The sequence below is a fragment of the Silvimonas sp. genome, from assembly GCF_031291215.1.
GTDB lineage: Bacteria > Pseudomonadota > Gammaproteobacteria > Burkholderiales > Chitinibacteraceae > Silvimonas > Silvimonas soli.
Window position 1 is genome coordinate 1 of the sequence record NZ_JARLJK010000107.1, and the last position, 54,490, is coordinate 54,490.

The 54,490-nt window shown below is 57.0% G+C and carries 66 protein-coding genes and 1 tRNA gene (1 of these 67 cut by a window edge); 20 read left to right on the top strand and 47 right to left on the bottom strand.

All coding sequences use genetic code 11. The features are described 5' to 3' along the window. Positions 1-120: 120 nt before the first annotated feature. The 8 genes from P4L78_RS10870 to P4L78_RS10905 form a co-directional block, all read right to left on the bottom strand. Complete coding sequence (locus P4L78_RS10870) at positions 121-609, bottom strand: Mov34/MPN/PAD-1 family protein (RefSeq protein ID WP_309328099.1); 489 nt, start codon at positions 607-609, stop codon at positions 121-123. Beyond that, positions 606-1,304 (bottom strand): phage minor tail protein L, encoded by a 699-nt coding sequence (locus P4L78_RS10875; protein ID WP_309328100.1) that lies wholly within the window; start codon positions 1,302-1,304, stop codon positions 606-608. The genes P4L78_RS10870 and P4L78_RS10875 overlap by 4 nt, the downstream gene beginning before the upstream one ends. Continuing rightward, positions 1,301-2,929, bottom strand: coding sequence for a tail fiber domain-containing protein (locus P4L78_RS10880; protein ID WP_309328101.1), 1,629 nt, complete (start codon positions 2,927-2,929; stop codon positions 1,301-1,303). The genes P4L78_RS10875 and P4L78_RS10880 overlap by 4 nt, the downstream gene beginning before the upstream one ends. Continuing rightward, positions 2,926-3,264 carry a phage tail protein gene (locus P4L78_RS10885; protein ID WP_309328103.1) on the bottom strand — a complete coding sequence of 113 codons (339 nt, stop codon included), beginning with the start codon at positions 3,262-3,264 and terminating at the stop codon, positions 2,926-2,928. The genes P4L78_RS10880 and P4L78_RS10885 overlap by 4 nt, the downstream gene beginning before the upstream one ends. Continuing rightward, positions 3,261-6,011, bottom strand: a complete 2,751-nt coding sequence (locus P4L78_RS10890; RefSeq protein WP_309328105.1) for a phage tail tape measure protein — start codon at positions 6,009-6,011, stop codon at positions 3,261-3,263. Before P4L78_RS10890 ends, P4L78_RS10885 begins: the two co-directional genes overlap by 4 nt. Before the next feature lie 36 nt (positions 6,012-6,047). Continuing rightward, positions 6,048-6,215, bottom strand: coding sequence for a hypothetical protein (locus P4L78_RS10895; protein ID WP_309328107.1), 168 nt, complete (start codon positions 6,213-6,215; stop codon positions 6,048-6,050). Positions 6,216-6,310: 95 nt separating this feature from the next. Then, a complete protein-coding gene (locus tag P4L78_RS10900; protein ID WP_309328108.1) occupies positions 6,311-6,751 on the bottom strand; it encodes a hypothetical protein in 441 nt (146 codons plus the stop codon). Continuing rightward, complete coding sequence (locus tag P4L78_RS10905) at positions 6,748-7,401, bottom strand: phage tail tube protein (protein ID WP_309328109.1); 654 nt, start codon at positions 7,399-7,401, stop codon at positions 6,748-6,750. The genes P4L78_RS10900 and P4L78_RS10905 overlap by 4 nt, the downstream gene beginning before the upstream one ends. Before the next feature lie 218 nt (positions 7,402-7,619). On the opposite strand from P4L78_RS10905, the gene P4L78_RS10910 reads away from it, so the two are divergent. Further along, the gene (locus P4L78_RS10910; protein ID WP_309328110.1) at positions 7,620-8,201 is read left to right on the top strand and encodes a DUF2569 family protein; all 582 of its coding nucleotides are present in this window, start codon (positions 7,620-7,622) and stop codon (positions 8,199-8,201) included. Positions 8,202-8,221: 20 nt separating this feature from the next. On the opposite strand, the gene P4L78_RS10915 is transcribed toward P4L78_RS10910, so the two are convergent. The 18 genes from P4L78_RS10915 to P4L78_RS11000 form a co-directional block, all read right to left on the bottom strand. Beyond that, on the bottom strand, positions 8,222-8,569 hold the full coding sequence (locus P4L78_RS10915) for a hypothetical protein (RefSeq protein WP_309328112.1): 348 nt from the start codon (positions 8,567-8,569) through the stop codon (positions 8,222-8,224). Further along, positions 8,566-9,057, bottom strand: coding sequence for an HK97-gp10 family putative phage morphogenesis protein (locus P4L78_RS10920; protein WP_309328114.1), 492 nt, complete (start codon positions 9,055-9,057; stop codon positions 8,566-8,568). Before P4L78_RS10920 ends, P4L78_RS10915 begins: the two co-directional genes overlap by 4 nt. Continuing rightward, positions 9,047-9,385: a phage head closure protein gene (locus P4L78_RS10925; RefSeq protein WP_309328116.1), complete on the bottom strand. Its 339-nt coding sequence runs from the start codon at positions 9,383-9,385 to the stop codon at positions 9,047-9,049. Before P4L78_RS10925 ends, P4L78_RS10920 begins: the two co-directional genes overlap by 11 nt. A 1-nt stretch (position 9,386) precedes the next feature. Continuing rightward, positions 9,387-9,986 carry a hypothetical protein gene (locus P4L78_RS10930; RefSeq protein ID WP_309328117.1) on the bottom strand — a complete coding sequence of 200 codons (600 nt, stop codon included), beginning with the start codon at positions 9,984-9,986 and terminating at the stop codon, positions 9,387-9,389. A 79-nt stretch (positions 9,987-10,065) separates the two neighbouring features. Next, complete coding sequence (locus P4L78_RS10935) at positions 10,066-10,467, bottom strand: hypothetical protein (RefSeq protein ID WP_309328118.1); 402 nt, start codon at positions 10,465-10,467, stop codon at positions 10,066-10,068. A gap of 56 nt (positions 10,468-10,523) precedes the next feature. After that, a complete protein-coding gene (locus P4L78_RS10940; RefSeq protein WP_309328119.1) occupies positions 10,524-11,774 on the bottom strand; it encodes a phage major capsid protein in 1,251 nt (416 codons plus the stop codon). A 71-nt stretch (positions 11,775-11,845) separates the two neighbouring features. Continuing rightward, on the bottom strand, positions 11,846-12,667 hold the full coding sequence (locus tag P4L78_RS10945; RefSeq protein WP_309328120.1) for a head maturation protease, ClpP-related: 822 nt from the start codon (positions 12,665-12,667) through the stop codon (positions 11,846-11,848). Beyond that, a complete protein-coding gene (locus tag P4L78_RS10950) occupies positions 12,633-13,940 on the bottom strand; it encodes a phage portal protein (RefSeq protein ID WP_309328121.1) in 1,308 nt (435 codons plus the stop codon). The genes P4L78_RS10945 and P4L78_RS10950 overlap by 35 nt, the downstream gene beginning before the upstream one ends. Further along, positions 13,937-15,643, bottom strand: coding sequence for a terminase TerL endonuclease subunit (locus P4L78_RS10955; RefSeq protein WP_309328122.1), 1,707 nt, complete (start codon positions 15,641-15,643; stop codon positions 13,937-13,939). Before P4L78_RS10955 ends, P4L78_RS10950 begins: the two co-directional genes overlap by 4 nt. Before the next feature lie 8 nt (positions 15,644-15,651). Next, positions 15,652-16,125, bottom strand: a complete 474-nt coding sequence (locus P4L78_RS10960; RefSeq protein ID WP_309328123.1) for a P27 family phage terminase small subunit — start codon at positions 16,123-16,125, stop codon at positions 15,652-15,654. A 209-nt stretch (positions 16,126-16,334) separates the two neighbouring features. Continuing rightward, positions 16,335-16,775 (bottom strand): HNH endonuclease, encoded by a 441-nt coding sequence (locus P4L78_RS10965; RefSeq protein WP_309328125.1) that lies wholly within the window; start codon positions 16,773-16,775, stop codon positions 16,335-16,337. 196 nt (positions 16,776-16,971) lie between these two features. Continuing rightward, positions 16,972-17,493: a DUF3592 domain-containing protein gene (locus P4L78_RS10970; protein WP_309328127.1), complete on the bottom strand. Its 522-nt coding sequence runs from the start codon at positions 17,491-17,493 to the stop codon at positions 16,972-16,974. Between the two features lie 135 nt (positions 17,494-17,628). Next, entirely contained in the window at positions 17,629-18,072 is a 444-nt protein-coding gene (locus P4L78_RS10975) for a hypothetical protein (RefSeq protein WP_309328128.1), read from the bottom strand. Between the two features lie 73 nt (positions 18,073-18,145). Beyond that, a complete protein-coding gene (locus P4L78_RS10980; RefSeq protein WP_309328130.1) occupies positions 18,146-18,736 on the bottom strand; it encodes a hypothetical protein in 591 nt (196 codons plus the stop codon). Between the two features lie 11 nt (positions 18,737-18,747). Beyond that, positions 18,748-19,725 carry a hypothetical protein gene (locus P4L78_RS10985; protein WP_309328132.1) on the bottom strand — a complete coding sequence of 326 codons (978 nt, stop codon included), beginning with the start codon at positions 19,723-19,725 and terminating at the stop codon, positions 18,748-18,750. Beyond that, complete coding sequence (locus tag P4L78_RS10990; protein WP_309328133.1) at positions 19,725-20,042, bottom strand: hypothetical protein; 318 nt, start codon at positions 20,040-20,042, stop codon at positions 19,725-19,727. The genes P4L78_RS10985 and P4L78_RS10990 overlap by 1 nt, the downstream gene beginning before the upstream one ends. Beyond that, positions 20,039-20,533 carry a phage regulatory CII family protein gene (locus P4L78_RS10995; RefSeq protein WP_309328135.1) on the bottom strand — a complete coding sequence of 165 codons (495 nt, stop codon included), beginning with the start codon at positions 20,531-20,533 and terminating at the stop codon, positions 20,039-20,041. Before P4L78_RS10995 ends, P4L78_RS10990 begins: the two co-directional genes overlap by 4 nt. Positions 20,534-20,667: 134 nt before the next feature. Then, positions 20,668-20,946, bottom strand: a complete 279-nt coding sequence (locus P4L78_RS11000; RefSeq protein ID WP_309328137.1) for a hypothetical protein — start codon at positions 20,944-20,946, stop codon at positions 20,668-20,670. Between P4L78_RS11000 and P4L78_RS11005 the strand changes: the two genes are divergently transcribed. The 7 genes from P4L78_RS11005 (at position 20,945) to P4L78_RS11035 (ending at position 24,489) form a co-directional block, all read left to right on the top strand. After that, positions 20,945-21,745, top strand: coding sequence for a helix-turn-helix transcriptional regulator (locus P4L78_RS11005; protein WP_309328139.1), 801 nt, complete (start codon positions 20,945-20,947; stop codon positions 21,743-21,745). The two genes, P4L78_RS11000 and P4L78_RS11005, sit on opposite strands and share 2 nt — an antisense overlap. Before the next feature lie 207 nt (positions 21,746-21,952). Further along, positions 21,953-22,228 (top strand): hypothetical protein, encoded by a 276-nt coding sequence (locus P4L78_RS11010; protein WP_309328140.1) that lies wholly within the window; start codon positions 21,953-21,955, stop codon positions 22,226-22,228. Positions 22,229-22,243: 15 nt separating this feature from the next. Next, positions 22,244-22,435: a hypothetical protein gene (locus P4L78_RS11015; protein WP_309328142.1), complete on the top strand. Its 192-nt coding sequence runs from the start codon at positions 22,244-22,246 to the stop codon at positions 22,433-22,435. Next, positions 22,432-22,620 (top strand): hypothetical protein, encoded by a 189-nt coding sequence (locus P4L78_RS11020; protein WP_309328143.1) that lies wholly within the window; start codon positions 22,432-22,434, stop codon positions 22,618-22,620. The genes P4L78_RS11015 and P4L78_RS11020 overlap by 4 nt, the downstream gene beginning before the upstream one ends. Before the next feature lie 115 nt (positions 22,621-22,735). Continuing rightward, positions 22,736-22,903, top strand: a complete 168-nt coding sequence (locus P4L78_RS11025) for a hypothetical protein (RefSeq protein WP_309328144.1) — start codon at positions 22,736-22,738, stop codon at positions 22,901-22,903. A gap of 264 nt (positions 22,904-23,167) precedes the next feature. Then, the gene (locus tag P4L78_RS11030; protein ID WP_309328145.1) at positions 23,168-23,416 is read left to right on the top strand and encodes a DUF4224 domain-containing protein; all 249 of its coding nucleotides are present in this window, start codon (positions 23,168-23,170) and stop codon (positions 23,414-23,416) included. Between the two features lie 8 nt (positions 23,417-23,424). Then, the gene (locus tag P4L78_RS11035) at positions 23,425-24,489 is read left to right on the top strand and encodes a hypothetical protein (protein WP_309328146.1); all 1,065 of its coding nucleotides are present in this window, start codon (positions 23,425-23,427) and stop codon (positions 24,487-24,489) included. Between the two features lie 239 nt (positions 24,490-24,728). Here P4L78_RS11035 and P4L78_RS11040 read toward each other — a convergent pair whose 3' ends face one another. After that, a complete protein-coding gene (locus P4L78_RS11040) occupies positions 24,729-25,103 on the bottom strand; it encodes a helix-turn-helix domain-containing protein (RefSeq protein WP_309328147.1) in 375 nt (124 codons plus the stop codon). A 112-nt stretch (positions 25,104-25,215) separates the two neighbouring features. Here P4L78_RS11040 and P4L78_RS11045 point away from each other — a divergent pair, with 112 nt between their 5' ends. Together P4L78_RS11045 and P4L78_RS11050 are read left to right on the top strand one after the other, a co-directional pair. After that, entirely contained in the window at positions 25,216-25,950 is a 735-nt protein-coding gene (locus tag P4L78_RS11045) for an SDR family oxidoreductase (RefSeq protein WP_309328148.1), read from the top strand. 61 nt (positions 25,951-26,011) lie between these two features. Beyond that, positions 26,012-26,611 (top strand): NADPH-dependent F420 reductase, encoded by a 600-nt coding sequence (locus P4L78_RS11050; RefSeq protein WP_309328150.1) that lies wholly within the window; start codon positions 26,012-26,014, stop codon positions 26,609-26,611. A gap of 467 nt (positions 26,612-27,078) precedes the next feature. Here P4L78_RS11050 and P4L78_RS11055 read toward each other — a convergent pair whose 3' ends face one another. Both P4L78_RS11055 and P4L78_RS11060 read right to left on the bottom strand, forming a co-directional pair. Then, positions 27,079-27,336 (bottom strand): hypothetical protein, encoded by a 258-nt coding sequence (locus P4L78_RS11055; protein ID WP_309328151.1) that lies wholly within the window; start codon positions 27,334-27,336, stop codon positions 27,079-27,081. Between the two features lie 81 nt (positions 27,337-27,417). Next, positions 27,418-27,744: a hypothetical protein gene (locus tag P4L78_RS11060; RefSeq protein WP_309328152.1), complete on the bottom strand. Its 327-nt coding sequence runs from the start codon at positions 27,742-27,744 to the stop codon at positions 27,418-27,420. Between the two features lie 656 nt (positions 27,745-28,400). Between P4L78_RS11060 and P4L78_RS11065 the strand changes: the two genes are divergently transcribed. Continuing rightward, a tRNA-OTHER gene (locus P4L78_RS11065) sits at positions 28,401-28,507 on the top strand. Positions 28,508-28,641: 134 nt separating this feature from the next. Here P4L78_RS11065 and P4L78_RS11070 read toward each other — a convergent pair. The 3 genes from P4L78_RS11070 to P4L78_RS11080 form a co-directional block, all read right to left on the bottom strand. After that, positions 28,642-29,052 carry an SRPBCC family protein gene (locus tag P4L78_RS11070; RefSeq protein ID WP_309328153.1) on the bottom strand — a complete coding sequence of 137 codons (411 nt, stop codon included), beginning with the start codon at positions 29,050-29,052 and terminating at the stop codon, positions 28,642-28,644. A 13-nt stretch (positions 29,053-29,065) separates the two neighbouring features. Then, positions 29,066-29,398, bottom strand: a complete 333-nt coding sequence (locus P4L78_RS11075; RefSeq protein WP_309328154.1) for a helix-hairpin-helix domain-containing protein — start codon at positions 29,396-29,398, stop codon at positions 29,066-29,068. A gap of 80 nt (positions 29,399-29,478) precedes the next feature. After that, the gene (locus P4L78_RS11080; protein ID WP_309328155.1) at positions 29,479-30,099 is read right to left on the bottom strand and encodes a peptidylprolyl isomerase; all 621 of its coding nucleotides are present in this window, start codon (positions 30,097-30,099) and stop codon (positions 29,479-29,481) included. Between the two features lie 32 nt (positions 30,100-30,131). Here P4L78_RS11080 and P4L78_RS11085 point away from each other — a divergent pair, with 32 nt between their 5' ends. Beyond that, on the top strand, positions 30,132-30,980 hold the full coding sequence (locus P4L78_RS11085; protein ID WP_309328156.1) for a TetR/AcrR family transcriptional regulator: 849 nt from the start codon (positions 30,132-30,134) through the stop codon (positions 30,978-30,980). 173 nt (positions 30,981-31,153) lie between these two features. Next, on the top strand, positions 31,154-31,861 hold the full coding sequence (locus P4L78_RS11090) for an SDR family oxidoreductase (protein WP_283150309.1): 708 nt from the start codon (positions 31,154-31,156) through the stop codon (positions 31,859-31,861). A gap of 9 nt (positions 31,862-31,870) precedes the next feature. Here the strand turns inward: P4L78_RS11090 and P4L78_RS11095 are convergent, their stop codons facing one another. The 15 genes from P4L78_RS11095 to P4L78_RS11165 form a co-directional block, all read right to left on the bottom strand. Then, entirely contained in the window at positions 31,871-33,493 is a 1,623-nt protein-coding gene (locus P4L78_RS11095) for a methyl-accepting chemotaxis protein (protein ID WP_283150310.1), read from the bottom strand. Positions 33,494-33,642: 149 nt separating this feature from the next. Continuing rightward, a complete protein-coding gene (locus P4L78_RS11100; protein WP_283150311.1) occupies positions 33,643-34,860 on the bottom strand; it encodes an HD-GYP domain-containing protein in 1,218 nt (405 codons plus the stop codon). Positions 34,861-35,047: 187 nt separating this feature from the next. Then, positions 35,048-35,497, bottom strand: coding sequence for a GNAT family N-acetyltransferase (locus P4L78_RS11105; RefSeq protein WP_309328158.1), 450 nt, complete (start codon positions 35,495-35,497; stop codon positions 35,048-35,050). 59 nt (positions 35,498-35,556) lie between these two features. Continuing rightward, positions 35,557-35,952 (bottom strand): DUF4440 domain-containing protein, encoded by a 396-nt coding sequence (locus tag P4L78_RS11110; RefSeq protein ID WP_309328160.1) that lies wholly within the window; start codon positions 35,950-35,952, stop codon positions 35,557-35,559. A 54-nt stretch (positions 35,953-36,006) separates the two neighbouring features. Continuing rightward, a complete protein-coding gene (gene fliJ, locus P4L78_RS11115; protein WP_309328161.1) occupies positions 36,007-36,447 on the bottom strand; it encodes a flagellar export protein FliJ in 441 nt (146 codons plus the stop codon). 86 nt (positions 36,448-36,533) lie between these two features. Then, positions 36,534-37,943, bottom strand: coding sequence for a flagellar protein export ATPase FliI (gene fliI / locus P4L78_RS11120; RefSeq protein ID WP_309328163.1), 1,410 nt, complete (start codon positions 37,941-37,943; stop codon positions 36,534-36,536). Then, on the bottom strand, positions 37,927-38,781 hold the full coding sequence (locus P4L78_RS11125; RefSeq protein WP_309328164.1) for a flagellar assembly protein FliH: 855 nt from the start codon (positions 38,779-38,781) through the stop codon (positions 37,927-37,929). Before P4L78_RS11125 ends, fliI begins: the two co-directional genes overlap by 17 nt. A 26-nt stretch (positions 38,782-38,807) precedes the next feature. Continuing rightward, on the bottom strand, positions 38,808-39,815 hold the full coding sequence (gene fliG, locus P4L78_RS11130) for a flagellar motor switch protein FliG (protein ID WP_283150317.1): 1,008 nt from the start codon (positions 39,813-39,815) through the stop codon (positions 38,808-38,810). Positions 39,816-39,952: 137 nt separating this feature from the next. After that, the gene (gene fliF, locus P4L78_RS11135; protein ID WP_309328166.1) at positions 39,953-41,569 is read right to left on the bottom strand and encodes a flagellar basal-body MS-ring/collar protein FliF; all 1,617 of its coding nucleotides are present in this window, start codon (positions 41,567-41,569) and stop codon (positions 39,953-39,955) included. Between the two features lie 141 nt (positions 41,570-41,710). Then, positions 41,711-42,037: a flagellar hook-basal body complex protein FliE gene (gene fliE, locus P4L78_RS11140; RefSeq protein WP_283150319.1), complete on the bottom strand. Its 327-nt coding sequence runs from the start codon at positions 42,035-42,037 to the stop codon at positions 41,711-41,713. A gap of 176 nt (positions 42,038-42,213) precedes the next feature. Further along, entirely contained in the window at positions 42,214-43,566 is a 1,353-nt protein-coding gene (locus P4L78_RS11145) for a sigma-54 dependent transcriptional regulator (protein ID WP_283150320.1), read from the bottom strand. Positions 43,567-43,619: 53 nt separating this feature from the next. Further along, positions 43,620-44,300 carry a chemotaxis protein CheB gene (locus tag P4L78_RS11150; protein ID WP_283150321.1) on the bottom strand — a complete coding sequence of 227 codons (681 nt, stop codon included), beginning with the start codon at positions 44,298-44,300 and terminating at the stop codon, positions 43,620-43,622. A gap of 147 nt (positions 44,301-44,447) precedes the next feature. Beyond that, complete coding sequence (locus tag P4L78_RS11155) at positions 44,448-46,163, bottom strand: fused response regulator/phosphatase (RefSeq protein WP_309328167.1); 1,716 nt, start codon at positions 46,161-46,163, stop codon at positions 44,448-44,450. A gap of 18 nt (positions 46,164-46,181) precedes the next feature. Continuing rightward, the gene (locus P4L78_RS11160; protein WP_283150323.1) at positions 46,182-46,487 is read right to left on the bottom strand and encodes an STAS domain-containing protein; all 306 of its coding nucleotides are present in this window, start codon (positions 46,485-46,487) and stop codon (positions 46,182-46,184) included. A gap of 88 nt (positions 46,488-46,575) precedes the next feature. Beyond that, positions 46,576-47,751: an ATP-binding protein gene (locus tag P4L78_RS11165; RefSeq protein ID WP_309328168.1), complete on the bottom strand. Its 1,176-nt coding sequence runs from the start codon at positions 47,749-47,751 to the stop codon at positions 46,576-46,578. A 216-nt stretch (positions 47,752-47,967) separates the two neighbouring features. Between P4L78_RS11165 and P4L78_RS11170 the strand changes: the two genes are divergently transcribed. The 7 genes from P4L78_RS11170 to P4L78_RS11200 all read left to right on the top strand — a co-directional run. Next, positions 47,968-48,927, top strand: coding sequence for a chemotaxis protein (locus tag P4L78_RS11170; RefSeq protein ID WP_283150325.1), 960 nt, complete (start codon positions 47,968-47,970; stop codon positions 48,925-48,927). 29 nt (positions 48,928-48,956) lie between these two features. Further along, the gene (locus tag P4L78_RS11175) at positions 48,957-49,901 is read left to right on the top strand and encodes a chemotaxis protein (protein ID WP_283151402.1); all 945 of its coding nucleotides are present in this window, start codon (positions 48,957-48,959) and stop codon (positions 49,899-49,901) included. A gap of 149 nt (positions 49,902-50,050) precedes the next feature. Continuing rightward, the gene (cheY, locus tag P4L78_RS11180) at positions 50,051-50,440 is read left to right on the top strand and encodes a chemotaxis response regulator CheY (protein WP_283150326.1); all 390 of its coding nucleotides are present in this window, start codon (positions 50,051-50,053) and stop codon (positions 50,438-50,440) included. 47 nt (positions 50,441-50,487) lie between these two features. After that, positions 50,488-51,270 (top strand): protein phosphatase CheZ, encoded by a 783-nt coding sequence (gene cheZ, locus P4L78_RS11185; protein WP_309328169.1) that lies wholly within the window; start codon positions 50,488-50,490, stop codon positions 51,268-51,270. Then, complete coding sequence (locus P4L78_RS11190) at positions 51,242-51,391, top strand: hypothetical protein (protein WP_309328170.1); 150 nt, start codon at positions 51,242-51,244, stop codon at positions 51,389-51,391. The genes cheZ and P4L78_RS11190 overlap by 29 nt, the downstream gene beginning before the upstream one ends. Before the next feature lie 100 nt (positions 51,392-51,491). Beyond that, positions 51,492-53,384, top strand: a complete 1,893-nt coding sequence (locus tag P4L78_RS11195) for a chemotaxis protein CheA (protein ID WP_309328171.1) — start codon at positions 51,492-51,494, stop codon at positions 53,382-53,384. 102 nt (positions 53,385-53,486) lie between these two features. Beyond that, on the top strand, positions 53,487-54,490 hold the 5' portion of the coding sequence (locus P4L78_RS11200) for an EAL and HDOD domain-containing protein (RefSeq protein ID WP_283150329.1). 217 nt of this gene lie beyond the right edge of the window; 1,004 of the gene's 1,221 nt are visible here — the first part of the coding sequence; the start codon lies at positions 53,487-53,489; the stop codon falls past the right edge of the window.

Here is a 54,490-nt window from a genome sequence, read left to right on the forward strand (position 1 = left end):
ACGGGAGCGCCGCCCTCGGCCTGCTTGAGAATGGCAATGATCTGGCTGTCGGAAAAGCGTGAGCGCTTCATGCAAAACTTCCTCGATGGTTCAGGGAGAAAATTCTACTTCTGGCGACGATTAATTTCCGGGGGGATTACCAGCCCGCTCAAAATCCGGTAAGGAAATGCCACGCTCGCGCCGGTACCAGTCACGAATCAAGCTGTAGCAATCCAGCACGCCGTGGTGGAACGAACGCCCAACCAGCGGCGCTTCGTAACCCGATGGTGCAAAGCTGGCCAACGCCGTTGTTTCAGGCTCACCCGCTCCGTTTCGGGCGACACCCACAATCAGCCAGGGCAGGCCCGAGGCTTCGCAGCCGACCTTGTCTGCTTCACTGGGTTCAGGGTTAGAGTCGGGGTGGCTGTGCACCACCGTCGTGATCTCGCCCAGTGCTTCGGCAGCAGCGTAATCTTCCGGCGCCAGGCGGAAATGATCCGTACCCGGGGCTGTGTTGGCACACGGCACATAGCGTTCGCGCCCGCGTATCACCACGACCAGCCCGCACGCTTCGCGGGGATAGTCCCGGATGGCATGGGCCTTGATGGCTTCCAGTGTGGTCTTTTTCATCGAATCAGGTCCGCTGCGGGGAAGCTGCCAAAAGACAGCTCGTTGTTTTCGCCAAAGCGCTTTTTGCAGTCCGACAGACAACCGCCGCACTTGTCGAGCGCAGGGTCATCGACCGGGTTGCCTTTGCGATCAAAGTAGAGATTGCCGGTGTAGCCACAATACGGGCCGCGATAGCCGCCGATAGCTAGCCAGGAACACACGTTGGCAACAATCTGGCGGCGCGGCAGTTGCACCCCGTTGAAGTCCAGCGCCGAAGCCAGTTCGAAGCTGACCGTCTCGCCAGTTTCGGAGGTTTTCTGTTCCACGAACCAGATATCGGGCGGCAGTTCCTGCGCGGGATCTGCATCGGGGTTGCCTTCCGGGAAATTGCGTGCGTCCAGGTACTGGCCGAGCGTGCGATGGCGAACCAGTCGCGCCCCGGCCAGATCATCCAGATAGATACACAGCGCCGAAATGGAGCCGTCAACGTTACCGACCGACAGCGTCGGTGTTGGTTGCTGGCCTTCCGAGGTGATCGCAAAACCGTCAGCCTGAATCGGCCATGGGCCATACTCATTGCCCTGCCACCAGATCGGGCCTGTTTGCGTGTAGCCATGAAAGCGCAACAGGTCGCCACCAATGGCCGTGGCATCGAGTTCAAACAGCTCGATCAGTGCGCCGGGCTCCAGACGCTGGACGTCAGCGGTGATGCTCATGCCGCCTCCAGTGCTGCCAGGCGGGCTTCAAACGCAGCGAGTCGTTCCGTCTGTGCAGCGATCAGTAGTTCCGCCGCTGCCAGCCGGTCATCGTGAGAGCTTACCGACGTGTTGATCTGTTTGACGGCTCCATAAGCAACAGCCAAAAGTGCAGAAGTCTGTAACGACTGCGGCTGAATTTTTCCGTCTTCTGTCACCGCATCCTTAGCCCCGTACACCCCAGACGGAATGACAAGCTGCAATTCGTCGGCCATAAAACCCAGCTCAATGGCGTCAGACCCAATATAAATATCCCCGTCAATTGTTCTACGATTGAACTGGTAGATATTGACCTGCTCCAGAAGGCTCAACGAATCAGAGAACGGCTTGATGTTCTCTTTCAACCGGCGATCTGATGTGAACGCAATCTGGCCTTGATTGGTATTGTCGATGTACAGGAACGCACCGGTTGTCCAGTTAATGTTGAAAGAATTTCCACCCCAAGGATTGGAAAGTCCGGCGCGTGTAACGTAACCCTGGGCCGCCATTGTATTGGGGGAAACAAATGTTGCCTGTAATGCAGCGCCCTGCGGCGTAACCCCGGCTAAAGTAACAACCCCACTTGGGGCGAGACGCATGCGCTCAACACCGCCCGTATACCAAACGAAAGGCAGCACAGTTCCCGTACCGGCGGTATTGGAGTCGAAATAGGCCAATGTAGACGTGCAGCCTATATCCAATTTTGGGAAATTGGGGCTAGTCCCAGCGGGGCCACCGTACAGCACAACCTGCGAGCGATCCCCCATGCCATTTGGCGTAACAGTAACGGCAGTTGAGGCGTTTGCGACGCTGTTTTGAACCGTCAGGGTTCCGTTAGGTACAATCTTAGGTGCGCTTTTGCTGAGATATAGGTCATTCGGAACCGTGACCCCAGTCGTAGCTACACGCAATTGCTCAGTGCCGCCGACAAGCATGGAGATGCCGCCACCAGTTGCCGAACCGGACGCGGCGGACTGAATGAACGTATCCGTACCGTTATGGCCAATATTGGCATAGGGCGCATTATCCGGGTTGGAGGCCCCGTAATAAATCCACGAAGCAACAGTGCCCGTGCCGTTAGGGACCAGCCCCGGCGTTGTCGGGCTGTTGGCGACCGAGTTCTGCAGCGAGACGCGACTAGCGCGAGTCGCGTTCGACATGTCCCCGGTGATCCGGCGGCCAGCTCCGACCAAGATAACGTCACCGGCATCCGGGACCAATACGTTGACCCCATCGCACCAAAGTTGGACCGGCGCACCCTGCGGTACCTGCACTCCGGTGCCACTGGGTGTTTTCAGGGTCAGTGTGTAATTGCCCGTAGTGCCATTGCGCACAGTCCACATGCCCGGAACCGCCGGCACCACCACCGGAACGTTACCGGTGAGCGTGCCGGTGAACATCAGCAATGCGACATTGGCATCAGTCGCGGCGAGCGTCACCGTGGCATTGCCAGAGACATCCTTGCTGGTCATGGCCATGGCCCACTGCCCGGCGAAGGTCTGGCTCACTTGGCTGAAATTCTGGTTTACCTTGTCAAAGCCCGTACGAACGCTATCCCCGTCATGACCATCGGTTGAGTTACCCAAATTGATTGTTTGAATTGTCATGGTGCAAAAACCTGTTCAAAAGTGGCTGACAACGTGACGTTGCCGGCGCCCAACGGAGAATTGGTTACTGTTGCAGCGCGGTACAAACCCTGCTCTCCCATCGGTGGCGTCCAGTAAAACGATTTACTGCCGCCATGGCGCCGGAAGAAGGCCAGAATTGGCGCCATCTTTTCCTGACGCCCTGTGAAGCTCAGCGGCCACGACTGGACCTCGGTGTTGATACCGGCGTCTGCCGCCTGTTTGTAGCCATCGCCAAACTGGGCCGTCAGCACGCGGAACGTGCTGGTGCCCTGGGCATTTGGTGACGGTGCCCAAGTAAATGTTTCAGTGGTCATGCCTGCCCTACCCGTTGTTTCCAGATCACGCCGCCGGGCTTGCTTTCGCGTACCAGCACGGTGACCACCTGTTGATTGATCATGCTTTGCAGTGCCTTGGCATTGGCGGCGTTATCGCCGCTGGTTTGGGATGTGGCGCCACCATCGGCCAGCTGCACCGTGGAATTGACTGTGATGCCGCCGCCACCCGAGCCAGTGAGTTGGTGGTTCGGCACAATGCTGCCGGCGACTGAGGTACTGAACAGTTCCGGGCCTTTCTCTCCAACCAGATAAGTACGATTGGCATCGACCGAGCCACCGCCCGCACGCGCGCCAGCGAGCCATGAATACTGCTCACCACCACCGACCGAGCTGCTGGCCGTGCTGTAGTTCGCGTTGTATGAGAGGCCGGTATCACCCGAGCTGATCTCGCTGCCCCCGCCGAAATAACTGCCGATGGCGCTGGCTGCGTACTGGAACAACTGGCTGGTCACGGCCTTCGCCTCCATCCGGATCAGATCCTTGATGATGGAATCCGCCATGCTCTTGAAGCTGAGCTTGCCGGTCGTGGCAAACGTCACCAGCGCATCTTCCATGCCCGTAAAGGCATCGGTGAAAAGTCCTGCCGTTTGCGCAGCCACATCAGCCGCCGTGTCGCGGTAGTTCTCCATGCTGCGAGTTGCCCCGTTCAGCCAGTCACCCTGGGCATCCTTGATTTGCTGGGTGGCGTCCAGCTCCAGCGCAACACGCTGTTTCTGGTAGTCCTCGAGCGCAGCCAGATCCGCCTGGTATTCGTCGTCACTGAAGTCTTTCGGGTGCGTCTGGCGCTTCAGGGTCAGCTCGGCCACGCGCTGGGCGTAGTCGTCCTGCACCTGATTGAGCCGGTTCATTTCATCGCGACTCTGGTCACCCAACCCGGCACCCGCAGTGTTGCGGCTGATTGCGCTTTGCCGTGCAGCGACCAGCTTGTCCAGCGAGGCCACGTAAGCCGCGATGGACGCCTGCTGTTTGGCAGCCAGCACTGCCGTCTGGTCGGTGTAGCTCTGGTTGTCGGCCAGCATGGCGTCGCGCAGTTGTTGCGCCTTGCCCTTGTAGCGCTCCAGCGCGGAGAGCTGTTTCTTGCCTGCCGCGATCACCTCTTCCTGGTGCACGATGGCCAGCTCGTCGGCCAGCGCTTTCTGCCGCGCCGCATGCTCGTTATCCAGCGCCTCTTGCGCAGACAATGCGCCGGCATCGCGCAGTGCCTTGATGTGATCAATCGAGGTTTTGAGTGCATCCTCGACCGCCTTGGATTGGGCATCCAGCTTCGTCAGCGCGGCATTGCGGGCATTGTCTTCGCCACCGTGGTGCTGCGATTTGGCGTACTGGTCAGCGATTTGCTGCAGGTTATTGCCGTGGCGCTTGCTGGCGGCCTCAAAATCACTATCCACCGCCTTGCGATCCGCCACCGCCCGCGCGTATTCCGTTGTGCCTTTGGCAAATTTCGCGGTGGTGTTATCGTTGCCTTTGACGAAATTCTGGTACTGGGTATTGATGGCCGCCCAGCGCGCCTTTTCCTCGTTAACCTCAAGGTCGTGACGATCCGACGGCGAGGCGTATCGCATGTCATCGTTGTACTTGCCCAACGTGATTGCCAGATCACCACCTGCCGCCGTGCTGGCGTTGGCATTGGTCCGGCTGCGCTGCTGATCCTGCGCTTGGCGCAGTTGCGCGATTTCCTGCTCGATCTGCTGTTTCTGGTGTTCCAGCCCCGCCGTCAATCCGGCATTACTGGTCCGTGGATCCTGCTGCGCCCGCGCAAGGTCGGCATTCACGCTATCCAGACGCGTCAGCGCACTGCCGATCTTGTCGTCGGTGGAGCTGGGTTTGCCGATTTCGCCGAGCCAGTGCTTGGCGTTCTGCAGCGTCACCACCAGGCCATTCCACTTGGCCTGCAGCAAACCGACCTGCTCGCCGCCTTCAGTGGCCATGCGCACGTGGGCGTCGTGTAGCGCATCGATCACGACCTTGGCCGCACCCGCCTTGTCGCCGGTATCTTCAAGCGATTTGGCAAGGTCATACTGCGCAGCAGTCATGAAATGATGCTGGTCGTTATACGACTGCGCCCACTTCACAGCGTCATCCGACAAGCCAGCCAAGTTGGCCGCGACCTTATCGATGCCTTCGCCAGTGTCGTGCGCCATTTCAATGGCCACCAGACCGAAGTCGGCCAGCTGGTCGCCGCTGACCTTGCCCGTGGCGGCCAAGGCCGTCAGTGCGGACTCGGCTTCGCTGATCGATGCGCCCGCGATTTGCACCCGGGGTGCCAGCGCGTTGATTTGCGTTGCGGTCAGGCCAATGGCGCCGCCGGTACTGGATACCGCCTTATTCAGGGCTTCCCACTCGGCATGGCCATGGGCAATGGTCAGCCCCACTGCCGCAAGTGCACCGGCAACGGCACCAATCGCCAGACCCGCCGGACTCATGACCGCCGACAAGGCGTCGGTGCGTTCAGCCAGCACCAGCAACGAGCCGCCGAAATTCTTCCACGAACCCTGCGAGGCTTCGTGCGCCAGCACAATCAATTCGCGACGGGCACTGGCCGAACTGAGGCTGAATTCGTGCATCGCTTCGGATGCCTGTTTCGTACCCTTGCCCGCGCCAGCCATGCTGTCGGAAATGCGACGCGCCGACGCGCTGGCCATCGTTTCAGACCTGGATAACGGGCCGGTAAATTCAGACATATCCAGGGACAGCAGGATATTCAGAGCACCCAGATCACCGGCCATGTTTCCCCCAAAATAAAAACAGCCGCGTCAGCGGCCTCAAATGATGATGTCCCCCGGCATGGACAAGTCTTCGCCCTCCACCCCCACCGCATCGTCATCGCGGTACTGCAGAGGCATGTAATCACGCGGCGCATGCTTGCCACCCACCAGCGCCGATACAAGGTGCGCGATGGTCAGACCGGTCTGGAAATCAGACCGGCCCATACCAATTGGCTCCCGCGCCGCAAAAAGCTCGTACTCTGCGAGATGGTCTTCCGGCATGGCTTCAATTTCGGCCAGCGTTTTACCGAGCGCGAAGCTTAGCTGGAGCTGGAAGCATCGCCGGGGACCGAGTTTTTTGCGGCATTCACCTTGTCGATTTCCGCGCGCAATGCGTCAAGCATCCCTTCGTCCAGCCCGTTGATTGCGTCCAGATCAGCATCGTTGGTGGAGTCAAACAGCAACACCCCGTCCGGATCGCACACCCGGAAGGCAATGCGCCGCGCCAGGCTGTACGGGTCCATGACCTGCTTCAACTGCGATTGCAGGATCAGCTCATCATCCAGATCAAGTTCAATGCCCTGCTCTTGTGCAAGCTTGATCCGGTGGGCGCGATACTGGGTGACCTCAAAGTTGACGCCTTTCACATCCAGTCGCCGTACAAACACCGCCGGATAACCTTCGGGCAGCGTCAGCGGCTTCACGTCGGGGCGGGCCAGCAGCAACGCGGCGCGCAAGGCACTTCCTTTCAATTGACTCATGCCGCTGCCCTCACAAAGTATTTCGGGCCGGACAACTGGATAGTGACGCTGGAGGTGAACACACCATTCACGCTGCCATCCAGACCGGCGCCGGTGGAAATGTAGCCGTAATACAGCTTCCAGCCACGGCCACGCGACAGCGCAAGCCGCGTCCAGAATTTCTGGCCATTGGTTTCGTAGTCAGCCAGCGTGAGCTGCGCATCCACGTCGGGCGCCGCATTGAAGTTGAGCTGCACCGTACCCGGCGATGGCAGACCCGGTTCAGATTCTTCTTCTTCCGAACAAATGGTGCTGGTCTGGATAGAGGAAATGGTACGTCCCGCTTCCTGAATACCGGTCAGTTCGCAAATGTTCTGCCAACTGTACGCAGCGGCTGTACTCGCCTCGGTCAGATCAATGGTGTAGCCCGTGGTATCCAGCCCGAGCAACTGGAAGGTATTGGGCGTTAGCACTTTGACCGGATAGGACCCGTCGAGCACTGGGTCAACGCCGGACAATTGCACCACGTCGCCGTTCGCGAAACCATGCCCCTGAGCCGTGGCAGTCGGATTCTGTGCGACGGTCAGGATGGTCAAGACCACTGCGGCACCCAGCGTGGACTGCAGCGCAAAGCGCGAGCCCCGGAATGGCGTTGTTTGTCCTTTGGACATATATTTACCTCGCTTTGGACGTAAAAAAACCCGCCGGTGGCGGGGTGGTTAATACAACTTGCAGGTTAAGACATACTGGGCAAGGACCCGGTATGATCCGGTTCTAAAAAAATCAATCCGCAGGATTCATTCCGGAAAAGCAGTCAACAGTCAAAGGGAACATCCGTCTTCAGGTCTTAACGTTCCGAGAACATGAAAGCAAACGAAAGGCGGCTCAATTGGATACGGTAATTGGTGTTTTGCTTCGAGCATTGGTGTTGGAATTTTGCGTTCTGGTCCTTGCTGGCTTGATGTTCTACAAATTGGTTTTGCAGAGAACTGGTACACAAGGATGGCTCGGACTCCTCGTTTTTTTCATGATGTTCTGGAGTCCACTTGCCACCATCGTGGCGGGATATACCGATATTTCACGCATAGCCCATTTGCATGACCCGCTGGAATTCGAGCCGATACGGCATCGTCTAATTATCAGCATTGCGGCAATAGCAATTGTTTCAATCGCTTTGAGGCTTTATGGAGGCTACAAACTGGCCTTTTCTCGGACCGCTGCCAGCCCTGCGATTGCGAAATGGTGCTTATGGCTGGCTGGGCCAGTACAAGTCATAGCGTATGCAGCTGTAGCCGCACCAATATCCGGGGGCACTCCGATGCTTCAGATATTCTTGACGTTGGTTATATTTTCAAGTGCTTCATTAATCTGCAGTGTATTGTCGTGCTCAATCTGGACTGTTTACCTAAACCGTTCTCAACGAGTGAAGCGAACTTTTTTCCCAAGTTACCAGAGCCAGATGAACCCATGAATTCGTACTAGAAATTATCCTTACTCGCTGCGCACGTAATACTCGATGACACGCCGGAACAGCGCCCCGCTGTCGTCATAAGGTGCAGGCAAGTCGGTAATGCGTTCTGCCGAGTCAAATGCAAAATCAATGGCATCGAATACCGGGCGACGTAGCGCCCAGATCTTGTCGGTGCTGCGGTCGATCAGGTTGATTTCAACCCGGTAAACGTCCTGGTCGGAATCGCCGCCAATCGTGTTTTGTGGCGTGCCGGTAATCCGGTAAAAGATCGCAGGCCAATCCTTGTTGGATTGCGGGATCTGTTCCGGAAAACAGCGGTCGCCCGCCAGCTGACGGAGCGCAGCAAAAAGCTGTGCGGGAAGGCTCATTTGCCTGCCTCCTGTTCAATACGGGTTTTAAGCTGCTCTTTGGTCCGCGCTGCCGCTTCTTCTTTTTTAGTATCGAAAGACGGGCGAACGAAGGGTTGTGCAGCCATTTTGTTGGTACCGAACTCAACGAAGTACCAGTAAAACGGATCATCCGGATTCGCCGCGCCTTTCTGGCCAGACGACTTGCGCCACGATTTCAATTGCTTGCCTGTCAGGCTGCGAATGCCAATGACCGCCTGCATTTCCCCGGCCTTCACCGGGCGCAGCACGCGCACACGGATGTTCTTTTTGACCGTGCCCGGGTTACGCTGCGCGGTGGCTTCGTCCAGCACTGGCACGCGCTGGCGCATTTCTTTTGCAAACACGCGGCCACCCGCTGCCAGGGCAGAACGGGCGATGGTGGTTTGCGTTTTGCGGCTGAGCTTTTCAATGGCAAAGCCCAGCTCGCGCAAACCGCCGGTTCTGACGCGGACTGGATTACCGGCCATCGTTCACCCCATTGCTGGTGGCCATGATTTCCATCGTGGTGTTTTCTGAGCGGACATTGATGGCCGACACGATGTTGTAAACCGTGTCACCCCGCACCAGCCTGTCGCGTTCGGTGATGGCCAGATCCGCGCGATAACGCAGGACAATCAACGTATCCACGCCGGCCCGCTTCTGCCCGCCTTCCAGCCGCTCTTGCCCGCGTACTGGCTCGATGCCGGACCAGAGTTTTGTCACAAGTACCCACTGGCTCGTCATCTCGCCACTTTCGGACTGCACTTCATTCAGGCGATGCAGTTCAATGCGGTGCCGCAAACGTGCTGACCTCATTTCACGCCTCCACCAGCAGATACGGATCCAGCAGGCCATTCACAAAATCGCGAGGCAGCAGGATCTGTTTGCCTGGCTGGTTGACCTCAGCATTTTCGTAGAGTGTGGCGGCAAACAATTTCATCCAGCAGCACAGACTCGACACGTCGTCATCGGCGGCGAAATAGCCGCAATCGAAGGTGACCACTACCGGCGTGTCCCATTGGGTTTGCGGCCAACAGCCCACCGGATAGATGCGGCGACCATCCAGATAAAACGCATCGGAAGCCAGCGTCTGCTGCACACCCAGGGGATCGGTGTAGGTCACCGACGTGACCGCTGTCAGGTCAGGCATCAGCTTGATGTGACCCTGATGAAATGGCGCCTTGCCCCACTCCACATATTGCCCGGGTTGCGGTCGTTGTCGCGGAAAGCCACGTGCGGTGTATTTCCAGGTTTGCGGCAGCAACGGCCTGCCGGTGAGATGCTCAGCCTGCTGGTATGCGGTGCGGATCAGGGTAGTCAGCAGCGCCTCCTGTCCCTCATCGTCCTGCCGTAGATGTTCCAGCAAATCCGGCACGCTGACCGGCATGGTTTCCGGTGCAGTGATACGTTTGAACATTCATTTCTCCTCGGCTTTCTGGATTCAGCTGCAGCGCAACTGAATCGGGGAAACCGGCCCGCCATGGCGGGCTGGCTGTTTAATGCAGCGACCTGGCATAGGCCACTGCGGCCGGATCCGCGTCGACCAGGCCGTGTTTTTGTGCAGAAGCAACCCGGGCGGCATCAAGCTCAACCACGTCGTTGGGCACGCCGTATTCGCACACTTGCAGAACTCGGGCTTCAACCGGACCGGCAGCGGGTGCTAGCGCTTTGCTGCCGAGCGTTTCATCCGGTACCGGTGCCGCTGGTTCGGGGGATGCCGGCGCTGTTGCATCGGCGGCGGTGCCGGTGCCGGGTTCGATGGTGCCCGACAGTGCCGCACCGGCCGGTTCGGTACCGCTGGCACCGTCGCTGTTCCCAGCGTCGGCAGCGGAATCAGTAGCCACATCATCGCCAGCATCGATTTGCGCATTGTTTTCTTCCGTTTTCTTGGGAGGCATTGCTCAATTCCTTGCGTTTCGGGGGAAAGAAAAAGGCGGCATTGCGCCGCCTTCGATCAGGTTGCCGAGTTCTGGTACGCCTGAACCGCACCGCCAACGTCGATCAGGTTGCCGCCCTGACGGTTGAACCCGACGAAGCCGATCTGGCCGTTCAGAACGAAGTTGGAATCCGCCATCCGGAACACCGTCAGGTCCATGACTTCACGCACGAAATACTTGCTGAAGTCGCCGAACAGGATTGATTTGGCGTTGGCGGCCATGACCGGCAACTCCTGGCAAATCTGGATCGGGCGGCCCATCAGGCGATCAGGCGCGCCGCCCGGGTTGCCTTGTTCGTACCCCGGCACAAAGATCGGGCGCCCCTGGTTATCCTTGATTTTGCGGATGGCCTTGAGCGACTGGTCGTGCAGCATGTACTGGGCGTTGGCGCGGTAGATCGGATCGACGGAATGCTCCAGCTCCACCAGATCGTCGTAGATGACCGACGCGGTCTGGCCCGTGGCGCCGACGCGGCCAATTGATACTGCTGTGGCAATGCCCTTCGGCTGGCCAACACCGGTACCGACCGCCTGATGCAGCGCGGTGATGCGACCGAGCCGCATCGCAAGGAGCGCACGCACATAGCTTTCAATGTCGAACATCGAGTCCTGAATCAACTCGAACGGCACCGCGATCTTTTTGGACGAGTATTTGAAGACATCCAGCGTTGCATTGCCGAAGGTGGTATCGCCCGCGCTGACAGGGCCGTTCTGCCCCACGATTTCACCAATTTCCGAACGGGCATCGGCGGTCGGGAAATTCATCGTTGCACCCGAGGCCGTCTGCAACACGGTGGCCACGTTGCGCACGCCGCCGAATGCCTTCATGGCCTGCGAGAGCTGGCCATAGTATTCGGGCGCCACGGTATAGCCGCCTTCGGTACCGGTGGTGGTGGACATCGCATTGCGCACGTCAGACGACTGGCGCGACTGCATGCGCGCGATGGATTCCTGATCCAGATTCGCGATGCCGCCCGCAAAGTAGGCGCGCATCGCCTTGGATTCAGCACTCTGATGCTGCGTATCGCGGGTGAACTGGTTACGCAGATCATCGGATACCACACCGCGTGCGGTGGCCGTTTCAGCCAGTTGCGCATGGAAATTGGTCAGGCGGGTGAGTTCGGCGTTGACCTTCTCCAGTTCGCCCATCTGGTTGTCGTACTGGGCCTGCAGGTCATTGTTCCAGGCCGGATTGGCTTTCTTGTCGAGCAGGTTTTCGATGGATTTGGCGAGGGTGGTACGTTGCTCGCGCAGGGCTTGAATGGACATACAGTTTTCTCCGTGGGGAAATGAAAAAGGCCACCCCGTGGGGTGGCCTGTTGGCTGAGCGCGAAAGACGCTTAATGCCGGGCTAGTTCCAGCGCGAGACGCCGGGTATGTTCACTGCGGGTTACTTCATCGTTCCCGGCCTGCGCCGTGGGCGTCAGGCCGTATTCGTTCAGGACATCGCGCATGGCTTCGGCAATGGGTGCAGCGTCAATCTGCACAGCAAGCGTCGATGCCGGTTTTTCCGGCAACGTCGGGGCATGGGCGTATACGCTCAGATCCCAGCCGTTGCTGGCCGTGGCTTCCTGCCCGGCAATGCGGGTGGCGAAGCCACGTTTCGTTGCGTCTTCAGCGCCAAACCACGTCTCGTTCGCCATCCATTGCCGCAGGTCATCCGGGGATTGCCCGGTCGCCGCCGCGTAGGTCGCCACCAGTGATTCGTCGATCTGGTCCAGCATGCTGGCGGTCTGCTTCAGATCGTCGCTGTTGCCGTACGCCATGGTCCACGCCTTGTGGATCATGACGAAGGCCCCCGGCGCGATTTCCGTTTCGTCTGCAGCCGTCATCAAAAAACTGGCGGCACTGGCGGCCACGCCGTCGACGTGAGCAATGATGTTGGCGGGATGTTCGCGCATAGCCTGTTCCATCGCCCGCGCACCGAACACGTCGCCGCCTGGCGAATTGATGCGCAGGTGGATGGTCGACGCGGAAATGCCTGCGAGCGTCTGGACGAAGGTGTCGGCGGCCACGCCGCCCCAGTAGTCAGCCTCTTCCTGCGTGCCGACGATAACGTCATACAGGTAGATCGTGGTTTCGTTGCCGAGCGCCACCACCTCGAATCGGCGGTTGCTGGTGCGGCCCTTATTGAGCGCCAGAAGGCACGGCAGTCTTTTCATTGGGCAGAATTCCTTTGGAAAGGGTGTCCCCGTCGGCGTGCTTGGTATATCCCAGCCGCTCGCGGGCTTCATTGATGCTGATGATGCCCGGCTCACCGACGCGGCCGACGCCGCTGCGCAGAGCATCGAACAGGGTTTTCAGGTCACCGCGCTCCAGCGCCCACGTGTCGAACCGGGCCTGATACCGCGCTGTTCTGAAGCATTTGCGGTTGATTTCCGCCTGAAACTTGACCAGATGGCGCGATAGCGTAAAGCGCACAAAGCTGATGGCCAGCTGCTCAATGCCACTGCCCCACGCCGTGGTCTTGTCCATGGCGCCGATCATGTGTGGCGGTACACCGAAAATCCGCGCAATGTCCTCGATCTCGAAGCGGCGGGTTTCCAGCAGCTGTGCATCCTCGGCACTCATGGTCAGTTCCTGCACCTTGAGGCCACCGGTCAGAATGGCTGGGCGATGTGCCCGGCCCGGGCCTTGATGTCGCTCGGACCAGGTTTCTCTCAGCAATTCCACAGACTCTTCACTGAGCTTCTTTTCATCAGTACTCAGCGCAAAATCTGGTCGGGCGCCATTGGCAAAGAAGCTGCCCGCATAGTCGTCCGCAGCCCGGGCTACGCCGACCGCTTGGCGCAACGCGCCGTGGCGCAGGGCACTCATACCACGCAGGCCGTTGAATCCGACGCCAGGTACATGCAGCACGTCATCCTGATCGAGCACGAACACCGCACCGAGATCATCGACCATGGTGTATTTCAGTCGACCATCAATTTTTTGCACATCGACGGCCAGCGGGTTCCATGGCTCGAAACCGCTGATGTCTGAACTGAATGGTGACGGCCGCAAAACGCGCCAGAATGAATCACCATGAAATAGCAGCGAGGTCATGGCGTATTCCCATGCGACCGGCGCCGACCAGATCGTTGAGGGCTGTTCATTGAATAGCCACCACAGACTGTGCTCCGCATCGACGCGCTGCAGTCCTTCGGGCGTGTTGCGAAAGACTTGCAGTGGCAAGTTGGCCACCGCCCCGCCAATCAGCGACACCGCCGCGTACACGGCAGACACCAGCATCGCGGTACGTTCGTTCACAACCATGCCCGCTGAAGGCACTGCATCGCCGTAGAGCCAGCCCTGCAATTCACTGACTGTTGTACCGGCACCGACAGAACGGCCCGTTTGTGCTTTTGCGGCCTGCCGTTCAGCATTCCAGCGCGCGAGCACCACCGAGCCGGGCTGACTTACGCGCCCGGCGTCATACCAGCTTGGTTGGGTCATAAAAGGATAATTCCAGGTTCGCTGTCGTCCACATGGACTACGGCACGAGAGAGCGCCATCACGAGAGCAACAATGCAATCGATCCGGCCATTGGGTTTGGACTTCTTCTTGTCCGGCCTGAAGTTATCGTTCGAGTCATGCAGCAAGGCCACGTTGCCGGCGCAATAACGCAGCACCGGATTGCCGCCATGGGTCAAACGCTTGCTGTAAACCAGTTCTTCCAGTTTCTTGCTGCCGGGATACATGCCGCCAGTGTTTTGCGGAATCTCCACCAGCGGCACGCCGATCTTGTCGAACTCGTCGCCCAGCTCGTCAATCAGGTGCTGCGCATTCCAGCGGTCAAATCCGAGTTCGCGTACATCGAACTGGCGCAAGGTATCCAGAATGGCCTGACCCACGATGGTGTAATCGGTGGTTGCCCCTTCCGTGACTTCGAGCCAGCCTTTCTTTTCCCAGTCAGCGTACGGCGCCGCGTCGGCGGCCTGCGCCTGCAGCGTGACTTTGTCGCGTGGGCACCACGTACGCACGATGGCGTACCACTGATCGCCCGGCTCTTCCGGCGGAAAAACAAGACCGAGCGCGGTCAGATCGCGGGTACTCGCCAGATCCAGCCCGGCATAACACGACCGGCCACGCAAAGTTTCCGGATCAAACTTCCCGGCGCCCTTATCCCAGACGCTCAAGTCAAACCAGCCTTCTGAGTCGTTACACCAGATATTCAGGTCTTTGGTTTTGAAGTTGGCCAGCGCACTGGGCAGCAATGCCGCCTTTTTGGCCATCGTATGCATGTAATCCCAGCGCTTCGAAAGGCCGAGGCCGGGATTGGATTTGGGCCAGTTTTTCGGCTCAAACGGGTTATCGCCTTCATCCAGCGTGTAGACGTAGCCGAAGAAGGCATCGTCAACGTGCTTGCCACGCAAGATGCTGAGCAGGTAACCGCGAATCTGCGTACAGACGCCGTCCAGAATGAAGCCCGCCGTGGTGATCGCGGACAGCATGGGCTGTGTACGTGCGCCGAGCGCCGATTCCATCACTTCCCACACGTCCGGCGTTTTTTGCGCATGCAGTTCGTCAAACAGGATCGCCGACGGGTTAAGACCGTCCAGGCTTTCCGCATTGGCCGGCAGCGGCTTGAACACCGAACTGTCGAAGGTGATCTTTTCCTGATTTGCACCTTCGTGGATCTTGAAGCTGCGTTTCACCCCCGGCGAGCGTCGCGCCCAGCGCCGGATGTTGTCGAACGCAGGTTTGTAGACCGACATCGCCTGTTCCCGCGTGGTGGCCACGGCGTAGACTTCGGCGCCGATTTCACCATCCATCATGAACAGGTAGGCGCCCTGTGGCCCGGTCCAGGTGGACTTGCCGTTCTTGCGCGCCACTTCTTCGTAGCCGCGGCTGAACCGGCGCAAACCGTCTGCGCGCAACCAGCCGAACTTCACGGCGGTCCAGAACTGCTGCCACGGATCCAGCAAGATCGGTTGGCCCGCCAGTGGACCTTTGATATGAACAAAGAATTGTTCAATAAAGCCGATGACGTGTAGCGCCCGGGCTGGAACAAACTGCAGGCCTCGCTTGTGACCATCGACCAGATCCTGGTAATGCCGTTGCACCGCAAGGAATACGAGTTCGTTTTCCAGCCGCTTGCCGGTCAGCACCGGCATGCCGTAATTGACGTCCCAGTCGTTCGTGGCGAGTGGGGTCACCGCCGCGATCAGACGTTTCGACCCCCTACGGCGTGCGTTACGAGATCGCCGAACAGATCGTCCTGCGGTCCCTCGTCGCCCAGCTTCGCTTGTGCCGCTGTCATCGACGGAATCGTGAGGCATGCTTCTGGCAACCATTTGAGTAAATCCTGTTTGCAGCGCTTTTCGTTGTTGCTGTGCGGTGCATCGTAAGGGTCGCCATTCTTGGACGTCAGATACCTGCCATGCTTTGTGCAGAGCTTGATTGCATCCAGCCAGTCCACGTAGGTCTGGCAAATGACTTTGATGGTGATGCCGGCGGCGCGATGATCAATCCCGCTCTCGCGCAAGCCATCACAGATGTAGTTCCACACCCGACGTTCCTGTGTGGTGAGGTTGGCGCCGGGTGGCGGTTCAGGAGAATGGAGTTCTCCAGCCTTGCCGTTTCGTGATTTCGGGAATCCGCCCGGAATCACGTTGAAGGGCGGCTTCTCGTCGCTCATATCGCGTTCCTTTGTTGTTGGGCTTGAAAAACATCATCGGAAGGTCTGGCAGAGCCACCATGAGCCGGGATTTTTGCCCCCCCTCCCTTTTAAAAGCATTGCCCATAAATTTGAGGCTGGGATGAACGGTTGATCCGGTCGACTCCCAGACTTTTGACCGCCCCCCGCCCATTCCTTACAGAACCGAGCTAATGCTGTGAAAAGCAGCACTATCCATGCGCTTCAGCGCCTTTATCAGTCTCGCGCACGCGAGATCGACCAAAGCCACCGTCTTCCTTCGCGGTCTTGCGGTCATGGCATCGCTTGCACAGCGCCTGCCAGTTGCTGGTATCCCAGAACAACGACTGTGCGAATGCGATCAGGTCATCATCACCACTTATCAATGCCTCATGCATCTTGTGCGGCTTGATGTGGTCCACTACTGCAGCGGGTACATCACGCGGCTTGCAACGTACGCAGCACGGATGCGATCGCAAATAGGTCGCGCGGGCTTTCTGCCAGCGTGCGTTATAGCCACGTTCTGATGCAGTTCCACGCTGGGAGTCATACGCGCTGTGGTCGCGCTTGCGTTGATGTTCAGCACACCAGCCAGAATCAACTAACGCATGGCAACCCGGATGCGGGCATGGCCGCTTTGCCCGGTATGGCATGGATCACCTCCTTTCGAGACGTGGAAATAAAAAAACCACCGCGAACGGTGGCAAGCACCAAGTCATGTGGCATGCATGGGTCAGCGTGCGAACGGTGAGCGCCAATCAGGCGGTAGATGTGTTCACCTGCACGCTGACCGATGCAAACGCCAGATACAAAAAAGCCCCGCTGTTGCGGGGCCTGTTGATTTTCAAATCATCGCACTGTGTAGCGATCACGCCTTTCAAACCAGAAAAAGAGAGCAATCCCAAATACCATCATCACCACGAACATAGCTCCTCCAAGGATCACTGCACGGTGCGGACGTTCTGAGTTTTCCGGTATTAAAACAGAGTCTGCAGGGTCATCCCGGGAATAATGGATCACTGCAGGCTTGCCAGCCACAAACGCGGCCGCGTCCTTGGCCGCATCTTCTTGCGAGGGATAGCACTGAAACCTATCAAGCCGTAGATCATTCCCGGTGTACTGATGACCCCGCACGTTGTAGTTGTACTCAATTGCAATGCCGTTATGAAAGTTACTCTTTGGGCAGTTCACCCGGACCACTTCATTGCGAGTGATCACCCCGGTTACTGTCGGCCAGTTTTTTGCCACATGCGCTCGCCAATAACCATAGAGCCCAATCCCCGTCATTGCGCCGGAAAGTAGAACAACGATGCAGGACCAAGCTAGCATGACGCGAAAAAACCGCTGCGCTTGGGTGTACTGCCGAACCATAAATTATTCCTGTATCAATGCCGTTCGGAATCTGAAAATACAAACTAAAAAGCCCCGGCGCTTGGCGACGAGGCTTTCATTTGCTCTAGACGTGCAAAACCACCCTGTCACGGGTAGTCGCGCGCCGAAGCGGTATCAAGTTGTGTAACCAAGACTAGGGTGAGAAATTTTGCCTGTCAACCGATTGTTGAGATTGGTTGTGCGAATCGCTTTGGTTGGCACTGCACCGTAGATTTGCCAGTGCGTGGCAAATATCTTCACGGCCTGGTCAACGTGCTGATCGTAACCGTTGTATGCCAGTGACAGCTTGCGACACGTATTGCTGGGATTGGCGCGATACATGAAGTGCTTTTCCAGCAGGATGGCAAACGACTTGAACAATGCACTCTGACGCAACATCGCAACCACTGCTTCTGCCCTCATGGCGTCCGCTTCATTGATTCGCGACTCCCGACAGGTCGGCCCCATCTGCGCTTTCTCTTCCGGTGACAGGTACAGGCTGATGCCTGAAAACCCGTTTGAAATCTTCCCCCCAAAGTAACTGCCCCAGTTTTCTAATAACTCTTTTGGATCTTGCATTCTGCCCCCAAACATCATTTTCCAGAGGGCCTCCTAGCCCAGTCATTGCCGGGCTTTTATGTGCTGCTTTTCGTTAACCAGCTCGTGCCGCCAACTGGGCACGTAATGCGCTCACCGTGGCGCTGGCCAGCTGCGCATCACCACGGCGATAAACCGGTTCTTCCTGCTTTGGCGGGATCGCCGGGCACGGCGACTGCAAACGCGCCGCCAGCAACCGTACCCATTCCCCCTTGATGCGCGACCACTTGATCGACTGGATGCGGGTGAAACCATAATCCCGCGCCGCCCAATAGATGGCTGGATGCGACCAGACCGCTGTACCGTGACCCGTCCGCACCGACTCTCTCGCCGCTTCGTAGAACGCGCCTTCAAAATCGAACACCGGCAAGCAACGATCTGCGAATGCCGCCAAGCCCAACGGCACCGAACCGGCGCGGACTTCCGCACGTAACGTGTTCATAGCGGTGCTGACCATGGTGTAACGGATGCCCCGTTCGTAGAACAGCGCAGCGGCTTCTTCCTGCCAGGCGATCTTTGCTGCATCGTCCGGGAACAACACCCGCCAGTCGTTGCCGTACAGGCTTGCGAACTGATTCCACAGCACCACCACCGGAATCAGGCCATCAGACCCAGCCGGGCGCAGCCATGGATTGCGTTTAGACATGACCATTCCCCTTAGATCGGTGAGCCCTTGCGGGCCAGTTTGATTTCGTCGGCGGTGAGGCCAGCCGCTTTGTAGATGCGATCACGAAACCAATGCGGCTGTTCGTCATCCCATTGGCGTAGCCCCAATTCCATTGCCTTGGCTTCCGTTCCTGCACCGGACAGGTACCACGGCTTACCGGGCCGCTCTTCGACATCACCGACTTCGCGGCAACGCCGTTTGTTGGCCACATCGAGCAACACCTTGGCGACGTACTGCACTGTTCGCCCACCATGTTTTGCAGCCACGGCTGCTGCCGCTTGCACTTCACCCACTTGCAAGCCCGCTTTTAGCCATTCCTCATAAATCGCCAATGCCGGTGCAGACGCAGAGGTGTCTGCGAAGCCGAGCATCTGCATCACCTTGATCCACTGCAGGCTGCTGACTGGGTGATCAGGGATTACGTTTTCGTCATCGTCAAACTCACCCCCGTTCTGCTTCACTGAAGTTGGTGATGAAGATGAAGGTGTTAAGAAGGGGTTTCTCCGATACTCCGTCATGTGACGCTCACCTTGAGAAACAATCATTTGTTCACCGCGCTGCAATCCAGTGCTAGCGCGGCTTTGAGGCTGACCTTCACCACTGTCGCTCAACTGACGCTCACCTACGGGACGAGCTGGGCCGTGATAGGCTTTCAGAAGCAAAACAGCAAGGCGTTTGTCATCCTTTGAATCTTGCGAATAGCGCTTCACTAGCCCTACCCGTATGAGCTCATCCAACAGGGCGCGCATCTGGCGAATGTTAGGTACGAAAGGTGGACGTTTCGACCCTTGGGGCGGCTGATACTGAATCTCCAGCGCCAGGCGGCCATAGCTCACCTTGCTCGCAGTGCCCACCATGCCTGACCGGATATCCATCAACGGTCGCAAACCGAGCACGTACAGCCGGAATGCTTCCATTGAGCATTCCGTCAGGGCTTCCCGTTCTGATTCGTTGAGTACGATATCCATCAACCCACCTTCGGCGCGCGATGCACCATTAGCAGGTTCATTTCAGCGGCATCACCATGACTTTCAATTAGCCCACGGTCCGCCAGTTGATCCAGCATTGCGCCCAGCTCGCCAAACTGTAGGGGACGTTGCAACCGGCCAGCAAACGCGACTGGACCCACCTCAGTGACCAACTGGCTAGCTAACAGCCGTCTTGGACCGCGTACGCGACCGTCTGCCGTATCCATGATCTTGAGCAAGCCGTTGAGATAAAGGCGCATCGCCACCGGGTGGCAATGCTTCAGGGAAAGTGCTTCAGAGTGCGACGGCCCAATCATGCAGCCACCACCGGATTGCCCACAGAGCGATACAGCGACGTGCTCTTGTCGCCATACACCCGCAAACTGAGCGTGATGTAATGCATGATCTGTGTAAAAAGCTCATGTCGCCGGGATTCAATGCGCTTTTCTTCTGCCGCATCGATCTTGCCGTCATTGGCCACACTAATACTAACCTCACCCAGCAGCTCACCTAGTTTGACGGTGACCAGGGCAATTTCTGCATGCAGCTCAGTGTTATCGAACTCTGCATCAATGGCGGGCAGCTGGAGAAAAACCCCACCCAGTTCACGCGCCATTTCGTTGATGGTCGCGCGCCCACCGGTCAGCAGCATCAGGCTCATTGCATCTTCAAGCTGTATGCGGCTACCGCGATAGCCGATCAACTTGTGCCGCAAACCATCCGCACTCCCGAAAAGGTCGCGGCTCAGGCTTTCCTGAGTGCCCCGCCACACTTTGCAATCTTCGCGTATCGCGTCATTCAAGCTCACTTGCTACACCTCACTGCTTCGTTGTGGCTACACAGGCTTTGGGCTTCGCCCTAACCTGGCAGCACTTGAATAAAAAACCCGGGCGGCAACCCGGAAAAAGCCGGCGCATCTGGACCATGCACCGGCGGAGGAAATCACTTGGAGTTATCGGCACCGCGACGACTTGAAGTCCGGCGCTCGGTCAAGCCAACGCGCCGTTCTGAACCGGTCCGACGCTCTCCATCCCGACATAGATTTCTGGTTTCCTTCTCAAGCCGGATCAAGGCCTGCCCGATCTCCCACGTGACGCGTTTTCCTCGCTTGCCATGGAGGAGCGCGCTGATATTTGATTGTTGGCACACGGCCTCATCAGCAATTTCCTGCTGTGTAAGGCCACGCCCGAGCAATGTTTGGATGAGGATTTGCCAGTTCATGGAAGCGATAATATCTCTAAAGCAATATCTCAACAATAGCCATAGCGATATCAAGAGATATTACGATTGCGATATGAACTCACTAGCCGATCGAATGCGCGCAAGACGCGCCGAACTCAACATGACCCAGAGCGAACTGGCCACTAAGTCGGGCTTGAAGCAGAGCACCATCTCCGGTCTGGAGAGCGGCACACGCAAAAGCACACGTGTAATCGGGTCGCTCGCTCATGCCCTTCAATGCAATGCGTTGTGGCTAGAAAAAGGGCTTGGACCCAAGCTCGTTGAAGACCAAGTAACACCTGCACCTACGCCGAATGCACAACCGTCGGCACGGCCGATTGCGGCTTGGGACCAAGAAGAAGAGCTGCCTCAAGATGAATATTTTTTCATTCCGCGCTTGGATATCGGTGTTAGCGCAGGGGCAGGTGCTGTTATATGGGAAATTGATGTAAGAGGCCAAAGACAAGCAATGACGCGGGCTTGGGCCGAACGGGAAAAGCTCAATACCGAGAAACTAGTCAGCGTACGAGCGAAAGGCGATAGCATGTCGCCGCGTATTCAGGACGGGGACAGCCTAACCGTCGATACATCCTCCACGCGAGTGCGGGACAATTCGATTTACGTATTTGTGCTTGATGACGAATGGTATGTAAAACGCCTCATCAAACAACTGGACGGCGGCCTGCTGATCAAAAGCGACAACACAGCAAATTACAAGGATGTCCAACTGGACGCGGCTCGCGCCGCTGGGTTGCACATAATCGGTCGTGTAGTCGCCATTAGCGGCCCTGCCTACTAAAGCCCGCCCCACTCGCCATGAAGCCCTGGTTCTCCAGGGCTTTTTTACGCGCAAAAATATCTCTAAAGAAATATTTATCGCTATAGAGATTGACCAAATAAAATCTCTATTGCAATATTCGTTTCGCCACCTAACCAGCAGCAGGGGTTCCGGTTTCGGTGGTCGCACTTAGGCAATGCCCCCTGCTGCTTCGCTGGAAATGGCGATATGCGCATCTTCCGTTTTCGTCCTCATCACTGCCGCTGCAGAAAGTGTCAGGCCCGCAAGAAGCTGGCCCGGCATCCAGACAACTACCTACGCACACCTGCCTGCCCTCAATGCGGCAATCGGGAATGGCGCGTCGATCGCTGGATGATGCGCCGCGATACCCGCAAGCAAGCCTGCACCTGCGAGGCATACCACTACTGGCACCGCATTGGTGGCGGCAAATGCCTGTACGACAAAGGCGGCGCACTGCGTGATTTCGAACTGATTGCGGCTTGATTGGGAGTTAAATCAATGAACCACACCGAAGCATTGGTAAGAACCAGCAACGCCCTAAATAGCGTTGCAGACGCAGTTGGCCTGATCGGCAAGGTCCAAGGCTCACACTTACACGACAGCATGATTGCTGAGTACATCGACACCGCAATTGGCCAACTGCAATGCGCTCGCCTTTCTTTGCAACGAAGAGAGGCCAGCAAGCCATGACCCACTTTCACACGATTCGCGTCCCTATCGTCAGCGCCGGCGACGGCCTTTTCGACGCTTTGCTGGGCGGCTGGCGTGCACGCGGCTGGACGATTCATGCAATGGATAACCATGGCGTCTTGTACGAAGCGCGCAAGACGATTCCACTGCCTACGCCCGACGAAGGCGAAAGGCTGGCCGCGTGATCAGCGTATTCAAAGAAATTGTGATTGGCGCGGTATTTGCGCTCACCTGGACTGCAGCCGGCTGCTTTGTGATCTGGCTTAGCGGCGTCTGGGTTCGACTGAATGCGCCGCATTGATGGACCATTTCCTACACAACGCCCACGTGCTGACATGGATGAGCTTTCAGCACTTTCTGGCTGCTCGCTACGGTCGACAACTCGCCCAGCTGTACTGGGCAACCCAGCACAAACACGAACTTGAACACATGGCCACGACTGGTTGGCCATTTGAGGAATTCAACTGATGGCACAAACAACACGACAACGCGCCGAAGCAGCTCGCAATGCGGCCTCACCTTGGCGCGCCACTTCCAAACGCAAGCAGCGCCAAAACGACGCCAATACCGGGGAATCACCTGAACAACGCGCACGTCGGGAAGCCCGCTGGGCTAATGAAGACCGCGCATTAGACAGGGAGCATCAAGAGATATGGCTATGAACATTCGACATGATCAGGCCGTGACGATACGCCTGTTGAACGCGATCACGTGGGGCACAGGGAGCAAATAATGGGTGCAATTTTCGATATGCAACTGGCCAGCGAAACGTTGGCCACCGATGAGCTGACACAGATTACTGGATGCTCGAGAAAAGGGGATCAGATCGCCTGGCTAAATCTGAACGGCTGGACATACTTCAAAAACAAAGCAGGCGAGCCTATCGTTGGACGAATGTTTGCTCGCCTGAAACTCTCGGGCATCAGTCCAACGTCGCTCACGACCGGCGGCTGGGCTCCTGACTTCTCATCGGTCAAATAAGAGTTCATATGGCACGGCCCAAAACCACTGCTAGAGATCTGCCCCCAAAAATGCTCCGGCGGACAAAGCGCCGCCCAAATGGCTACGAATGGGTCGGCTACTACTATGACGGTGTCGACGAGAACGGGAAACGGAAAGAATATCCACTAGGCACGGATCTCAACGAAGCCAAGCGGCGATGGGCAGAATACGACTGCAAAAAACCACCGGTTGAAACCGGTCTGATGCAGCACATATTTGATCGCTATGAGCGAGAAATCCTTCCGGCAAAAGCACCAAGCTCCCAGCGCCAGAATTTCCAGCAGCTGAAGCAGCTCCGGGCAGTGTTCGATAAAGCGCCTATCGATGCCCTCACCCCACAACACATTGCCCAGTACCGGGACAAACGTACAGCTAAAGTACGAGCCAACCGTGAACTTGCCCTGCTTTCACATGTATTCAATATGGCTCGGGAATGGGGCTACACGGCAAAAGACAATCCCGCCCGAGGCATTCGCAAGAACAAAGAAACACCGCGCGACTTCTACGCCGATAAAGACGTCTGGGATGCAGTTTACAAACTGGCTGTAGTAGAGCTGCAGGACGCGATGGACCTTAGCTACATGACTGGCCAGCGCCCGGCGGACGTGCTCAAGATGCAGGAGCGTGATGTGAAGGACGATGCGCTGGAAGTCCGCCAAAACAAAACCGGCAAGCGCCTACGCATACTCTTAGTCAATGAAGATGGATCGCGCACCGGCCTAGGCGATGTCATTGATAGGATCCGCTCGCGTACTAACAAGGTGCGCAGTTTCTTTCTAGTTGCCACACTAGGCGGCGCACCGCTTAGCATGGATATGCTGCGTGACCGTTTCGATTCGGCACGTGCAGCAGCAGCCGAGGATCTGGAGCAATCAAACGACACAATCTTGCGTGATCGAGTCAAAGCTTTTCAGTTCCGAGATATCCGTCCGAAAGCAGCTAGCGATATTGGAGACATTAAGTTGGCGAGTAAGTTGCTCGGCCACACCGAGGAAGAAATCACCCAAAAGGTCTATATGCGCATTGGAGAGACAGTCAAACCGACTAAGTAGCCGCCCAGACCAACGTTCCTTTTGAGTGCATTTAACCGAACCACACCACCGCCTGCTATTCGGCCGAAGCGGTCATTAAGGCCGATGTGCTAAATTGGCCGCTGTCGGCCAAAAGCGGTCGGTGGACATTCGAGAAATACCGCAACCTTCCCGCTAGCCCATTCACCCTCAGATGCAGTCCGTGGGAATCAGACCTCCCGCGATCTGGCGCATGCCGACCTCTCCCCCTCTAGCAGCGCTTAGATGTCCTGCTCAGCAAGGACATCACGCTCAGCGAAGATCCTCGCCATTTCAGCGGCGTTCCGGGTTCCCCAACTGCATAGGGGAAGAATCGCCTCCGACAAACTGCTACCCAGCGGGGTCAGCGTGTAGTCCACGCGCGGCGGCACTTCCCGGTAGTCATTGCGGGCCAATACGCGGTCACATTCAAGATCCTTCAGCTGCTGAATCAGTACTTTGTCGCTGACGCCTGGGATCAAGCGTTTCAACTCGCCATAGCGTTTCGGACCATCGCGCAGAAAAAAAAGTATCAGCGGTTTCCACTTGCCCGAAATGACGCGCAGCGTGGCGTTGAGCCCGCAACCGGTACCGCAAACTTCATCAGATGTGGTCATAACCTACCTACTTACCAAAAGGTGCATACTTGTCCTTAGGTTATCATGGATGCATCATTGTTCTCAAGTAAGCAGTTTTGCTTGCATCTACCCGCAACCGAGGATGTACAACATGACCAGACTCAATGGCAAGACCGCCGTGATCACCGGCGGGGCGACCGGCATCGGCCGCGCGGCGGCGAAGCGTTTTATCGAGGAAGGCGCTTTCGTCTTCATCTTCGGCCGCCGGCAGGAGGCGCTGGACGCCGCAGTCGCAGAGCTGGGGCCCAATGCCCGTGCGGTGAAAGGATCGGTTTCCAATGAGGCAGATCTCGGCCGGCTCTACGCAGCGGTGAAAGCCGAACGCGGAACCCTCGACATCGTCTTCGCCAATGCCGGTGCTGGCAGACCAATGCCGCTTGGCCAGATCACCGGCGAGCACATTGACGAAGCCTTTGATACCAACGTGAAGGGAACCATCTTCACGGTCCAGCAGGCACTGCCGCTGATGGGCCCAGGCGGTTCGATCATTCTCACCGGTTCGAGCGCCGGCACCACCGGTGCCCCGGGATTCACCGCCTACAGCGCAAGCAAGGCAGCCGTGCGCAACCTCGCCCGGACCTGGGCTGAGGATCTGAAGGGCACGGGCATCCGCGTCAATGTGCTCTCGCCTGGCGCGACGGCGACCGAACTGGCCAAGGAAGCGTTGGGCGAAGAAGGTCAGAAAGCCTACGGTGCAATGACTCCGCTCCAGCGCATGGCCGAGCCGGCGGAAATTGGAGCGGTGGCTGCGTTTCTCGCGTCGTCGGACAGCAGCTTCATGACCGCCAGCGAAGTCGCCGTCGACGGCGGCCTGGCGCAACTTTAAACCGCTGCGCCCGACCTCCTTTCCATCATTCGTCGGCGCGGTAAATCCGAAAGGAAATAGTATGAAATACGCAATTATCGGCTTCGGCAAAATCGGCCATGCCCTGGCAAAGGCGTTTGCCCGCAAAGGCATCGACGTAGCCGTGGCAGCCACTCGCAGTCCTGAAAACCTTGTAGCCGATGCGGCAGCTATCGGGCCGACGATCATTCCAAAAACGCTGACCGACGCCGTCAGCGCGGACATCATCTTTCTTGCTGTGCGTTTTGAGTCCCACCTTGATGTCGCAAAGGCGCTGCCAACCTGGAAGGGAAAGACCGTCATCGATGTGACCAATGCGTACGGCGTATCACCTGAAGAGTTGGGTGGAGAGCCATCGTCAAAGGCCATCGCTCAGGCGTTTACGGGTGCAAGATTGGTCAAGGGCTTCAACCATTTGGGCTCAAATGTCCTTGAACAGGATCCGACGGTGCAGGGTGGCCGAAGAGTCGTCTTTTTAGCCAGCGACGATGACACTGCCGCAGAGGAAATCGGTTCGCTTGCAGAAACCCTCGGCTTCGCACCAATCAACCTGGGAGGGCTTTCGGCAGGTGGGCTACTTGTGCAAGCGCGGGGCAATAGCTGGGGTCAATTGATCTTCAAGGATCTGATCAAGCCAAACTGAGCAATGGATTCGATCCTGCTCGCGAGGAATACAGTCACCAGCGGCTAAAAGCGGTCATTCAGGTCTATCGGCATGTTTAAGTAGCCCAGTTTTTAACTGAACTGCCATCCATCTGTCCCGGGGCAACGTGGCCGCTTGAATCAGAATCATTCGGATGATTTGCATCGCCGTCACGAGTGTGACGGCGAGGTTCAATGCTTCAGATGAATACCTTTCCTTCGCTGAAAACCGTTGCGTCGACTTTGTCCAGACGATGGACATTTTGAGATGGTGCCGGCCAGAGGCCAGCGAGAGGAGTGACCGCTTCGGGTCGGCAGCTGCCATTGACGGTAGTGGGTGCCAACTTCCGCTTCGGCCGAATTCCGGCCTGAGCGAACGGTCACCGTTGAACCGGGCGAGGACAGCTAACGGTCGGATACCAGCCACGCTATGTGCCTAATGCCATGCCCTTGACCGCGCTATGCCATTTAGACGGTCTTGGCTTTAAGGTAAGCCTCGGCTCGCTTGGAGAGTATGGTTGGATGAGGACCGCCACCCTCAAGAAATTCGATCATGCGACCTACCGGCCAGATTTCGCTGGGTCCATTTACAAAATCGATGCCGTGCTCATCTCCGCGATAGTCATGCCAGTAGTTGGCAACTAACACATTGTCGCGAAAGATACGGTACTTGTAATGGCCGAACGACTCGCGTGGCGACTCGTCACGTTCAACTCTGAAAGTCATAAGGGCTCTCTTGCAACCAAATGTTTGAGTCAATCAGCGATCAGGTCTCCAACGTCTGGGCTGCTGCCTGTTTTATGGACATCAAGTTAAGGGTACATAGGAATCACCCTGCAGTGGCTCTGTGATTAGATCAACTTTCTCAAAGGCTCCACCACTACCGTGATAGGTTTCAGCGTGCAGGTGAAACAACTGCCCGCACGTTTGGCACGAAAAGTAATTGCTAACAAAATCACTCCAGTCTCCGCCCCTCGAAAGCCTAACAAACGGATCACCAAATACGCCTGCTCCTTCGTACTTGAGCACCCCTCGTTTTACTGCATCATCAGCTTTAGTGATCGCTCGTTCTAAATCTTTAGGTATCTTGATTCGCGTTCCGGAAATCAAACTTATGCACTTATCACAGGTCATGGCCGTGCACCCTAAAGTTTGAGGCAACGGGCCGGCGTTAGCCGATCCCGGTGGAGTGAAGTGGTAGGGAGCAAATAGCTAAGATGCATTGGCGAAATATGCCGCAAACATTGAGCGGGCTTCATTCTCGGAAATCGTGTGGGCTTCACGTGCGTTGAACTCCCACCAAGACCCACACACATCACAGTGATGTAGAGCCGCTTGCGCGTCGATTGAAGTTGCGACGCAAGTAGGAGGCATCGATTCTACGCCTTGGCGTTTGGCTGCCTCGGGCGAACACATGCCGGACAAAACACCTTGTCGACTTTGCTCACACCCCTGTTCGATCCAAGCAAACACTTCTGCCCCCTAACAGTTAATGTACATGCCCCCATATATCGGTACATTAAACCATTCGTGTAATCGTACCGTCTAAGCCTTTATTAGGTCTTTGCCAACCATCCCACAGGAAATCCCGAATCACCCTGCCGCTCTCGCTTCCTCAACCCCAGAGGAACGGCTGATCTGTAACTGGTAACAGACATTTCATCGAGATGCTGAGAACGTCCACTTCGGCCGACGAACTGCCTATATTGATTTCCGCAAAATGTCTCCGCAACGGCGTTAACGTCTTCTGTTTTTAAATGATTTTTTAGCATACCCAAGACCCCTCTAGCGGAGACAAAATTGCGGTAAACATTTGAAAACGCTCTACATCTACACAGACTTGAAAACTGCCGAGGATGCGAGTCCTCCGTGAGTTCGAATCTCACAGCCTCCGCCAGATTCAACAATAAAGCCCTGATTATTCAGGGCTTTATTGTTTTCAGGCTTTCTGCGTTTCGGCGCGCCAAAGGGGCGACTACTTCCGTAACCTCGCCCCGCATTGTGCGGATGCCGCAGCAACAACCAACTCAATCATGACCGAAGCTCCGCCAAGCGCTTCAGCGCCGCCAGCACCTGCGGGAAATCTCCCGTCACCATCGGGCCAAACTCTGCGGCGTTGGGGCCGGTGATTTCGGTGCTGTAGGTAACTTGGGTTTTGCCCTCACCCAATAGCTTGATCTGGTGATTGACCACTACCCGGGTGTCATCGATCACGGTTTCGTCGGTGAAGCCTTCGTTTGGCGCTACCGTCAGCAAAGTACTGGTGAATGCATCTTCGCCCGGCGGCTGCATGGTAAACGTGGTTCCCGCCACAAATGGGCCGTGGATTTCAATATGGGCGATTCCCGCGTTCCAGTTTTTCCAGCCCGGTACGTCAGAAAACAACGCCCATATCTGCGCCGGGGTTGCGGTGGTGACGATGCTTTCGGCGTGGCTCCACATGGCGGTGCTCCTGCTAAAGGTTGATGGCAGACAGGTCGTTGAGTGTTGGCTGGTTTGGTCGTTGCTCAAGCGTGTGCTTGCGTTCCTCGGTGTAGGCCCACCACGGTTGCGCTGCCTCGCCAGCCATGAAACGGGTTACCGAGATAAAGACATCAATCACGCACGGATCGTGCTGCACCCCGGTCTGGTCGCAGAGCGCCGCATACATGGCATAAGGACACCGCCCGGCCAACTGTGCCGGTTGCTCTATGCCCAAAAGCCGCAGGTCTTTGGCGCTGGCCGGGCCGATATTGGGCAGGTCTGTCAACGCGACCACGCGATCTCGATCAACCTTTTGCGGATTCATGACCTGCTCCCCTGCCCTTTGGCTGCCGGCAAGTGCCCGGCATCCGATCTTGGTCAAACAGCATTGGCTTGGCGCCCAAGCTAGTGTTTGTAGCTGCAAGAGGTGATGTAATCAAGCTGCGGGAAGTTGTGCGCGAGATAGGCGGCACCATCGGGGGCGGTGATTTTTTGCGGATCGGGGCCTGCACCCCAAGGCGGCATGTCGCCGTAGCTGGTGTTGAGTTGTGCGACGGTCTTCTGCAGCGATGTCGGCTCAATGTAGGCAAACGGGGTTTCCCACGGCATGATGCCCAAGGCATCAATTTTGTCACCCAGGGTAATAAACATGTGGGTGGCACGCGAATTGGCTCCATTGCCAGCAAAACTCAGGTATCCCCGCTTGAAGTTACGCAAGGCGGGCTGCTTGGGGTCGTCCGCAATCGTGCTCCAGGCCTTGGCGTCACCACGGGGCGGGACTGCACCGAACTGGCAGATGAAGTTATTGACGCAGCGAAACAGCGGCACGTCTTTAAAGAAACCCGCATCCACCATTTGCAGAAAACGCGCAGCACCCAAGGGCGACCAGGCGGGTTGGACCACAATGGTCATATCCCCTTTGGTGGTTTTGCATTGCACCGGTACGGCGGTTTTTTGATCGGGCTGGGCGTAAGCGGAAAACCCGAGACAAGCGCTCAACAAGGCGGCCAGGCAAAGAAGTTTCATCGTTTTCTCATCCAGTAGACGGCTGCGTTCTAATGACCCAGCGCCGCGCCATTCTGCCCGTTATTGCTGGTGAGCGAAAAGCGGTGCGTCGCCTTAGACTTTTGGCGCAACAATCCCCAACGCTTGGAAAACACCGGCCGATTCATGGATATGCGCGAGCCCACCGCAGACTGCATCGGCGGTGCGGCGTGTTCCGTTCATCAGGATACGGGTTGACCCATTTTGGTTTTTCGATAAATATGACGATCATCATATTTAATTACGAACCCAAGCCCATCATGGATCACAAACCGAGCCGTAAAGAGATAAGCCACGAGCGCATCGTTGCGGTTACGGCGCGGGCGATTCGTCGTGCGGGTTATGACGGTGTGGGCGTGGCCGACATCATGCAAGAAGCCGGGCTCACCCATGGCGGCTTTTATGCGCACTTCCCTTCCCGCAATGCCCTGCTGGTCGAGGCGCTCGAATATGTGACCCAGGAAGGCGCCGCTCTTTTTGCGCAGATGTTTGCCGACGGCAAAGCGCACGGCGTGAGCCCGTTGCGGGCGTTAATTGAAGGATATTTGTCTGAGGACCATCTGACTGGCCAGGAATGTGGCTGTGTCGTTGCCGCACTGAGTTCGGAAATGTCGCGGCAGTCGCCCGAGGTACGGGAAGCATCCTGCGCCCGTATACAAAGCCTGATTACGCTGGTGCAGCGTGTTTTGCCGGCAATGGTGGCACCCGAGAACGCAGTGGTCATCGTCAGCACGCTGGTTGGGTCGCTGCAACTGGCTAGGGCCATGAGCGACAAAAACCAGGGCAAAGCGATTCTGGAAACCAGTCGACGAGCCTTGATTCAGCAATATGACCAACCTGAGCCAGTCGCTGCGACTGCCTGACGCTGTATTAGTCGCATCAGTAACACCCGCGGGTAGCCCGCAATTGTATGACCGGTTTTTTGCAGCAACGCCTAAGTCGGCGTTTGTTTTTAACCACAAATATGATGATCGTCATATTTTATGAATTCAACGCCGTTATGGCGTCATTAACGCAGTTACTTCTGGAGAATCACATGGAACTCAAAAACGCTGTTGTTCTGGTTACCGGCGCCAATCGCGGCCTTGGTCTGGCCTTTGCGCGCGAGGCATTGGCTCGCGGTGCGCGCAAGGTCTATGCCGCCGCGCGCGACCCGGCCAGCATTACGCTACCCGGCGTGCAGGCGGTAAAGCTGGACGTCACCAATGCCGATGACGTCGCGACGGCGGCCCGAACCTTGGGCGACGTAACGGTGCTGATCAACAACGCCGGGATCGCTTTAATGGGAGGTTTTCTGGAGGAAAACAGCCTGGAGCAGGCTCGCGCGCAGATGGAAACCAATTACTTTGGGCCACTGCGTTTGAGTCAGGCCTTTGCCGGCACGCTCGGTGCCAATGGCGGCGGCGCAATCCTCAATGTGCTGTCGGTGGTGTCGTGGATCAGTTCGCCCATGATGACCGGTTACAGCGCCAGCAAATCGGCGGCGTGGAGTCTGACCAATGGGCTGCGTCACCAATTGCGTGAGCAAAACACGCAAGTGCTGGGTTTGCATATGGGCTTTGTCGATACCGATCTGACGCGAGGGCTTGATGCGCCCAAAAGCTCGCCCGAAGCCATCGTCACCCGCGCGCTGGATGCGCTGGAAGCCGGTGCCGACGAAGTATTGGGCGATGAATTCACCGAGCAAGTCAAACAAGGGCTGTCCGCAGTGCCCGGTGTGTATCTGGGCTACGAACGCCCCTGACTTCAGCCGCTAAATGCGAAAACCGGCGACGATCTCTTTCATCTGTCTGGCCAGGCCACTGACGTTGGTGGCCTGATCCGCAGCGGTGCGCGTCGCGGCACCGTTGTGTTCGCTGCTCTGCGCCAGCAACTCCACATTGCGGGAGATAGACTCGTTGGCCAGGCTTTGCTCACGCACGGCCAACGCCACCTCGCCCATCGCCGCCACAATGCGGTCGCTGGCCTCATGCAGCTTGCGCACCACGCCGCCCGCCGCACTAGCCTGACTGCGGCAATCGTCTACCCGGTTCACCACCAGTTCCATCTGGGTCACCACACGACCCACGCTGTCCTGAATATGCTGGATGGTGGATTGAATCTGGTTGGTTGATTGCGACGTATGCTCGGCCAGCTTGCGTACTTCATCCGCCACGACGGCAAAACCACGCCCTTGCTCACCGGCCCGCGCAGCCTCGATGGCGGCATTCAGCGCCAGCAAGTTGGTTTGCGATGCCAAGGCTTTGATCACATCCAGCACACCAGAGATTTCGCTTGAATCCTTACCCAGCTGATCCACATCGCGTGCGGCCTCTTCGACCAACGTGGCAATCGTGGTGATGCTGTTTTCGGTGCGTTCGAACTCGTGGGCACTTTGGCCGCTCTTGTCGCCAGCATCTTGCGACAACGCGTGTGCCTCATGGGCCTCGGTAGAGGTATGCGACAAGCTCACGGCGATTTGCTCGACGGCCGCCGCGATGCTGCCGGTATTCTGGTTCTGCAGCTCAGTGCTTTGCGCCAGTTGTCGCGACGCGCCATCCAGCGCACCAGCGCTGGCAGACAACTCGCCGGAAACCGCATGCATGCGTTGTAACGCGGTCTGGACGTGCGCCAGACAGGTATTCAGCGCGCCACCCAAAGCGCCAATCTCATCATTTGAAGTGACCGCAATCCGCGAAGTGAAGTCGCTGTTGTCGGTAATGTTCTGAACCTTGGACGCCACCTCAGACAAGGGGCCGGTCACCGTACGCGTGGTCAGCCAGTAAAAACCGCTTAAGCCCGCAACAACTGCCACCACCATGCCGATCATGCTCAGCAGAAACTGGCGCTCCGCCAGTGCATGCGCTTGCGCCTGGATGCGGGTCGACTCGTCACCAATGCTGGCGACGGCTTTGGTCAACAACGTGGTCGGCGGGCGGTCGATACCCGCAACTGCGGCATCGCCAGCGGCGGGCACAAATCCGGCACTGCGAAAAGCCTCTAGCCCGCGACGGTAGCCTTGGCCCAGTTCTTTGTGGGCATCACGAAACTGGCGAACCAGATCGGCACTTTCGCCAGGCGGCAAAGTTTGCTGCAAGTGGTCAGCAGACTCCTGCACCGCAGCTTCCTGCTTTTGAAAAGCGCCCCAGTGCTGTTCCAGCTTTGCGGCATCATGACCGCGTAGCAGCGTGTCTTTCCATTCCTGCACCTGAATTTTGAAAACCACCTGCATGCTCAGTACCTGCACCTGGGCATCTTGCAGTTGTTTGACCTCGGTTTCATAGCGCCGCACGCTCGATTGCATGCCAGCGATACCGACAAACGCGGCCGCTGCCACCAGACTGGCGGCAACGAGATAGCACACCAGAATCTTGCCTCGTACGGTACGCAAAAACATGGCAGCAGTCCTTTTGGGCAGAGTGCCCTTTGATCATAAGCGAACAGTACGAATTATGCTTACAAGCTGATTCGTGGAGCGGGTTTTCTTTCAACACTACCGCGATTGGCGGGCCTCCCCCAAACAAACGTTAATTGATTGCGGTCAGTTCAATGGGTAACCAGAAAACGCGAGATATCAATGCCGTAGTGCTCTGCCGCTTCCACCCCGACAATCCGGTCTTTGCCGCGCTGCACCGGAATAGCCATATTGATTTCCTGCGATGGCACGGGACGATTGTGCTTGAGCGAGTACACCACTTTGAGACGCGGCTGCAGCGGCGTTGCGTTGTTGGCTTCAATCACCACCGCCAGGCGCTGGGACTCCAGCTTCACCAGTGAACCCACTGGATAAATCCCTACCGTCCGGATAAACAGCTGTACCAGTTCCGGATCAAAATGACTCGGGCTCCACTCCCACAGCTTGCGCAGCACCTGTGAAGCTGGCAGACCTTTGTGATAACAGCGGTCGGAGGTCACCGCGTCGTAGACATCCACAATGGAAGCCATGCGCGTCAACAGGCTGATCTCGTCACCTTTGCGGTGATGCGGATAACCAGAGCCATCCATGCGCTCATGATGATGCAGCGTTACGTCCAGCGCTTCCGGGTCAATCCCTTCCAGCTGCCGCAGTACTTCCCATCCTTGCTGCGGATGGCCTTTGATGATGGTGAACTCTTCGTCGGTCAGGCGGCCGGGCTTGTCCAGAATATGATCGGGAATCCGCATTTTGCCCACGTCATGCAACAGGCCAGCCATGCCCGCTTTACGCACGGTTTCTGCATCCAGCCCCATGCTTTTGGCAAACGCGATCATCAGCGTGCCCACCGCCACACTGTGCAGAAAGGTGTATTCGTTCTTGTCCCGAATGCACAGCAATCCGAGCATGGCACTGGGGTTGCGTTCGATCGAACCGGTAATGGCCTCAACCACATCTTCGACTTGCGCAATCTCGACCATGCGGCCCAGCCGCACGTCCTGCATGACCTTGCGAACGGCTCTGCTGGCTTGCTTGTGGATATTGTTGGCACGACGGATTTCGTCTTTAACCGCGACGGGAGCGGGCTTGGTGGGCTCCGCCAAAGCTTGCAGCAGTGTCGCTTCGGTTTCAGCCTGCACCTCTTCCAGCGTAGGCGCCTGCGCCACATCGGCACCACGACTGGAATCGATATAAAGCTCTTTCACCCCGGTGTCGCGAATCCGTTGCAGATCCTTGGGGTCATCCAGCATGAACTGGTTGCGTACAAACGGGTGATCAAACCATGCCAGGTTCAAATCATGAATAAACATGCCCGTTGTAAGTTGCTCTATGGCTATTTTGTGAATCATTGCTTGGCCCTGAGCAGCACGGGGATTAAATAAGCACCAGCATGCTTACCAACTATGTCAATTAAAGCCAAATTTGGCAGATCAGCTTTCAATTTACCAGCACTGCATGGAAACCGGCCAGTACGTACGTCGTGTTGTTCATCCCGGTTGCAAAAACGCGAACGCGCCACGTCGCCCAATTGAGTGCTTAGTCGAAGTGATAAATCAGCGGCACGCAGCCATAAGGTGGTGCAAACTCGACCGCGAAATCGGTAAAACCATGTCGGGTATAAAAACCGACGGCAGTACTGGAAGAGTTGGTACGGATGTGGCCACGTGGCGATTGGTCGGCACACGGAGCCAGAGCGTGCAGCAACAACTCGCTGCCCACACCCTGCCCATGCCATTGCGGATCAACATACAGCACGGCCAGATTCCAGAATTGCTTGACCAGAATCACGCCCGCCAGCTTTCCCTGCCGTACCGACTTCAGCGCCAAATGAGCATCAGGGTCAGCCAGCCCGAGCGCGAAATTCTGCGCGATATGCTCAGCAAGTTCGGCCCATTCTTCGGCGGTAAGCGTTTGCGTGCCGAGGATTGCGGCATGGCTGACGCGCAAAGCGTCATCGAGATCTGCAGTGATGAGTGGTTCGATCATGAGATGGCGAAGGCAGGTCGTTGGCGGCGCGAATGATCTACACACTTTATGACACTGACTCACGCGCCGGTTGTTGGGGCAAACGGCTCGGTTGGCGTGCCTTGATGAAACACCATCTGCCATTGCCCGGCAGTACGGCGCCAGATTGAACTGCGCAGACTGTGGCGCTCCAGTTGCTCACCTGCTGCAGCCCACTGCGCCGAACGATATGTCAGCAAGGCCAGACCATCTGCCAGTAATTTGAGCGCGTAATCTTGCGAATAAAGCCGGACCGGCGCTTCTTCGGCCAATACGGTCAGGATGTCGGGCTTATGGTAAATCGCACCGGAGCGACCAAACTCCATGAAGTTGTCGTGCAGCAAGGCAGCGACCTGCGACGAATCGTGGCGCACGTCGGGCTGGTGCAAGGCCATTTCCAGGGCTTTAAGCGCTTCGAGCAGGTCGGATTGAGGCATGGTGCAGGTCAGGAAGTGGTCTGTGAGAACCAGCATAGCCAACAGAGTGGCCGGCTAGAAACCTTTGTTGGTTTTGGGGCGACTGTTGAACTCATCGACCAGCTTTTGTTCCTGCCGCGATTCGCGTTTGATCTCGTCCACATTGTGCCGGTCTTCCAGCTTTTCGAAGGCTTTGACCTTTTTCTCGCATTCCTGCCAGGCCGCTTTGTGGCGATCATAGTCACGCTGCAGGCGCTCGACCTCGCCCTGCTGCTGGGTAGCCGCTTCATCCAGTCGCGCCAGGAAAACCTGATAGTCGCGCCACTGGGTCACGGTCATGCCGCCCTGCCCGCTCTGCGTCAGCCGGGCTCGGTATTCATCGCGATAGCCATTTACCTGCACCAGCTTTTGCCGCGCCATCTCGGCCTTGGCCGCTGCGCTTTGCATGATGCGCGCGGCATCCTCGCGCTGGTCGCGACTGAGCGTCAACAATAGGGCAAACCGGAACTGTGCCACTTCTAAAACCTTGTTATCAGGCGTGCAGGTCGGACGGACTCGGCGCATTCATGCAGTTGGGAATGCTAATGGAATACTAGCGGATATCAGCCAGGAAACACGCCAAACAATTCACCCAGTTTGGCCCGCGAACCCGCGTAACCCTCGCGTTCTTCAATGGCTTGCTGCAAGAAATGCTCAAACGACGGAAAGCGACGAATGGCATCATCCAGCGTTGGATCGCTGCCTTGCACGTAGGCGCCCACACTCAACAAGTCTCGGCTGCGCTGGTAGCGTGACCACAAATGTTTGAAGCGGCGCACCAGTTCAAATTCTTGCGGCGACACAATATCGGTCATGACCCGGCTGATTGAGGCTTCGATATCAATGGCCGGATAGTGACCGGTTTCCGCCAGGCTGCGCGACAACACAAAGTGGCCATCCAGAATGGCGCGGGCGTTATCGGCAATCGGGTCTTGCTGGTCATCGCCTTCCGACAGCACGGTATAAAACGCGGTGATGGATCCGCCGCCCTCACGCCCGTTACCGGCCCGTTCAACCAGTTGTGGCAAACGCGCAAACACGGAGGCCGGATAACCCTTGGTCGCCGGCGGCTCACCGACGGCCAGGGCGATTTCACGCTGCGCCATGGCATAACGCGTCAGCGAATCCATGATCAGCAAGACATTCTTGCCTTCGTTGCGGAAATACTCGGCAATGCTGGTCGCATATGCGGCACCGTATAGTCGCAACAAGGGCGGCGTGTCTGCTGGCGCGGCAACCACGACCGAGCGTTGCAAGCCGGATTCGCCCAGGATGTTCTCGATGAAATCCTTGACCTCGCGACCACGCTCGCCGATCAGTCCCACAACCACTACGTCGGCGGTGGTATAGCGGGCCATCATCCCCAGCAAAACGGATTTACCGACACCGGAACCGGCAAACAGCCCCAGCCGTTGCCCGCGCCCGACGGTGAGCAACGCGTTGATGGCGCGCACACCGACGTCCATAACCTCACGCACCGGCTCGCGATACATCGGATTGAACGGGCGCGAGAACAATGGCATCCAGTCGTCACTCTCCAATCGGCCTTTGCCATCCAGCGGCCGCCCCAGCGCATCAATAATGCGCCCGAGCAAACCCCAGCCGACCGGCACCTGACGACCATGATCTTCGATACGCCGTTGCGGCGGGCGCGGCTTGCCATACTCCGGCACCCACGCCGCGATATCTTCGTGCGGTACGACTTCTGCGCCCGGCTCTACGCCATACAACTCGGCCACCGGCATCAGAAACAACCGGTCTTCCTGAAAGCCGACCACGACGGCTTCCACTGCCAGATTGCCTGGAGTCATCACCTCGCAAGAGGCACCAATCGGCAAACGCAGCCCCGTGGCTTCCAGCACCAGACCAGAGACACGCACCAGCTTGCCGCGCGGCAACCAGGGCCGGATATGTTTGCTGGCAACGGCACACTCTTGGAGATAGAGCTTGCAAGCCTCAAACGGGTTCGTCATCGGCCGGTACGTCCAGATCAAGCGAAAGTGCATCCAGCGCTGCGGGCGACAGCGCCTCTTCGGCCGCTGGCACCTCGGCGTGCCAGGCCAGATCCGGGCGAGCATCGCGTTTCAGCACCCGCAGTTGCGCTGCCCAGCGAGCAGTCAGCGAGAGATCAGCCCGCGAAATAGGCGTTTCAATCCGGCAGCCGCCGGGGGTTTGATTGGGATCAGCGACCACTCGCCAGATTTCGGAAGGCAATTCGACCCCCATCATGGAGTTGATTGCCGCAATGTCGTCGGGATGCGCAAGGATGCGTGCTGGCGCCCGCGCCGCTGGCATGGAGTCGATCAGTTCGCGAATCACCGGCAATACGCGCTGCCGATCTGCGGCGATTTCGACCCGGGCCACTTCACGCGCCACCACCAGTGCCAGATCGAGTACCGATTCGGCTAGCTCAGCCTGCGCATTGGAAGAGAAATTTTCCAGTTGCTCCAGCAACGCCTTGAGCCGTGCGACTTCATCCGCCGCCTCGGCCCGCCCGGCTTCCAGGCCAATTGCATGGCCGGTATCAAAGCCTTCTTGCTGGGCCTGCTGGTGGATTGCTTCGAGTTCTTCTGCGGTGGGCAGTGGCACGCCGGGCGCAGGCGCGTGCGCGGCTTCTGGCTCAGCGGTGACTGGCGCGGCAGTCTCGGCAGGACTGGCGACCGTTGCGGACGCGGCCTCAGGCACTGGAGCAGCCGCAGCCGGGATCGGCGCTTGGCCGGGACGCACGCGCACCGGGGACGGATCGTCGATCGTGCCGAGTTCCCAACGCTCCCACGCGGTGAGTTCTTCGCGGGGGATGACGCGACGCATTGAATTAGCCATAAGTTTTGCGCCGCTTATTCAACGACGCCTTCTTCGCCCTTGCCGGAGAGCACGATCTGCCCTTCGTCAGCCAAGCGGCGTACAATTTTGAGAATTTCTTTCTGTTCGGATTCGACTTCCGACAACTTGACCGGCCCTTTGGCCTCCAGGTCATCACGCAGCATTTCGGCAGCGCGCTGCGACATGTTCTTGAAGATTTTGTCGCGCAATTGCGGGCTGGTGCCTTTGAGGGCAATGACCAGCGAATCGGACTGGATTTCACGCAACAGTAACTGAATGCCGCGGTCGTCGATGTCCAGCACATTGTCGAAGGTGAACATCTTGTCCTGGATGCGCTGAGCCAGTTCTGGGTCGTATTCGCGCACGCTGGTAATGGCCGAAGCCTCGACCACGCCGCCCATAAAGTTGAGGATGTCTGCCGCCATCTGCACGCCACCCATCGCGCTTTTTTTGATCTTGTCCGACCCGGATAGCAACTGGGTTAGCACATCGTTCAGTTCTTTGAGCGCGGCGGGCTGCACGCCTTCCAGCGTGGCAATGCGCAGCAGCACGTCATTGCGGTTACGTTCAACAAAATGCGAGAGAATTTCAGAAGCCTGATCGGGTTCGAGGTGAACCAGAATCGTGGCGATAATCTGCGGGTGCTCGTTTTTAATGAGCTCGGCCACAGCGGCAGAATCCATCCATTTGAGGGACTCAATGCCGTTGTTGTCGTTGCCCTGCAAGATACGATCCAGCAGATTGGCGGCCTTGTCCGAGCCCAGCGCCTTGGTCAGCACCGAGCGGATATATTCGTCGGCCGCGCCCAGATTGGCGCGATTTTGCGATGACGACATAAAGTCGCCCAGCACGCCTTCAACCTCTTCGCGCTTGACGTTATCCATGCCGGCCATGGTGAAGCCCAGCTTCTGGACTTCTTTCGGACCCAGGTAGCGAAACACCTCAACCGCAGCATCTTCGCCCAGCGTCATCAACAAGATGGCCGCTTTACGTACGCCTTCTTCATTCAATGTGGCGGCCATAACGAGTGCTCCCGAGGTGAGGTAGTACAAACACAATCAATGAGAAAAAACAGAAAACCAGAATCTGCCGAGGTAATTAGCAGCAAACAGAATTACGCATTGCCGTTCGACCTCAAGCCATTGCCAGCGAGAAACGCCTAGCCGATCTTGTTCGGATTGGCCGACTCTTCTTCTTTGGACATCCATTCACGCAGAATGGTCGCAACCATGCGTGGATCATTCTTGGCCAGTTCACGCGCCTGACTGAGCACATCGGCCTGCGCGGCCAGTCGTGCCATGGCATCTTGCTCTTCTTCGTCACGGGCGCTGGCGGCTTCTTCGGTCAGACCGGTCGAATCGCCCAGATCAAGTTCGATCGACTTGGGTTCCTCGCGCGCTTTGGACAAATCGCGCATCAACGGACGCACCACAAAGATCAGCAGATAGAGCACCACCAGTGCAATCAGACCCAGCTTGATCAGGTTTGCCAGATTGGCCTTGATAAACGAAACGGCCTGTTCCTGCATCGACTGCTCAGCTTCTGGCAACGGCGCGCCGGCAAAGGTCGCGTTGACCACATTGATGGAGTCGCCCCGATCTTTGTTGTAACCAATGGACTCTTGCACCAGATTGTTGATCTGCGCCATTTCCTGCGGCGAGTACGGCGCCCAGCTGGATTTGCCGTCTTTATCCTGCACGGGCTTGTAATTGATGACCACCGCCGCCGACAAGCGCTTGACCGTGCCAATGGGTTGCTTCACGTGCTGCACGGTTTTGTCGACTTCGTAATTGGTAGTCGACTCCTTGTGCGAGCTGGTCGAACCGCTTGGCGAGGCAGCCGCAGCACCAGACGCGGTAGCTACGGTGATCGGGGCCGCTGCAGCGCCTGGAGGCTGGTTGGACAACGCACCAGGCACGCCAGCAGCGCCACCGGTATCGTTTTTACCTTCCTGACTACTGGTCTGCTGGCTGCGGATAGATGCAGTATCCGACGCGGTGTTGGGCTTGAAGGTTTCGGAGGTCTGTTCGACCTCGGCAAAGTCCACTTGCGCGGTCACTTCGGCGTGCACGTTTTCCTTGCCGACCAGCGGCTCCAGAATGGCCTGTACCCGATCGACATAGCCTTTTTCGATCTGCTGCACATACACCAACTGGCGCGCATCCAGATTGGCATGGTTGGCCGAACTGTTTTGCGACAGCAGATTGCCGTCCTGATCCACCACGCTGACGTTGGCAACGGTGAGTTCAGGCACGCTGGACGACACCAGATGCACTACGCCCGCCACTTGCCCGCTATCGAGCGTACGGCCCGGGCGCAGCGTCAGCATGACTGATGCAGTGGGTTTTTGTTGATCGCGCAGAAATACCGTCTGGCGCGGCATGGCCAGATGCACCCGCGCTTTATCAACCGACTGGATGGTTTCAATGGAACGAGCCAGCTCGCCTTCAACCGCGCGCTGGTAATTGACCTGTTCGGCGAATTGCGACACCCCGAATTTCTGGTTGTCCATCAATTCAAAACCAACTTCTCCGGATTTGGGCAGGCCCTTTGCCGCCAATTGCAGGCGCACGTCGTAAACACGATTGGCCGGAACCGAAATCGTGCCGCTTTGTTCAAGCTTGTACGGGATATTGAGTTGTTGCAGCGACTGCAGAATTTCGCCGCCGTCTTTATCGGGGATATTGGTATAGAGGATGCGGTAATCGGGTTCACGGCTCCACAACGCTACGCCCACCAGCACCGCAATAAGCGCAGCCAGTCCGACCATAAACATGGCCTTGCGTGAACCAGGGAGATCGACAAAGCGCCTGCGTGCATTGTCCAGGGCACTACCCTGTGCACGCCCGCCCTCAACTGCTACGTCCGCTTCCGCCATAACAAACTTGTCAGTGCCCGGTTATGTCGCCAGATCTCATCAGACCTGGAGATTCATGATTTCCTGGTACGCGCTGACCAGTTTATTGCGCACCTGCACCATGGTTTGAAACGACAGGCTCGCCTTTTGCAGCGAAACCATCACGTCTTGCAGGTCAGTTTGCGGGTCTCCAGACTGAAAAGCGGTTTGTTGTGCTTCAGCGCTGTTTTGTACCTGGCTGACTTGATCAATCGAGGATTTGAGCATGCCGGCAAAATCGGACGCACCAGTGCCCGTTGCGGCCGGCGCAGCAGGCTGCCCCGCTGCCAGCGAGGACATGGCTTTAAGTTCGCCCAGAAGTTGATCGATGCCTTGCACGCTATTCATGCTTGAAAAAGTCCGTTTCCCGCGAATGAATCAAATGTGGATGTCAACAAGACATAAAAAGACGCAGTATCCCCAGATTGTAGGGGGCGCTACACCAGTGCGGCAAGCGAATCATGCAGACCGCACATTCATGACAACATCCTGAACCGTTTATCGTAGCCCGACGGCGTGCCGAATCACTCCTGCAGCCCGCCTTCTTCCTCACGATATTGCTGCAATTTATAGCGCAGCGTGCGTTCGCTCATTCCCAGCCGTTCCGCCGCCAGTTTGCGTACGCCACCAACCGCTTTCAATGCGTCCAGAATGTGTTGTTTTTCCAGCGCTTTCAAGTCGGTATGCACAACTGGTGGCGCGCTTGGCGTCACCGTTTTTTCGGCAATCGGAACCGTCCCGCCCGCCACCATCCCGGGGCGTTGCGGCAGATATAGATGGGCAAGTTCCACCACATCGCCCGGCGCCAGAATCAGCGCCCGCTGCATGACGTTGTCCAGTTCACGGATATTGCCGTCCCAACTGTGATGGGTCAGGCGAGTCACCGCGTCGGGCGTCAATGCGGGTGCGCGCCGGTTCATGCGCGCTGCGTGCCGCGATAACATGGCTCGGGCCAATGGCACTACATCATCCGGACGCTCACGCAATGCGGGCAACTCCAGCGGGAACACATTCAGACGGTAGTAGAGATCCTCGCGAAAATGTCCATTGGCCACTGCCTCGGGCAAATCACGGTTAGAGGTTGCCAGCACCCGTAGATCAACCTTGAGCGGCTTGCTGCCACCTACCCGCTCCACCTCGCGCTCCTGCAGCACCCGCAGCAGCTTGGCTTGCAGTGACAGCGGCATTTCGGTGATTTCATCCAGCAGCAAGGTGCCGCCATCGGCTTGTTCAAATTTGCCAATGTGCTGCAAAGCTGCCCCGGTAAATGCACCGCGCTCGTGACCGAACAACGTGGATTCAAGTAACTGCTCGGGAATCGCCGCGCAGTTGATTGCCACAAACGGCTTGGCGGCGCGTGGGCTGGAACGATGAATGAACCGGGCTAGCACTTCTTTACCCGTCCCCGATTCACCGGTAATCAATACCGAAGCGTCGGATTGCGCAACCCGTCGCGCCACATCCAGCAAGGCGCGCATGGCCGGGTCTTCGGCGATTACATGCTCGTCACTGCCGTCGGGCAACAAATAGCGGGCCACTTCCTGTAACAAGGCATCGGGTTCAAATGGTTTGGGCAGATAGTGCGCCGCACCCGCATGCAAGGCAGCGACCGCTTTTTCGACCACACCATAGGCGGTCATCAGGATGACCGGTACCCAGGCATAACGGCGCTTGATCTCCAGCAACAGCGTCTCGCCATCCATGGGCTGCATCTGCACGTCAGACAACACCAGCCCAACACGATGCCGTTCCAGCAGACTCAATGCCTCCTGGCCATCCGCCGCCGTAATGACGGCGTGCCCGCCCAGCGCCAGCGTATCCACCAGCGCTTCTCGCAACGCGTCGTCATCTTCGACGATCAAAACCGGCAATGCCATTGTTTCCCCAAAACGCTGCCTGGCTGTTGCGGGCCAGGCGCTGCTTCAATTCATTAATTACGCACTGGCATGCGGCTCAGGGCCAGCATCCGCGCGGCAATATCCTTGAGCGGCAAAACTTCTTGCACGCCACCCGCCATGATGGCTTCTTTGGGCATGCCAAAGACCACACAACTGGCTTCATCCTGCGCCAAGGTGCTGGCGCCGGCATCCCGCATTTCTTTCATCCCCAACGCTCCATCACGCCCCATGCCGGTGAGGATCACCCCGACTATATTGGCCCCACCCAGATTGGCCGCAGACCGAAACAACACATCCACCGAAGGACGGTGCCGGTTTACCGGTGGCGCTTGCGACAAGGTACAAGTCCAGGCCGGGCCACTGGCAGACAACAATAAGTGCGAATGTCCTGGCGCGATATAAGCATGGCCCATTTGCAGGCGCTCACCATCTTCGGCCTGCTTGACATGGATGCGGCAGATCGAGTCCAGCCGTTGCGAGAACGACTGGGTAAAACTTTCGGGCATATGCTGGGCAATCAATATGGGCGGCGTGTCCAGCGGCAGCCCTTCCAGTACCACCTTGAGCGCCTCAGTCCCGCCAGTGGAAGCACCGATCACAATGACTCGCGCCGAGGAAATCGGCAGACGTACCTTGCGGGGCAGCACAATGTCGGCGGAATGACTGGGGACATTGACCAAAGCTGGCTTTTCTCCCTGATCTGACCGCGGCATGCCAAGCTCCTGAAAGGTGATGGGTGATTGCGACCAAAGATGCACGGGCCGCTTTACGCGAGCCGCTTTATATCATTATCGAATTAATGAAAGAAGGGCTGGCCCTGCAATTAAATGACATCTGGCCAGAAGATGCGCGCTCCGGCGCTAGCCTGCTGTCAATCCTGGCAGGTAATGCACGATGACTTCGTTGCCGCTGCCAGTAAACTGGATAGACGCGCACATTGAGCGCACCAGCATGAGGCCGCGACCATGCAGGCGCGCCGGATCATCATTCGGCAAATTGAAGCGCGGCCAGTCAAAACCGGGGCCGGAATCCTTGATGCGGATACGCAACACATCGCGGCCGTTGATCCGCAAGCCATTCAGGTCAATCCCGATATGACCTTGCGTGAGTGCCGCCAGCCGCGATCCGCGTTCCAGCAAGTAACGATCCATCCCCTGCTCACCACGCTTGAGGCGCGAGTCCATATTGAGCAGACCGTGATCCAGCGCATTCACAAACAACTCGCTCAGAATCAAAAACACTTCGGACTGGAACTGTCGCAATGCTTTGATCTCGTTCACGAAAGACATCATGAAAGGCACCGTGTTGATGTACCGCAGTTCTTCAGCGCCGAGGGTGAGGCTGTAATGCCACATGCTCTCGCCGCTACCGACCAGCGCCATGGTGGCCTGGGTTTCAGCGGTCTGTAGCGCAGCCGGGGGCAGGTCTTCGCGCATGCGCTCGCCAAAACGCATCATCACCATGGAGATATCGTCATGATGCGGGCTGCCATTAAGGTGTGCATTCAACGCGGCTTGCAACGCCACCAGACGGTCCCCTTCCGGATGTTGCAGCAGCAATTGCAGCAAGCGCTGCTCGCTGAAGGCTTCGCCATCCGGTGCCCGCGCTTCGGTCAGGCCGTCGGAACACGCCAGTACCGTCCCCGGCGCACTGTAGAAAAAACGCGACGTGGTTGTTTCCATGTCTTGCGTCGGCACAATCCCCAACGGCAAATGCGAGGACTTCCACTGGTGCACCACCTTGCCCGCGCGGTCCAGCATATGCACCGTGGGCATGCCGCCGTTCCAGACTTCGATGCAGCCGGTCACTTCATCAATGGCGATCAGCACGGTCGCAACAAAGCGGCCCACCGGCAAAACCTGGCGCACCTTGTTGTTCATTTCAACCAGGATATCGGACAGCGAATAGCCCTTCTCGGCCATGCTGTAAAACGGCTGAGTCAGTGGCAGCACGTTGAGCGCGGCCGTCAGGCCATGACCAATGCCGTCGGCCAGCAACACATAGAGTACTTGCCCCGGTGTGCGCGCAGCGGCGATCAAATCGCCGGAAAGGCTTTCCGCCGGAGACAACCAGTAATCGAGCAAGGGGTCGTACAGGCGTTCGGCATTGACCATCTGATCCATCAGATGGCGTACAACCCGCTTTTCTTCTTCGGCGGCGTCGTAATAGCTGGCCAGACGGGCAGATTGTTCGCGAACTTTGCGATTGAGTTCCAGCGTGCGATGGAAAGCCTTGAGTTTGGCTTCCAGTACGCGGAAATTGACAGGTTTGCTGATGTAATCGTCAGCGCCGCGCTCGATGGCGTCGGCCAGCCGGTTTTCTTCACCCACCCCGGTGACAAAGACGATGGGAACCCACGATTCACCCGCCTCGGCCTTGATGGCCACGGCAGCTTCGGGGCCGGACATGACCGGCATCATCATGTCCATCAGCACCAGATCAGGTTGATGCTGGCGCCATAGTTCGAGCGCCTCTTTGCCATCCCGGGCTTGCACCACTTTGTGCCCAAGCGCTTCGATAAAACGGGAAATCAGCAAAAGAACCGCCTCGGTGTCATCGACAACGAGGATTTTCATATCAGACTGACCGCAGGCTTAGCGGATTGTGAAAATTTTGCCAAAACACGCGATCTCCAGAACCTGTTTCACGGTGTCGCGGCAATTAACCAGCGCCATTGTTTTACTGGCAGCGCCGATTTTTTCTTTCAATAACAACAACATACCCAACGCAGAGCTATCCAGATAATTCACATTCTGGAAATCCACCAGTACTTCCTTGATTTCCGTATTGGCAATCAAGGATTCACAGACCTGGCGAAATTCGCGATGGGCACTGAAATCAAACTGTCCCGAGAGGATGACTCGACCTGCATCCCCTTCGATTTGAACAGTGGGTGTCATGAGATATTCAACCTTTTGCAAGTTACACAACAGCGCGATGATATAAAAACTGTAAGCAGCTTAGGCTATTTTTTATCAAACATCGTACTTAAACATTAGTTGGGTCGCGGCGAGCTGGCAACCGCAGCGTAAACACACTTCCCTCACCGGACGCCGAGCGTACTTCCACATCGCCATGCCAGTGAGTGATCAGGTTACGCACGATAGCCAGACCCAAACCGGTACCCTCTTTGCGGGTAGTAAAGAACGGCTCGAACAATCGTGCCTGGACTTGCGCTGACATGCCACAACCAGCATCGCTAACCCGCAAGAATGCGTTGTCGCCTACGCGTTCCAGCGACAAACCAATCTCACTGTCATCAACAGATGCGAGCATTGCATTGTCGAGGAGATTGAGAATTACGCCAAGCAATTCCTTGCGATTTGCCAGAATCAGGATTTCATCCTCTGGCAGTTTTAGCGAAAGCCGCAGGTGCCGAATGTCCATCTGCGGCTGCAAGGTCTGAGCCGCTTCAGTGACGGTTGCCACCAGTCCTACCGGTTCCAGCGACATATCCTGGCCACGCACAAAACGCAGCATGTTCTGAATCAGTGTTTCAAGATGTCGTAATCGTGCCGTGGTTTTTTCACCAAATTTGATTCGATCTGCCTCGGCCAGTTCCGCCCGCGACAGATGGCCGGCATACAACAGTGCGGTGGCCAGCGGCGTGCGCAGCTGGTGAGCCAGACCCGCCGCCATTTCACCCATGGAAGCCAGCCGTTTGTGTTGTGTTAATGCCTGTTCCAGCGCCCAGCTCGCGGTCAGATCGTGCACCAGCAAAATCCGCCGGTCTTCCTCGGGCATATCACTTTCCACCATGCTCAAGCGCAATGCGCCTTGTGCCCGTGGATAAACCCAGATATCGGTCACTGGCGTGGATTGCAGCTTGTCGCTTAAAAAGCGATGCCAGTTTTCCCCCACTGTTAATGGGGCCAGCAATTCAGTTGCGGCCGGATTTAATGCAAAGATGGTGCCGTCGGCTTCCAGTTCAACCACACCGGCGGGTAGACAAGCCAAAAGATGAGCTAATCTACGAGATAACGCAGCTTTCTCTTCCAGTTCGCGTCGCAGGTTTCCGTTGGCGATTTCAAGTTGCGTTGTAAGAAACTCAACCTGCTGCTGCAAATCGGCATAAGCGTCACTCAACTGCCTTGACGCTGCAGTAAATAATGAGAAAGCCTCTTCCAGATCGCGTGGATTCATGCTGGCACTTTCATCCGGCATTGCTGCCACTCCTTGTTGAATACAGGCGTTTCCATTATAAATGCCATAAGCATTGGCTACTTTAGTTATGCGTTTTCGCAACCTAAAGGTTTTTAGTCATTTACCGATAACGGAGAACAGCTACACTCTTATTATCACAGCATGCTGCATTGATTTACACCACAATGCGACATAACTTACATTTATTGGCAGGATTGTTTTATCCTGGAGTCCACTGTGTCTGACTTATTCAAAAGCATCGACGCGCGCACCAAGCTGGCCGGGACAAACAAGCTGGAAATTCTGCTGTTTACGCTCGGCGAAGACCAGCGATCCGGTCGTCGCGAACATTTCGGCATCAACGTTTTCAAGGTCCGCGAAGTCATGCGCACGCCTGAAATCACGCATGCGCCGGAAACCCCGCCCAACGTAGAAGGCATGGTCAGCTTGCGCGGCGTATTGGTGCCGGTGATCGATCTGGCCAAGTATGCCGGCATTGTTACCGCCAATCGCCCCGAAATCATGATCGTATCCGAGTACAACGGCCATACCCAGGGTTTCCTGGTGGAAGCCGTCGATACCATCTTGCGACTGGACTGGAGCACCATGCGCGTGCCGCCAGACATGCTGACTCATCAGATGAGTGGCCTCGTCACCGCCGTAACCGAACTGGAAAGCGGCAAACTGGTCATGATGCTGGATGTGGAAAAGGTGCTGGCCGAAGCGCTGCAGACCGACCAATCCATTGATGCTGAAACCGTCATTCGCGATAACACGTTCGCACAAAAACGCGTGTTCTTTGCCGATGATTCAGCGGTGGCCCGTCGCCAGATTGAAATGACTCTGGACGCCATGGGCTTGCGGCACCAGTCGGCGCTGAATGGCCGACGCGCCTGGGAAGAACTCCAGCGCATTGCCCGTTCGGCGGAAATCCAGGGCAAACCGGTGCGCGATTATCTGCAGTTGATCCTGACCGATGTGGAAATGCCGGAAATGGATGGCTACATGCTCACCCGCATGGTCAAGACCGACGCCCGTTTTGCCGGTATTCCCGTTTTGATGCACTCGTCGTTGTCTGGCACCTCCAACCAGAAACTCGGCCAGTCGGTCGGCGTAGACGGCTACGTGTCCAAGTTTGAACCCCACAAGCTATCGCAAGCGATTGCCAACTACTTGCTTGACGCGCAAGTGGCCTGAAACCGGGTACAGGAACAACACAAGTGAACATGATCGAAGCACAGGCCAACATGCTTGATAGCGTAGATGCCCGCACTCGCCTGGCGGGCTCTAACAAGATGGAAATCCTCTTGTTCTCGCTCGGCACGCGCGAAGTTTTCGGGATCAACGTCTTCAAGGTCCGTGAAGTTTCGCAAACACCCAAGATCACCCGCACCCCGAACATGCCGCCAGGTGTTGAAGGCGTCATTTCGCTGCGCGGCAATATCATTCCGGTGATCTCGCTGTCGCGTTTTGTCGCCACCACCCAAGGCGCGGCGGATACCGCCAATGCCACGATGATTGTGACCGAGTTCTCCAAGCACACGCAGGCCTTCCTGGTGCATGAGGTCGATCGCATCATTCGCGTGGATTGGGACAAAGTGCGTGCGCCTGAATCCATGCTGGCTGGCAATCAGGCCTTGATTACCGCGCTGACCGAACTACCGGACGGCAAGCTGGTGTCGATTCTGGACGTGGAACAGATTTTGTCTGGCGTGCTGGGCGAACCGGAGATTCCGGATCTGCCTACCGCTGCGGTCAGCCCTGACGCTTATACATTCTTTGCCGATGACTCCGTCGTCGCCCGCAAAGAAATCGTCGGCGTACTCGACAAGCTGGGCATCAAATATCACCAGGCCAATAACGGCAAGGAAGCGTGGGACAAACTGCAGAATCTGGCACAGCGCGCCGGGCACGATAACGAGCCGTTGCGCGTCAAGCTGAAGATGATTCTGGTCGACGCCGAAATGCCGGAAATGGATGGTTATGTACTGACCCGCCATATCAAATCGGACCGCCGCTTTGAAGGCATTCCAGTGGTCATGCATTCTTCGTTGTCTTCTCATGCCAACCGTGCCATGGGTGCAAGCGTGGGCGTAGATGCCTACGTGGCCAAGTTTGACCCGGTGGTGCTGGCGGACACGGTGCTGCCGTATATCGTCGACAAAAGCTGATCGCAATATCAGGTAACACAGCAATAATGCCGGCAAACCAGACACTTGGCTTGCCCGGACAAGAACGTTTGGTCTACCGCGAGTTTTATTGAAAAAACTGGATTGGCGCTGGAAAAAAGCGCGTCGCCAACCCCGATGGAGTAAACAGCATGCCGGATAACAATATGCGCTTTCTGGTGGTGGATGATTTTTCTACCATGCGCCGGATTGTGCGCAACCTGCTCAAAGAATTGGGTTTTTCCAATGTGGAAGAAGCCGAAGACGGGCAGATCGCCTTGCATAAACTGCAAAACTCGACTTACGACTTTGTCGTAACCGACTGGAACATGCCCAATATGACCGGGCTGGAACTGTTGCAACAAGTTCGTGCCAATGCGCAGTTGAAGCACCTGCCGGTGCTCATGGTGACTGCGGAAGCCAAGAAGGAAAACATCATTGCCGCCGCTTCGGCGGGTGCCTCCGGGTACATTGTCAAACCCTTCACGGCAGCCACACTAGACGAAAAGCTCAAGAAAATTTTCGTCACCATGCCTAACTGATCAACCCAATCCACCGGCACTTATGCACCGGAAAAAGGAGGCTCGCCGTGAGCGATCAAGCCCTCAATAGTTCAGACTCGGCCGATCTGGAAGCACTGTTCGACAGCATCGTTAATGCCAATCGTGCAGCAGAAACCGCCGCGGATGCAGATGCACCCGCCGCAGCCGTCAGCGCGCCAGCTGGCGATGTAGCCGCCAACCTGCCTTCGGATATGGCAGAACCGGCACGCACCATGTTTACCCAGATTGGCCAGTTGACTCGCCATCTGCATAACACCCTGCGTGAACTGGGCCTGGACAAGTCGCTGGAAAAAGCCGCGCATCAGATCCCGGATGCGCGTGATCGCTTGTCCTACATCGCTACCATGACCGAACAAGCCGCCGAGCGCACGCTGAACGCACTCGACGATGCCAAGCCGCTGCAGGATGAAATTTCCAACAGTGCGCGCCAGCTCAATGCCCGCTGGAACCAGCTGTTTGCCCATGAATTGTCGGTTGAAGAATTCAAGCAACTGGTTCATTCCACCCGTGCCCATCTGGGCCAGACCGGCGTGAACTCGGAAAAAATCAGCAGCCAGATGCTGGAAATCATGATGGCGCAGGACTTCCAGGATTTGACCGGTCAGGTCATCAAGAAAGTGCTGGTCATGGTCAAGGAAATGGAAAGCCAGTTGCTGGAATTCCTGGTTACCTTTTCGCCACAGCAAGGCAGCAGCGTTGCCCGCGAAGATGGCCTGCTGGCTGGTCCGGTTATTGGCGGCGAAGGTCGCACGGATGTGGTCACCAACCAGGAACAGGTTGATGATCTGCTGGAAAGTCTGGGCTTCTAACGAGCCGGATCAGTCAGTCAAACTGAAAATTGAAATGGAAAGATTGCATGATGGCACTGGTTTCGCCCAAACCGCTGGCCAACGCCCTCATGTGATCGGTAACGATGGCAAGATCGCCTGACCCAAAGCCGATACCAGGCTAAGGTAATTACGGGTGGTGCATTTTGTGTGCGGCGCAAGCCGCAATGTATTTGAACTCACCAGAAACAAATGGGGCCGAAATGAGCGAATTCTCCGGTATGGATGACCTGTTGCAGGATTTCCTCACCGAATCCACCGAGCTGTTGTCAGATGTCGACAGCAAGCTGGTCGAGCTGGAAAAGCGGCCCGATGACAAGCACTTGCTGAACGACATTTTCCGCGGCTTTCATACGATCAAGGGTGGCGCCGGGTTCTTGAATGTCGATGCGATGGTCAGTTTGTGCCACCGCACGGAAAACCTGTTCGACAAGCTGCGCAATGGCGAGATGACGCTGACGCCCGAAATCATGGACACCATCCTCTCCGCCACCGCCACCGTGCAAGACATGTTCGTGGTCATGCAGCAAGGCCGCATGCCCGTGGCTGCCAATGCGGGCCTGCTGGCATCGCTGGATGCCGTGCTGCAAGGCGAAGTGCCACCAGCACCTGTGATTGCCGCGCCAGCCCCTGTCGCAGCGGCTCCTGCCCCAGTTGCCGTCGCGCCCGCCAGTACCGCTGCTGACGCCAATGGCGAGCCGCCATGGGACGTGCTCTACAACGCCTTACTCGATATTGAAAACCCGCCGCAAGTTGCCGACGCCAACCAGGAAGTGGTCATTGACGACCTGCCTGCTGTCCCGGCTGCGGCAGTTCGTGCTGCGCCCGCCGCCGCCAAAGGCCCGGCAACCATGCAGCAACCGATGTCGCAATCTTCGCAAGAAACAACCATCCGCATCGATACAGTGCGGCTGGATCAGGTATTGAATTTGTCCGGCGAAATCGGCCTGACCAAAAACCGGCTGACCACCCTGCGCACCGACATCATGGCAGGCAAGATGGACAGCGTGACGCTCAAAGCGCTGGACGAAGCCATCAGCCAGCTCGATTTGCTGGTCGGTGACCTGCAAAACGCGGTCATGAAAACCCGCATGCAGCCAATTGGCCGCTTGTTCCAGAAATATCCGCGCCTGGCGCGTGATCTGGCCCGTCAACTGGGCAAAGAAGTAGATCTGGTACTGATCGGCGAAGAAACCGAGCTGGATAAAACCATGCTCGAAGACTTGAACGATCCGCTGGTTCACTTGGTACGCAACGCGGTCGATCATGGCTGCGAAACCATGGCCGAGCGCACCGCTTCCGGCAAGCCTGCGCAAGCCACCGTTGAATTGTCCGCAGTCCAGGTCGGCGACCATATCCAGATCGAGATCACCGATAACGGTCGCGGCATGCGCCCGGACGTGATCCGCAAGAAAGCATTGGAAAAAGGCCTGATCGATGCTGAAACGGCCAACAGCCTGGACGACAAACAGTGTCTGCAGCTGATTTTCATGCCGGGCTTCTCCACCAAGGACCAGATTTCCAGCATCTCTGGTCGCGGTGTGGGCATGGATGTGGTCAAGACCAATATCCAGAAACTCAACGGCCGTATCGACATCCAGTCGGTAGTCGGTGAAGGTTCGCGCTTTACCATCACCTTGCCGCTGACCTTGGCGATTCTGCCGGTGTTGGTGGTACGCGTCTGCGATCAGCCGTTTGCCGTTCCGCTGGCCATGGTGCGGGAAATCATCCCGATCAAGAGCGAGCAGGTACAGGAAGTCTCTGGCCGCGCCACCATTGTGGTGCGCGACGAAATCCTGCCGGTCAAATCACTGGCCAGATTGCTCGGCTGGCAAGAAACCGAAGTACCGTCCTTCGGCGTGCTGATGACTTCCGCCGAGCACTCCTTCATTCTGGCTGTCGACAGTTTTGTGGGTCGTGACGACGTGGTGATCAAGCCGCTGCAGAACATCCATCCGCACGGTGTAGCCGGTGCCACGCTGTCTGGCGATGGCTCGGTAGTGCTGGTGCTGGATATGGAAGACCTGCTGCACTCGGGCACTTCAGATAACGCAGCAGTGAGAAGCTCACAGTTCATTGAACAAATAGCTGCGTGATGCATTATATTTCGGTGCGATAGGCGCTTATGCCAAACACCTGCAAAATCAGACATTACTGATATACTTCGCTGTGCCCAATGTGCAGCCAGAGACCCTGAAATGACGCAAGATCACGCATTTATCGGCCGCCAGCCAATTTTGAATCGCCAACAGCAGATCATCGGCTATGAACTGCTGTTCCGCCTGGACAAGGACGCCCTTACGGCCGAGTTCTCCAGCGACATGCAGGCAGGCACCAACGTGCTGGTCAATACCATTTCCAATATGGGGACCGACTGGCTGGTAGGCAGCAAACTGGCGTTTATCAACGTCGCTGAATCCATGCTGGAAAGTAATTTCCTGGAGTTGCTGCAACCGCAACGCGTAGTGCTGGAAGTGCTGGAAACCACTACCGCTACGCCGGAATTGCTGGCCCGCGTTAAAGAACTGCGCGGTCAAGGCTTCGGTATTGCGATGGATGACTTCGAGTTGTCTCCGCAAACCGCGCCGTTCCTGGAGTTTGCTAACTACATCAAGCTGGATGTGCAGGCTCTCGGTATGGATCGCTTGCCTGCGATTTCCAAAGAGTTGCGCAAGTATCCGATGCTGCAGATCGCGGAAAAGGTCGAAACCAAAGAAGAATTCCGCAAGTGCATGGATATCGGCTTTGACGCGTTCCAGGGCTATTACTTTGCCCATCCGGAAACGTTGTCGGCCAAGGTGATCAATCCGAATTACGCCAACATTCTGAATCTGCTGAACATGCTGCGGAACAACGCAGAGATTCGCGATATCGAAAATGCGCTCAAGCGTGACGTGGCGTTGTCGTTCAAGCTGCTGCGCTATATCAATTCGGTTGGCTTTGGCTTGTCGTGCGAAATCCAGTCCTTCCGCCATGCCGTCACCATCCTTGGTTACCAGAAGCTGTACCGCTGGCTAACCCTGTTGCTGGTGACTGCCAGCACCGAAGCGGGCTCACCACCTGCCCTGCTGAAAACCGCAGTGACACGCGGTCGTCTGGTGGAATTGCTGGGCAGCCATTTGCTGGATGGCCAGGACCGCGACAATCTGTTTATCGTCGGCATCTTCTCGCTACTGGATGTATTGCTGGATATGCCGATGGA

Bases quoted from the DNA above. Each gene is read 5' to 3' on its own strand.
- P4L78_RS10870 (WP_309328099.1), bottom strand. From the start codon at position 609: ATGAAAAAGACCACACTGGAAGCCATCAAGGCCCATGCCATCCGGGAC.
- P4L78_RS10875 (WP_309328100.1), bottom strand. From the start codon at position 1,304: ATGAGCATCACCGCTGACGTCCAGCGTCTGGAGCCCGGCGCACTGATC.
- P4L78_RS10880 (WP_309328101.1), bottom strand. From the start codon at position 2,929: ATGACAATTCAAACAATCAATTTGGGTAACTCAACCGATGGTCATGAC.
- P4L78_RS10885 (WP_309328103.1), bottom strand. From the start codon at position 3,264: ATGACCACTGAAACATTTACTTGGGCACCGTCACCAAATGCCCAGGGC.
- P4L78_RS10890 (WP_309328105.1), bottom strand. From the start codon at position 6,011: ATGGCCGGTGATCTGGGTGCTCTGAATATCCTGCTGTCCCTGGATATG.
- P4L78_RS10895 (WP_309328107.1), bottom strand. From the start codon at position 6,215: ATGGGCCGGTCTGATTTCCAGACCGGTCTGACCATCGCGCACCTTGTA.
- P4L78_RS10900 (WP_309328108.1), bottom strand. From the start codon at position 6,751: ATGAGTCAATTGAAAGGAAGTGCCTTGCGCGCCGCGTTGCTGCTGGCC.
- P4L78_RS10905 (WP_309328109.1), bottom strand. From the start codon at position 7,401: ATGTCCAAAGGACAAACAACGCCATTCCGGGGCTCGCGCTTTGCGCTG.
- P4L78_RS10915 (WP_309328112.1), bottom strand. From the start codon at position 8,569: ATGAGCCTTCCCGCACAGCTTTTTGCTGCGCTCCGTCAGCTGGCGGGC.
- P4L78_RS10920 (WP_309328114.1), bottom strand. From the start codon at position 9,057: ATGGCCGGTAATCCAGTCCGCGTCAGAACCGGCGGTTTGCGCGAGCTG.
- P4L78_RS10925 (WP_309328116.1), bottom strand. From the start codon at position 9,385: ATGAGGTCAGCACGTTTGCGGCACCGCATTGAACTGCATCGCCTGAAT.
- P4L78_RS10930 (WP_309328117.1), bottom strand. From the start codon at position 9,986: ATGTTCAAACGTATCACTGCACCGGAAACCATGCCGGTCAGCGTGCCG.
- P4L78_RS10935 (WP_309328118.1), bottom strand. From the start codon at position 10,467: ATGCCTCCCAAGAAAACGGAAGAAAACAATGCGCAAATCGATGCTGGC.
- P4L78_RS10940 (WP_309328119.1), bottom strand. From the start codon at position 11,774: ATGTCCATTCAAGCCCTGCGCGAGCAACGTACCACCCTCGCCAAATCC.
- P4L78_RS10945 (WP_309328120.1), bottom strand. From the start codon at position 12,667: ATGAAAAGACTGCCGTGCCTTCTGGCGCTCAATAAGGGCCGCACCAGC.
- P4L78_RS10950 (WP_309328121.1), bottom strand. From the start codon at position 13,940: ATGACCCAACCAAGCTGGTATGACGCCGGGCGCGTAAGTCAGCCCGGC.
- P4L78_RS10960 (WP_309328123.1), bottom strand. From the start codon at position 16,125: ATGAGCGACGAGAAGCCGCCCTTCAACGTGATTCCGGGCGGATTCCCG.
- P4L78_RS10965 (WP_309328125.1), bottom strand. From the start codon at position 16,775: ATGCCATACCGGGCAAAGCGGCCATGCCCGCATCCGGGTTGCCATGCG.
- P4L78_RS10970 (WP_309328127.1), bottom strand. From the start codon at position 17,493: ATGGTTCGGCAGTACACCCAAGCGCAGCGGTTTTTTCGCGTCATGCTA.
- P4L78_RS10975 (WP_309328128.1), bottom strand. From the start codon at position 18,072: ATGCAAGATCCAAAAGAGTTATTAGAAAACTGGGGCAGTTACTTTGGG.
- P4L78_RS10980 (WP_309328130.1), bottom strand. From the start codon at position 18,736: ATGTCTAAACGCAATCCATGGCTGCGCCCGGCTGGGTCTGATGGCCTG.
- P4L78_RS10985 (WP_309328132.1), bottom strand. From the start codon at position 19,725: ATGGATATCGTACTCAACGAATCAGAACGGGAAGCCCTGACGGAATGC.
- P4L78_RS10990 (WP_309328133.1), bottom strand. From the start codon at position 20,042: ATGATTGGGCCGTCGCACTCTGAAGCACTTTCCCTGAAGCATTGCCAC.
- P4L78_RS11005 (WP_309328139.1), top strand. From the start codon at position 20,945: ATGGAAGCGATAATATCTCTAAAGCAATATCTCAACAATAGCCATAGC.
- P4L78_RS11000 (WP_309328137.1), bottom strand. From the start codon at position 20,946: ATGAACTGGCAAATCCTCATCCAAACATTGCTCGGGCGTGGCCTTACA.
- P4L78_RS11010 (WP_309328140.1), top strand. From the start codon at position 21,953: ATGCGCATCTTCCGTTTTCGTCCTCATCACTGCCGCTGCAGAAAGTGT.
- P4L78_RS11015 (WP_309328142.1), top strand. From the start codon at position 22,244: ATGAACCACACCGAAGCATTGGTAAGAACCAGCAACGCCCTAAATAGC.
- P4L78_RS11020 (WP_309328143.1), top strand. From the start codon at position 22,432: ATGACCCACTTTCACACGATTCGCGTCCCTATCGTCAGCGCCGGCGAC.
- P4L78_RS11025 (WP_309328144.1), top strand. From the start codon at position 22,736: ATGGACCATTTCCTACACAACGCCCACGTGCTGACATGGATGAGCTTT.
- P4L78_RS11030 (WP_309328145.1), top strand. From the start codon at position 23,168: ATGGGTGCAATTTTCGATATGCAACTGGCCAGCGAAACGTTGGCCACC.
- P4L78_RS11035 (WP_309328146.1), top strand. From the start codon at position 23,425: ATGGCACGGCCCAAAACCACTGCTAGAGATCTGCCCCCAAAAATGCTC.
- P4L78_RS11040 (WP_309328147.1), bottom strand. From the start codon at position 25,103: ATGACCACATCTGATGAAGTTTGCGGTACCGGTTGCGGGCTCAACGCC.
- P4L78_RS11045 (WP_309328148.1), top strand. From the start codon at position 25,216: ATGACCAGACTCAATGGCAAGACCGCCGTGATCACCGGCGGGGCGACC.
- P4L78_RS11050 (WP_309328150.1), top strand. From the start codon at position 26,012: ATGAAATACGCAATTATCGGCTTCGGCAAAATCGGCCATGCCCTGGCA.
- P4L78_RS11055 (WP_309328151.1), bottom strand. From the start codon at position 27,336: ATGACTTTCAGAGTTGAACGTGACGAGTCGCCACGCGAGTCGTTCGGC.
- P4L78_RS11060 (WP_309328152.1), bottom strand. From the start codon at position 27,744: ATGACCTGTGATAAGTGCATAAGTTTGATTTCCGGAACGCGAATCAAG.
- P4L78_RS11070 (WP_309328153.1), bottom strand. From the start codon at position 29,052: ATGTGGAGCCACGCCGAAAGCATCGTCACCACCGCAACCCCGGCGCAG.
- P4L78_RS11075 (WP_309328154.1), bottom strand. From the start codon at position 29,398: ATGAATCCGCAAAAGGTTGATCGAGATCGCGTGGTCGCGTTGACAGAC.
- P4L78_RS11080 (WP_309328155.1), bottom strand. From the start codon at position 30,099: ATGAAACTTCTTTGCCTGGCCGCCTTGTTGAGCGCTTGTCTCGGGTTT.
- P4L78_RS11085 (WP_309328156.1), top strand. From the start codon at position 30,132: ATGACCCAGCGCCGCGCCATTCTGCCCGTTATTGCTGGTGAGCGAAAA.
- P4L78_RS11090 (WP_283150309.1), top strand. From the start codon at position 31,154: ATGGAACTCAAAAACGCTGTTGTTCTGGTTACCGGCGCCAATCGCGGC.
- P4L78_RS11095 (WP_283150310.1), bottom strand. From the start codon at position 33,493: ATGTTTTTGCGTACCGTACGAGGCAAGATTCTGGTGTGCTATCTCGTT.
- P4L78_RS11100 (WP_283150311.1), bottom strand. From the start codon at position 34,860: ATGATTCACAAAATAGCCATAGAGCAACTTACAACGGGCATGTTTATT.
- P4L78_RS11105 (WP_309328158.1), bottom strand. From the start codon at position 35,497: ATGATCGAACCACTCATCACTGCAGATCTCGATGACGCTTTGCGCGTC.
- P4L78_RS11110 (WP_309328160.1), bottom strand. From the start codon at position 35,952: ATGCCTCAATCCGACCTGCTCGAAGCGCTTAAAGCCCTGGAAATGGCC.
- fliI (WP_309328163.1), bottom strand. From the start codon at position 37,943: ATGACGAACCCGTTTGAGGCTTGCAAGCTCTATCTCCAAGAGTGTGCC.
- P4L78_RS11125 (WP_309328164.1), bottom strand. From the start codon at position 38,781: ATGCGTCGCGTCATCCCCCGCGAAGAACTCACCGCGTGGGAGCGTTGG.
- fliG (WP_283150317.1), bottom strand. From the start codon at position 39,815: ATGGCCGCCACATTGAATGAAGAAGGCGTACGTAAAGCGGCCATCTTG.
- fliF (WP_309328166.1), bottom strand. From the start codon at position 41,569: ATGTTTATGGTCGGACTGGCTGCGCTTATTGCGGTGCTGGTGGGCGTA.
- fliE (WP_283150319.1), bottom strand. From the start codon at position 42,037: ATGAATAGCGTGCAAGGCATCGATCAACTTCTGGGCGAACTTAAAGCC.
- P4L78_RS11145 (WP_283150320.1), bottom strand. From the start codon at position 43,566: ATGGCATTGCCGGTTTTGATCGTCGAAGATGACGACGCGTTGCGAGAA.
- P4L78_RS11150 (WP_283150321.1), bottom strand. From the start codon at position 44,300: ATGCCGCGGTCAGATCAGGGAGAAAAGCCAGCTTTGGTCAATGTCCCC.
- P4L78_RS11155 (WP_309328167.1), bottom strand. From the start codon at position 46,163: ATGAAAATCCTCGTTGTCGATGACACCGAGGCGGTTCTTTTGCTGATT.
- P4L78_RS11160 (WP_283150323.1), bottom strand. From the start codon at position 46,487: ATGACACCCACTGTTCAAATCGAAGGGGATGCAGGTCGAGTCATCCTC.
- P4L78_RS11165 (WP_309328168.1), bottom strand. From the start codon at position 47,751: ATGCCGGATGAAAGTGCCAGCATGAATCCACGCGATCTGGAAGAGGCT.
- P4L78_RS11175 (WP_283151402.1), top strand. From the start codon at position 48,957: ATGATCGAAGCACAGGCCAACATGCTTGATAGCGTAGATGCCCGCACT.
- cheY (WP_283150326.1), top strand. From the start codon at position 50,051: ATGCCGGATAACAATATGCGCTTTCTGGTGGTGGATGATTTTTCTACC.
- P4L78_RS11190 (WP_309328170.1), top strand. From the start codon at position 51,242: ATGATCTGCTGGAAAGTCTGGGCTTCTAACGAGCCGGATCAGTCAGTC.
- P4L78_RS11195 (WP_309328171.1), top strand. From the start codon at position 51,492: ATGAGCGAATTCTCCGGTATGGATGACCTGTTGCAGGATTTCCTCACC.